This window comes from Methylorubrum suomiense, from assembly GCF_022179765.1.
GTDB lineage: Bacteria > Pseudomonadota > Alphaproteobacteria > Rhizobiales > Beijerinckiaceae > Methylobacterium > Methylobacterium suomiense.
The window spans coordinates 1-56,771 of record NZ_BPRE01000016.1; the positions used below are offsets into that span (position 1 = coordinate 1).

A 56,771-nucleotide genomic window follows, 5' to 3' on the forward strand; every position below is an offset into this window, starting at 1 on the left:
CGGCCACGGAATCGCCGACGCCGATGAGCGGCGTGGCGGCGGGGCGGTTGTCGCCGAAGGTGACGAGGAGGCTGTCGAGCGGGCGGGTGCGCAGGGCCTCGACGATGGCGGGATCGACGTCGATGATCTCGTAGCGGGCCAGCACGCCCTCGGCGGTGGCGATGTCGGCGCCCCCGTCGATCGCCCGCGCCGTCGGACCCGAGGTCGGAAGCATCGAGCACCCCGACACCGCGAATGCGGTGACGAGGAGTGTTGCAGTGACGCGCATTCAGGTTTGCCTGACGGTTTCTCTCATGGGCTGCCTAGCGCGAAAACGGTCAAGCTGTCCGTGGCGACGCCGCCACACCGGCTTCGGGACCGTATCCTCCGTCTCGCCGTCCCCGTTGCCCACACTTGTCCCGGGCTTCGAAGGGCATTTGCCGGGCGGCGCGGTTGCGCTAAGCGGACTGCCAGGCCGAACCGCGCGGCCGATCCGCAGGCAGGGATGTCGAAACGCGTCAGCCACACACCGCCCGGCGTGCCCGATCCGCGCCCGGGCGCGGTCAGGCGACGCCACGTCTTCTACCTGCCGGGCTATGACCCCGAGGCGCGCAGCCGCTACCGGCTGCTCTTCGTGCGCGAATTGACCCGCTACGCCAAGGTGTTCGGCCAGACGCGGCGCGAGATCGGCCGGGCCGAGGCCGGGGCGCTCCGCACGACGGCGGAGGGTTCGGCGCCGGGCGGGCCTCCCGCCCCAGCCCCCCTCGTCGAAGCGCCTCTCGTGCAAGCGCCTCTCGTGCAAACTTGGCGCATCGGAGCGCATGCCGAGACCGGGGGAGCCGAGACCACCTACGAAGTTCTGCTCTGGGACGACATCGTCGCCCGCGATTTCGCCCGCTCGAAATTCCTCAGCGTGGCGCTCGCCTGCACGGCCTATACCGTGCAAGCCGGTTTGCTGATCGCGTTCTACCGGCTGAACTGGAAGTTCGGGAACGTCATCGTCTACCCGCTGGTCACGATCCTGATCTTCGCCGCGGCGGCGGGCGGAATGGCCTGCGTGGCCCATGCCGTCCTGGGGGAGGGCGGTGCCATCGGCCTGAACCTGCCGGCCCTGGCCATGGTGCCGATCGGCCTCCTCGTCGTGATCGCGCTGTTCGTCGCGATGGAGGCGAGGCTCAACCGTATCTTCTTCTGGCAGCTCGTGAACGACTGGGTGTTCAAGTGGCAGCATGGACGGGGCTCGCGCGATGATTATGAGCGCCGCCTCGACAGCTTCGCCGATCATGTGCTGGCGCGGCTGCGTGCCCCCGATCTCCCGGGCCCGCCGGACGAAATCCTGATCGTGGGCCATTCCTCGGGCGCGCTCACCGCCGTGGAGGTCGCGGCCCGCGTGATCGCCCGCGACGCCCGCCTCGGCGCGACCGACGGCCCGAGCCTCGGGCTCGTCACCCTGGGCTCGGCTCTGCCGCTGGCGGCCCTGAAGCCGCGGGCGCGGGGGTTGCGGGCGGAGGTCGCGCGTCTCGTCACCTGCCGCCGGTTGATCTGGGTCGATTACTGCGCGCCGCAGGACTGGATGAACTTCCCGGGCTTCAACCCGGCTTCGGACCTCGATCTCGGCCTGGCACCGGACACGATCGTGGCCAACCCGATCATCCGCTCGGCGCGCTTCCGCGACATCATCTCCCCGGAGACCTATGCCAAGGTCCGCTTCCGGCCATTCCGGATGCACTTCCAGTTCCTGATGTCGAACGACCGACCGGGCGAGTACGATTATTTCGACATGATCCTCGGTCCGCGCCGCCTGCTCGACCGCGTTCTCGACGCCGATGACGAGCAGGATTCGGACCTGCCTACGGAGAAGAGAGAGTTCATGCGCGAGGCCAGGGCGGTCCGGCATGGGTGAGGGCGAAGCCGCCATGCCCATCGTGCTGGTGGTGACCGGGGTGTCGGGTTCCGGCAAGAGCACGGTCGCCTCGCTGCTCGCCGAGCGGCTCGGCCTGCCCTTCGTCGACGGCGACGATTTCCACACGCCGGAGAGCGTCGCGCGGATGTCCGCGGGCCATCCCCTCGACGATCAAGCCCGCGGGCCCTGGCTCGCACTCATCCGCGGCTGGATCGACCGGCAGCTCGCGACCGGGGAGGGCGGGGTGGTGGCCTGCTCCGCCCTCAAACGCCGCTATCGCCGGGCGCTGATCGGGGACCCGACGCGGGTGCGCATCGTCTACCTCGAAGGGAGCCGTGACCTGATCGGCCGGCGGATCGCGGCCCGGCACGGCCACTTCATGCCGGCGGTCCTCCTCGATAGCCAGTTCGCTGCCCTCGAGCCGCCCGGGCCGGACGAGGATCCGATCACGGTGGGCATCGAAGAGGGGCCCGAGGCCATCGTCGCGGCGGTGGCGACCCGGCTCGGGCGTTCGCCCGGCGACCTCTGCGGATAGGATACGGAATGCGCAAGCCGGCCGGCATCGCCCTCGTCGTCTCCGACGTCGACGGCACCCTGGTGACCACCGACAAGAACCTGACCCCGGCAGCCATCGCGGCGGTGCGCCGGCTGGGCGAGGCGGGGATCGGCTTCACCGTGGCGTCGAGCCGCCCGCCGGTCGGCCTGGCGAGCCTCGTCGACGCCCTCGATCTGCGCCTGCCGATGGGCGCCTTCAACGGCAGCACCGTCTGTGGGCCCGATCTCGGCATCCTGTCCGATGTGCTGATCCCGGAGGCGGCCGCGCGCGCGGCGGTCGCGCGGTTCGCGGCCGAGGGAATCGATGCCTGGGTCTTCGCCGGCGGCGCCTGGCACCTGCGCGACCCGAAGGCGCCCTATGTCGATCTGGAGCGGCGCACGCTCCGTGCCGAGCCGAAGGTGACCGCCGACCTCGCGCCGCTCCTGACGCATGCGGCCAAGATCGTCGGTGTCAGCCGCGACCACGACCGGCTCGCCGCGATCGAGACGTCGCTCGCGGGCGATCTCGGCACCCGGGCGGCGGTGCATCGCTCGCAGGCCTATTATCTCGACGTGACCCCGCCCGGCACCGACAAGGGCGGCTTCGTGCGCGATCTCGGGCGGCGCCTGGGCATCCCCACGGAGCGGATCGCGACGCTGGGGGATGCGGGCAACGACGTGGCGATGTTCCGCGCGAGCGGTCTCGCCATCGCCATGGGGAATGCCGACCCGACGGTGCGGGAGGCCGCCCACGCCGTGACCGGCGACAACGATTCGGATGGCTTCGCGCAGGCGATCGAGCGCCTCGTCCTCGGCGCCGTGTGAGACCGCACGGGGCCCGAAGCGGCGCCGTCATCGGCCAAAGCTGTGCCATTCCGGCGACAGGGGAGAGCCAAGGCCGGGGATAGAGGGGCCCCGGCGCCGGAAATTCACGTTCCCGCCTCATTTCGACCCGACCGCTCGGGGCACAAACTGAGCCGTAGAAAAAACCACGGGTCTCGCATGCGCCTTATCCTCGCCGCCCTGCTCGCCGCCGCCGTACCGGCGCCGGTTCTCGCCCAGGCGGTCCAAGAGGGCGCGGCACGTGACAACATCGACGCGCTGATCGCCGAGCATGCCCGCGCCAACAAGGTGCCCGCCGAGTTCGTGCACCGCGTGGTCAAGCGCGAGAGCAACTACAATTCCCGCGCCAAGGGCGGCTCGGCCCTCGGCCTGATGCAGATCAAGCACGCCACCGCCCGCGGCCTCGGCTATAGCGGCGACGCCGCCGGGCTCTACGATCCCGACACCAACCTGAAATACGGCATCGCCTATCTGGCCGGCGCCTACCGCGCCGCCAAGGGCGATCTGGAGCAAGCCTACCGTTACTACAATCGCGGCTACTATTACGTCGCCAAACGCCTGGGGATCGAGGCGGACGTGCCGCAAGAGCCCGTTGCGCCGCCGACCGTCACACGCGTGGCCGCGGCCTCGACGGCGAAATCCGCCACCGGCTTCGATGGTATGTTCGCCCTGCGCGGCAGTGCGCCCGCCGTCGGCAGCCAGGCCTTGGCCTACGCTGCGCCCGGCACCGCGCCGGCCGATGCCGTCGAGGTGCCGCTGCCCCCGCGCCGGCCGGCCGCCCTTTTCGGCGCCTCTGAGCCCGTCCAAGTCGCTTCGGCCCAGTTCGCGGCGACTCAGTTCGCGGCGACTCAGGGCGCCTTCGTTCAGACCCCTCCCGTCGCCTACACCGCCGCCCCGGCCGTCACCTCCCCGACTCAGGCGGATCCGCACACGCTTGCGGCCAACGATGCCGTCGAGGTTCCGCTGCCCCCGCGCCGTCCCTCGGAAATCGTGCTGGCCGCCGCCGCTCGCCCGGTGACCGTCGCCCGCAAGCCCGCCGCCGCCCCGGTTCTCGAAGCCTCGGCCCTCCCCGGCACGCCCTGATCCACCCCTCGGCAGCCTGCGTAGGACACCCGCCCGGAACGACTAGCCAGTCGCCATCGGTGTCGCTATACAGCCCGCCTCGAATCTCCGTCACGCACGCGGTGCCGTCGGCGATCCTCGGATGAGGATCCCTCGGGCGCCCTATTAGCCTGAGGTACTCCCATGGCCGTTCCGAAGCGAAAGACTTCCCCCTCCCGCCGCGGCATGCGCCGCTCGGCCGACGCCCTGAAGGCCCCGACCTATGTCGAGGACAAGGATTCCGGCGAGCTGCGTCGTCCGCACCACGTCGACCTGAAGACCGGCATGTATCGCGGTCGCCAGGTGCTGAAGGTGAAGTCGGCCGAAGCCTGATCGGCCCGGCGCCTCGGCGCCTATTCGGACTTCCAAGGTCTCAAGGGCGTCAGCCCCGTTCGAAGGCCGCGGTCCGCGCGTAAAGCGCGACCGCGGCCTTCGTGCGTTCGGACCGGGCCGGACGCAGGGCCGGATCGGCGCTGACGATCAGTTGGGTGAGAAATTCCGCGAGCGGGCGTCCGCCCCGGATCCGGGACGACGGACCGGGTTGGGCCACCACGACGAGCGAACGACCCGCCGGTTTCGCATCGGCACGAACGCGATCCGTTTCGGCACTGTCCCGCGTCCTGGATCGATCCATGCTCGCCACTCCGGCTCCGACACGGATCATCGTGCAAGAGCGGGGCCGACGTTAACCGGATCTTAACCTCTTGTCGCGGGCGCCGCTGTCCGCCGCGCGCGGCGTCCGCGCGCAGCAATGCCTTTCCTGCATGTCCGGATCGAACCGGCGCATCGGCTGCGCACGCAATCGTGTGTCCGGCTCACAAACGAGAATCGTTCTAAGCTGCTTGACGCCTCATTGGAATCACTCTAATTACAAACTCGAAGGCAGCCGGTTCCGTGCCGGACGCCGCTAGAACCAACGGAGTGACCTCATGTCGAGCAACACCAGCGCCGCCTGCCAGAGCTGCCGCTTCTTCGACGAGCACAAGACCAATGCCGGCCAGGGCTCGGGCGATGTGGGCCTGTGCCGTTTCAACCCGCCGGTGAGCCAGCCCGAGCCGCAGAGCCAGGGCCTGTGGCCGGTGGTGGCTTCCAAGGATTGGTGCGGTCACTTCACCGCCGACATCACCCCGGCGGAGTAATTCGCGCCGGGGTAATGACCCGGCCGGAGACGTCTCGCGTGGAACGAATGGGGCTGGCGCCGACGCGCCGGCCCCTTTCTCGTTGAAGGCTTGGCCGCAACCCTCGCTGCGGCTGTGCCGCGGCGGATGGTGCTGGGAATTGCTTCCGGACGCCGCCATACGGTCATGATCCGGTCACCTTCCCGTTCGATGGCTGCGGCCAGACGGCAACGGGCTACGGAAATCGAGCCCCTCGCCACCCGGACCCATCGCGGCCGGACTGATGTCGGAACGGGCGGCGCAGGCCGCCGTGCCGAAACGGGGATGACTTCATGATCTTTGGACTCTCGGCGGCCCTAGCCTCCTTTCGCACGGCTTATGGCGCGGCCGCGCTCGCCGCCCTGACGGCCGTCATGGCCGCGCCCGCCGCGGCCGCGCCGCATCGCGATCCCTCCGGCACGTGGCTGACCCAGGACGGCAAGGCGCGCATCCGCGTCGAGAAATGCGGCCCGCAGGAGAAGAATCTGTGCGGCTACGCCGTGTGGCTGAAGGTGCCCAACAACGACGAGGGCAAGCCGCGGGTGGATTTCCGCAATCCCGATCCCAAGAAGCGCGCCCGCGCCTCGCTCGGCCATCAGCTCATCCTCGGACTGAAGCTCAACGAGGATGCCCGCTACGAGGGCAAGATCTACAACGCCGAGGACGGCAAGTTCTACGACGTGACGATCTGGTCGGAGGAGCCGGAGGAGCTGACCGTCAAGGGCTGCCTCATCGCCTTCCTGTGCCAATCGCAGACCTGGAAGAAGGTCTCCGATATGGCGCCCGGTCAGCTTGCCGGCCCGACCAACGGCCCGAACGGTCCGCGCGCCGATGCCGAATGGGCGCCGAAGCCCCCGGCCGCCGCGAGCGCCAACGGCCCGACCGCCACGGGCACCACCGGTCCGGCTCCCGCCAAGCCCGCCGCGCCCAAGCCCGCCGCACCGAAGGCCGCAGCGCCGGTGGAGTGATCGCGGAAGGGGGATCAAACCCTTCCCCGTGATTGCGGGGCGGGGCTGAAGCACACCCGTGCTCCGCATGGTTCAGGAAGGGCGCGCGGAGACCGTCCCAACGGCACGGTCCCGCCTCTAGAGGGGAGGCGCGCCCCGGATCGCTCCGGCTCTCCGCCTCGCGATGACGGGGAGAGCCTGAAAGCCGCTCAGAGCGTCGGCGCCGCCACCCGTTGGCGCAGGCCGGCAATGACCGCCTTCAGCATCTCGGCGCTGGCGATCTCCATCCCGCCGGGCATGCGCGCGGCGTAGATGCGCTCGTGCACGAAGGCGAGCTTGGCGATCACCGCGGGCGTCAGGGTGAACGGGTAGAGCGGCGGCTGGCCCATGGAGCGGTTGAGCGAGTTGACCGCGTAGGTCAGGGGCATCCACGCCTCGATCACGCGCTGGAAGTCCGGCGTCTCGTAGGGGTCGAAATCGACCGTCACCGCACTCGCCCCGTCGCCGCCGGTGCGAAGCTTCGGGCGCACCCGGATCTCGAAGGCGTTGGCCGTCTCCAGCGTGTCGACGATGTGCAGGTAATGGGCGAAGGTTTCGGCGAAGTCCTCCCACGGATGGGCGGTCGCGTAGGCCGAGACGAAGGATTCCTCCCAGCGCGGCGTCGGTCCGTTGGCGTGGTAGCGTTGCAGGCTCAGGCCGTAATCGACGCTCTCATCGCCGAACAGAGCGCGGAAGAGCGGCAGGCTCGCATCGAACCGGACCAGTAGATTCCAGAAGTAATGTCCGATCTCGTGGCGGAAATGGCCGAGCAGCGTCCGGTAGAACTCGCCGAACAGCTTGCGCCGCCGCTCGCGCTCGACGTCGTCGGCCTCCGCGATCGAGAGGGTGATGAGGCCGTCGAGATGGCCGGTCATGACCGGGGGGCCGGGAGACTGCGTCTCGGCCGGATCGACCAGGAAGTCGAAGGCGAGGCCGTCGGAATATTGGACCCGCGTCACCAGCGGCAGTTCGAGCCGCAGCAGGGAGTAGAACAGCCGATGCTTGGCGGCCTCGATCTGGCGCCAGCGCACGACATTCGCCGAGACGGTCAGGTCCGGCACCACGCGGTTGTGGCGGCAGGTGACGCAGTAGGGCTCGTCGGATTCCTCCGGCACCATCCAGTTGCAGGCATCGTAGGCAGCGTTGGCACAGAAGCGGTACTTGCGCCCCAGATGCGCGTAGGCGCGAAACAGCGGCCCGCGCCCGTCCTCGCCGCAGGGCTCCAGGGCCGAGACGGCATGCCGGTCGCAGACATAGCCGAGCCGCCGCTCGCAGCTCTCGCACACGGTGCTCTCGAAGCTGACCGGCTGGTCGCAGGCCTGACACTGGAAGATTTTCATGGGTTCCGCTCCCGCCGAGAGCGTGAATCGTTCGGGCATCCGGTGAGGCGCAGAGCCCCGCAGGACTTGCGGTCCCGCAAGGATCGGGCCCCTGCAGGACTCAAAGAGCCGATCGCGGCAGCGGTTCCACCGATGTCGCTCCGGCAGCCTCCGATGCATGCTTCTTGCTTTTCCCGCACGCTCCGCCCCGCTGCGGGCGTATAAGCGCGACAGACCCATTCGGCCGGCCGCGCCGCGAGACCGTTCGAGATCAGACGAGACGCCCGGAGATTCCGTGTCGATCCAAGCCGCCCTGCACCACGTCACGCATTATCGCTACGATCGGCCGATCGCGCTGGGGCCGCAGACGATCCGCCTGCGTCCGGCGCCGCATACCCGCAGCCGGGTGCCGGCCTACGCGCTGAAGGTGACCCCCGAAAACCACTTCATCAATTGGCAGCAGGATCCGAGCGGCAATTGGCTCGCCCGCCTCGTCTTTCCGGAGAAGACCACCGAGTTCCGGGTCGAGATCGATCTCACCGCCGATCTGGCGGTCATCAACCCGTTCGACTTCTTCGTCGAGAGTTACGCCGAGCGACATCCCTTCGCCTACGACGACGACCTGCGGATCGCACTCGCCCCCTATCTCGCTCTCGACGATGCGCGGGGGCCGGAGATCGACGCCTTCCTGAAGCGGGTGCCGGACGAGACCCACACGGTGACCTTCCTCGTCGCGCTCAACGAACTGGTGCGCGCGCACGTCGCCTACGGCGTGCGGATGGAGCCCGGCGTGCAGACGCCGGCCGAGACGCTGACGCTCGGCAGCGGCTCCTGCCGCGATTCGGCATGGCTGCTGGTGCAGGTGCTGCGCCGCCTCGGCTTCGCGGCCCGCTTCGTCTCCGGCTACCTGATCCAGCTCGTGCCGGACACCACGGCGGTCGATGGACCTGCGGGCACCACCACCGACTTCACCGATCTGCATGCCTGGGCCGAGGTCTATCTGCCGGGCGCGGGCTGGATCGGGTTCGACGCCACCTCCGGGCTGCTGACCGGCGAGGGCCACATTCCGCTGGCCGCCACGCCCCATTATCACGGGGCCGCCCCGATCTCCGGCCTCGCCGAGCCGGCGGAGGTCGACTTTTCCTATGAGATGAAGATCACCCGCGTGGCCGAGGCCCCGCGTATCACCAAGCCGTTCTCGGACGACGTCTGGTCGGCCATGGACACCCTCGGCGAGCGCATCGACGCCGATCTGACCGCCCAGGACGTGCGGCTCACCATGGGCGGCGAGCCGACCTTCGTCTCGATCGACGATTTCGAATCGCCCGAGTGGAACGTCGCGGCGGTGGGGCCGACCAAGCGCGGCCGCGCCGATACGCTGATCCGGCGCCTGCGCGACCGGTTCGCGCCGGGCGGCATGCTGCATTACGGCCAGGGTAAATGGTATCCGGGCGAGAGCCTGCCGCGCTGGGCCTTCGCCCTGTACTGGCGCAAGGACGGGCTTCCGATCTGGAAGAATGCCGCGCTGATCGCGGCGGAGAACGGCCCGAAGGGCGCCACCATCGCGGATGCGAAGGCGCTGATCGGGGCGCTCGCCGAGCGGCTCGACCTCGCCCGCTTCATCTTTCCGGCCTACGAGGACGCGGTCTACTGGAAGAGCCGCGAGAGCGAGCTTCCGGTCAATGTCACGACCACGGCGCCCCGCACCGGCAGCGTCGAGGCCGATGCCCGCTTCAAGCGCGTCTTCGAGCGCGGCCTCGGCGAGCCGGTCGGCTACGTGCTGCCGCTGGCCAACCTCGCCGCGGGCGAGGGGCGGGCCTGGATCTCGGAAAGCTGGGCGTTCCGCCGGGGCGGGGCCTATCTCAGCCCCGGCGACTCGCCGATGGGCTTCCGCCTGCCGCTCGGCTCGCTGCCCTACGTGCCTCCGGATTCCTACCCCTATTACCACCCGCAGGACCCGCTCGAGGATCGCGGCGACCTGCCGAGGGAGCCGGGGGCGCCGCTGCCGAAGGGCGCCGACCGCGCCAACGGCGCCGGCATCACGGGCGTCGCCGTGCGCACGGCTTTGGCCATCGAGCCGCGCGACGGCGTGCTCTGCGTGTTCATGCCGCCGCTGGAGCGGGCCGACGATTATCTCGACCTCGTCGGTCATCTGGAGCGGGCGGCGGAGACGGTCGGCCGGACCCTCCATATCGAGGGCTACGAGCCGCCCTACGATCCGCGCCTCTCCGTCATCAAGGTGACGCCCGATCCCGGCGTGATCGAGGTGAACGTCCATCCCGCCGCCTCCTGGCGCGAGGCGGTCGACATCACCCGCGGTCTCTACGACGAGGCGCGCCAGACCCGGCTGGGCGCCGAGAAGTTCATGATCGACGGGCGCCACACCGGCACGGGCGGGGGCAACCACGTCGTGCTCGGCGGCGCGAGCCCGGCGGACTCACCGTTCCTGCGCCGGCCGGATCTACTCAAGAGCCTCGTGCTCACCTGGCAGCGCCACCCCTCGCTCTCGTACCTGTTCGCGGGCCTCTATGTCGGCCCGACGAGCCAGGCGCCGCGCATGGACGAGGCGCGCCACGACGGTCTCTACGAACTTGAGATCGCCATGGCCCAGGTGCCGGGACCGGGGGAGGCCAACATCCCGCACTGGCTGGTCGACCGGCTGTTCCGCAACATCCTGGCGGACGTGACCGGCAACACCCACCGGGCGGAGATCTGCATCGACAAGCTGTTCTCGCCGGACGGTCCCACGGGGCGGCTCGGCCTCCTCGAATTCCGTTCCTTCGAGATGCCGCCGGACGCGCGCATGAGCCTCGCCCAGCAGGTGCTGCTGCGGGCCATCGTGGCCTGGCTCTGGCGCGAGCCGCAGACGGGTTCCTGTGTCAGATGGGGCACGGCGCTCCACGATCGCTTCATGCTCCCGCATTTCCTCTGGGCTGACTTCCTCTCGGTGCTGGAAGACCTCCGCGCGGGCGGCTACGAGTTCGATCCCCAGGCCTTCGTCGCGCAGCGCGAGTTCCGCTTCCCCGTCTTCGGCCGGGTCGAGCAGGGCGGGGTCGGCCTGGAGCTGCGCCAGGCCTTGGAGCCCTGGCACGTGCTGGGCGAAGAAGGGACCGCCGGGGGGACCGTGCGCTTCGTGGACGCATCCGTCGAGCGGCTTCAGGTGAAGGTCGAGGGCTTCGTGCCCGGCCGGCACGTGATCGCCTGCAACGGGCGACGCCTGCCGATGACGCCGACCGGCGCCAGCGGCGAGGCGGTGGCCGGCCTGCGCTTCAAGGCGTGGCAGCCGGCCTCCTCCCTCCACCCGACGATTCCGCCGCACGGTCCGCTGACCTTCGACATCCTGGACGCCTGGAGCGGCCGCTCGCTCGGCGGCTGCCGCTACCATGTGAGCCATCCCGGCGGGCGCAATTACGAGAGCTTCCCGGTCAACGCCTACGAGGCGGAAGGCCGGCGCCTGGCCCGCTTCGAGGCCATGGGCCACACCCCCGGGACCGTGGCGATGCCGCCCGAGGAGCGGACGACCGAGTTCCCGCTCACCCTCGACCTGCGCACCCCCGCGCCCCGATGAGTGCCTCGGCCGCCCTCGCGGACGGGCCCGCGCGGCCCGACCCGGCCTGGGCGGCCGACGATGCGGCGGCGCGCATCCGCCGCTGGACGGAGGGCTATGCCCCGCGCTCCGGCCTCGCCGACGAGCTCGTCGGCCCGGACGGTCGCTTTCACGGAGCGTGGCCGCGCTTCCTCGACCGGCTCGGCCGCCTCGACGACCGCGAGATCGGCGCCCGCTTCCTCTCCGCCGAGCGGCATATCCGCGATGCGGGCATCTCCTACCGGGTCTACGGCGACAAGCAGGAGCATCCCTGGCCGCTGGGCTCGCTGCCGCTCGTCATCGGCGCGGCCGAATGGGCGGAGCTGTCGGCGGGCATCGTCCAGCGCGCCGGGCTGATGGAGCGCATCGTCGCCGACATCTACGGGCCCGGCCGGCTCGTGGCCGAGGGGCTGCTGCCCGCCGGCGTCGTGGCCGGCAGCCCGGAATATCTACGCCCGGCCCAGGGCATGAGCCCGCCGGGCGGACGCTGGCTGCCGATCTATGCCGCCGATATCGGCCGCGGACCGGATGGGCGCTGGCAGGTCCTGGCCGACCGGACCCAGGCGCCGTCGGGCCTCGGTTACGCCCTCGAGAACCGCATGGTGCTGGCCCGGGCCTTCCCGGACCTGTTCGCCGACCTCCACGTCGTCCGCCTGCCGGGCTTCTTCCAGGCGTTCCGCTCCGGCCTCGCCGCCGCCTGCGATCGCAGCGATCCGCGCATCTGCCTGCTGACCTCCGGCCCCTACAGCAGCACCTATGTCGAGCAGGCCGCCCTCGCGCGCTATCTCGGCTTCCTCCTCGTCGAGGGCGACGACCTCGTGGTCAGCGACGGCCTCGTCCACGTGCGCACCGTCGCGGGCTTGAAGCGCGCCGACGCGCTCTGGCGCCGGATCGACGCCGATTATCTCGATCCGCTGGAACTGCGCACCGATTCGCGCCTCGGCGTGCCCGGCATTCTCGAGGTGATGCGCCGGGGCGGCGTGGTGATGGGCAACATGCCGGGTGCCGGCGTGCTCGAATCCGCAGCGCTCAGCCCCTACCTGCCCCGGATCGCCGAGGCGCTGACCGGCGAGAGCCTGCGCCTGTCCGGCCCCCGCACCTGGTGGTGCGGCGATCCCCAGGGCCTCGCCCACACCCTGGCGCATCTCGACGCCTTGACCCTGCGCCCGGCCGCGACCGCCGTGCGCGGCCCCGAGCGCGACGCGATCCTCGCGCCCGTCGCCTTCGGCGCGGCCCGCGAGACGGCGCTCGCCGCGCTGAACGAGCGCGCCTTCGATTGGGTGGCCCAGGAGCCGGTGCCCCTCTCGACCATGCCGACCTGGCAGGACGGCCGCCTCGTCGCGCGGCCCTTCGTGATGCGGGTCTTCGCCGCCGCGACGCCGGAGGGATGGCGGGTGCTGCCGAGCGCCTTCTGCCGCGTCGCCGAGCGCGAGGACGCCGATCCCAGCGAGATGCGGGCCGGCATCCGCGCGGCCGATGTCTGGATCCTGTCGGACACCCCCGTCGACGCGCCGACCCTGGTGCTCTCGACGCCGCCCCGCATCCGCCGCGTCGCCGGGCACCTGCCGTCGCGGGCCGCCGACAACCTGTTCTGGCTCGGGCGCTACCTGGAGCGCGCCGAGGCCGTGATCCGCCTCGTCCAGGCCCATCTCGGCGGTTTCGGCGAGGCGATCACCGCCGATCCCTGCGCCGCCGACGACGCGCCGACGGCCAAGCGCATCCGCGCCCTGCTGATGGAATGGCACAGCGTCGAGGCCGCCGATCTTCCCACCGCCATCCTGGCCCAGGAGGCGCTGAGCGGGCGCGCCCATTACGGCTCGGCCCTCAACCACGCCCTCGAGGCGCGCCGCATCGCCGCCTCGCTGCGCGAGCGGCTGCCGGCGGAGGCGTGGCGCTCGCTCGCGGACCTGCGCGATACGCTGGTCTTCAGCGAGGTCTTCACCCCGACCGAAGCGCAGCTGCGCGGCCGGGCCGAGCGGGCGCTCGGCCATCTCTCGGCACTCACCGGCCTCGCCCACGAGAACATGAACCACGGGGCGGGCTGGCGTTTCGTCGATATGGGCCGTCGGGTCGAGCGTGCGATCAACACTTGCAGCTTCGCCGCCACCTTCTGCGGGGAGGATGCCACCGCCGAGGATCTCGGCGTGATGCTCGCCCTCGTCGATTCGCAGATCGCCTACGGCGCCCGCTACCTCGCCGGCGTCAGCCGCGACGCGGTCTGCGACATGGGCGTGCTCGATCCCTACAACCCGCGCTCGGCCGCCTTCCAGGTCGCCGCGATCGTCGCCCATCTCGACGCGCTCCCGGCCATCGCCGCGGACGGCCTGCCCGAGCCCCATCGCCGCCAAGCCCTGACCCTCGCCGGCACCTTCCAGACCGGGCAGGCCGCCGAGATCGACGGCCCGGCCCTGGAGCGTCTCGCCAACGAGCTGGAGCGCCTCGCCGACGGCATCGCCGGCCGCTACTTCCCCAGCGGCGCCGAGGCGTTGCGACCCGAGAAGCTGACGGGTCTCGCGTGATCTACGGACTTCGCCACCTCACCACCTACCGCTACGCCCGCAAGGTCCGCTACGCGCGCTGCACCCTGCGCCTGCGCCCCCGCGACGGGGGCGGGCAGACCGTGCTGGAGAGCAATGTCGCGGTCAGCCCCGCCCCGAAGAGCCGCTTGGAGCGGCGCGACTTCTTCGGCCTCGACACGATCAGCCTCGTCCTCGACGAGCCGCACGAGACCTTCACGGTCGAGGCCTTCTCGCGCGTCTCGGTCGAGCGTCCGCCGCCGCCGCCGCCGGAATCCGGCCCGTCCTGGGAGGCCGTGCGCGACGCGGCGCTGGCGCTGCCGAGCCTCGGCCCGGACGGACCGGCCCATTTCCAGTTCCGCAGCCAGCGCGTGCCCCTCGATCCGTCGGTGACCGACTATGCCCGCGCGAGCTTCGCGCCGGGCCGCAGCGCCTATGGCGGCGCCGTCGAGCTGATGACCCGCATCCGTACGGATTTTCGCTTCGACGCCAAGGCCACGACCGTCTCGACGCCTCTCGCCGAAGCCTTCGCCCTGAGGGCGGGCGTCTGCCAGGATTTCGCCCATGTGATGATCGCGGGGCTGCGCGGTCTGGGTCTGCCCGCGGCCTATGTCAGCGGCTATCTCCGCACCCGCCCGCCACCGGGCCGACCGCGCCTGCGCGGTGCCGATGCGAGCCACGCCTGGGTCGCGCTGTGGTGCGGGGCGGAACTCGGCTGGATCGGCCTCGACCCGACCAACGATTGCGTGGTGCGCGACGACCATATCGTCGTGGCGCGCGGGCGCGATTACGGCGACGTCGCCCCCATCGACGGCATCGTCTCCTCGGCGGGCGCGCAGAAGCTGACGGTGGAGGTGGACGTGATCCCGGAGGACGAGGAGGCGTTCTGACAGCCTGCTCGACGCGGTTCTTCCCATCCACGCCCTCATCCTGAGGTGCGGAGCGTCGAAGGAGGGGGTTGGATGGGATAAGCCCATCCGACAACCTCTACGCCAGCCAACGCTCCCAGTCCGCACGCCCCGGCAACACACGGACGATCAGGATGCCCGCGTCGTCGAGGGGTAGACGACGAGATGCGCGCCGTAGGGATGGATACGAACAGGTGGCGTGAATTCCGGCCGCTCGCGCGCGAGCCTGGGGTTGTCCGCCAGCAGATCGAAGAGATCGAAAAGGCCGTCCTGATAGCGCTCCGCCTGCGGCGTTCCGAACTGCGCCTCGCCATCGGCATAGAGGCCGGCGATGTCGCGATCGGCGGCTTCGGTCGTCCGGTACGTCACGCTTTGCGCGCCGCCGCCGTCTCCCTGGACAATTGCCGGAGATCGTCCTTGGTGCGTGTGCTGATGCCGCTCGCGACGCCCTCGGTGATGAGGGCCTGCAACTCGGCGAACGTGGCGTGGCGCTCCTGATCACGGCGGATCAAGTCGCGTACATAGTCACTGGCATTGCTGTAGCGGCCTGTCCGGGCCTGGGCTTCGACCCAATCCTTCATCGGATCGGGAAGAGAAACGTTCATGGTCGCTATCGTGCCTCCTCCGAGCAGGATGCCGGAGGATGGCAAAGTTTGTCAAAGGTCCTGCCTAACGAACCAAGACATCAGAACACCGCGTGATCGCCCCGCTCGGCCGTCACCTCGCCCCGGATCAGCCGCGCGTAATGCTCGAACAGCGTCTGCGAGCCCGTCGAGGGGGTGGCGTCGGCGTCGTAGCGGCCGGTGGCCGGATCGAAGACGAGCATCGATTCGGTGGCGTAGTAGCGCCCGATGCGCGCGAGCTCGGCCTTGGCGGCGAGCGCGGGGACCCACCGTCCGAGCACGGTGAGGACCACGACGATCCCGTCCAGCAACCGCACCGGGACGTGCCGGAAGCGCGGCGCGCGCCCGAGCAGGGCGAACAGGGCCTCGCCCTGCGCCTTCGGCGTGATGGCCGCGCCGGGTCCGCCGATCGGCAGCACCCGGTTGCGCCGCCCGGGGGCGTCGAGGCAATCGGCGAGGTAGGCGCCGAGGTCGTCGTCGGAAATCGGCTTGCACGCCGTCAGCACACCGTCGCCGAACACGAGGAACGGCTTGCCGCGCCTCACGCGCTCGACCTGCCCCGAGAGGGATTTGAAGAAGGCCGTGGGCCGGACGATCGTGTAGGCGACGCCCGAGGCGATCAGGGCCGCTTCGAAGGCGAGCTTGGCGTGCTGGAAGGCCAGAACCGGCTTCTGGACGCAGATCGCCGAGAGCAGGACGACGTGGCCAACCCCGGCCGCCCGGCTCGCCGCGAGCGCGCTCAGATGCGCGTCGTGGTCGATCGCCCAGGCATCCTCGGGCACTCCGGTGCGGGAGGCGAGGCACGAGACCAGGACGTCGAACGCCTCGCCGCGAAAGCCGTCGCGGGCGAGCGAGCCCGGATCGGTCACGTCCGCGAAGCGGATCTCCGCGCTTGCGGGGAGGCCTGCATCGGCGCGGGCGCCGGGTCGGACGAGGCAGACGACCCTGTGACCGCGGGACACCAGGGCCCGCACGGTGGCACGGCCGATCGTGCCGGTCCCGCCGAGCACGAGGACACGGCGCGGCCCCGGGGCGGTGTCTCGATCCGCATTCATGTCGCCGGTCCGCCCCCGAAACGCGCAGGGAATCGGCACGGGTTTGCCCGGCCGCGTCAAGCCGTAAGCTGCGGGTGCCGGGGGTGAACCGGCTCGCGCGCGATGGACTTGCCCCCCCGTTTGGGCGTAAGCCCCGAGCCCGATCCGCCGCGAGGTACGAGGGAAGGCGACAGCCGTGGTTCAGTCGATGGCCGACGTGAAGGAGGCGATCTTCGCCTTCATTGCGGCCCGCAACCCGGGCCTTCCTCCGGGCTCGGTCACGGGCACGACCTCCCTGGTCACGAGCGACGCGCTCGATTCGATCGGCATCCTCGACCTGATGATGCATCTCGGCGATCGCTTCGGCGTCGAGATCGACGAGGACAGCTTCGACCTCGCGAATTTCGAGAGCGTCGACACGCTCGCCCACTTCATCGACGACCGGCGCGCCGCCTGATCCTCGCGATGGCGCCGAGCCTGCTGCACCACCTGCTCGACCGGGCCGGCGCGGACACGGCGGTCGCCGTCGTGGACGGCGCCGAGCATCTCACCTACGGCGCCTTCCGGGGCCGCGTCGCGATTCTGCGCGACCGCCTGAAGGGGCTCGGCCTCGGGACCGGCGACCGGGTCGCGATCCTGCTGCCGAAATCGATCCGCGAATGCGTGGCGATCTTCGCCGTTGCCGCGGCCGGCGGCGTGTTCGTGCCGATCCATCCGAGTCTTCGTCCGCGCCAAGTCCGCCACATCGTCGCCGATAGCGGTGCCCGCGCGCTGCTGACCGATCCGGGCCATGCCGAGGGCCTCGACGGGGCGCTGGACGATCTTCCGACCGTTCGCATTCTCACGGGGGAAGCGGCGGAGGCCGACGAGGCGCCACTCATCCCCGGCGAGCCGGCGCCTAGGGAATTGGCCGCGATCCTCTACACCTCGGGCTCGACCGGCCTGCCCAAGGGGGTGATGCTCTCCCACGACAACCTGCTCGCCGGCACCCGCATCGTGCGGACCTATCTCGGGATCGACGCGCACGACCGCATCCTCTCGGTGCTGCCGTTCTCGTTCGATTACGGGTTGAACCAACTCCTCACGACCGTCGAGCAGGGGGCTCGGATCGTGCTGCTGACGCCGCGGCTCGGCGATGACGTCGTCCGTGCCCTGGAGAGCCACCGCATCACCGGCCTGGCGGGCGTGCCGACCCTGTGGACGCTGCTGACGCGGGCCGCGCCCCATCTCGCCAAGGCCGACCTGTCGGCCCTGCGCTACGTGACGAATTCCGGCGGCAGCCTCGCGGTGCCGACCATCGTGCGCCTGCGCCAGCGCCTGCCGCAGACGGAGGTCGTGCTGATGTACGGCCTCACGGAAGCCTTCCGCTCGACCTACCTGCCGCCCGCCGAGATCGACCGGCGGCCCGACTCGATCGGCCGCGCCATCCCGGAGACAGAGATCTTCCTGGTCACCCCCGATGGGCGGCGCGCCAAGCCCGGCGAGCCCGGCATCCTGCATCACCGCGGTCCCACCGTCTCGATGGGCTACTGGAAGCGGCCCGAGGACAGTGCCCGCGTGCTGGTGCCCGACCCGTTCCCGCCGGACGGCGCGGCGCCCGGCCTCGTCTGCCGCTCGGGCGACCTCGCGGTGGAGGATGCGGACGGCTTCTTCCGTTTCATCGGCCGCGAAGACGCGATGATCAAGACGCAGGGTTTTCGGGTGAGCCCCACGGAAGTCGAGGCCGCCCTGATGGAGACCGGCGCCTTCCGCGCGGCCGCGGTGATCGGCCTGCCCGATCCGAGCCTGGGCCAGCGCATCCACGCCGTCACCGTTCCGGCCGAGACGGCGCCCACGACGTCCGAGGTGCTGCAATCCTTGCGCAAGGCGCTCGCCCCCCACCTCGTGCCGCGCAGCATCGAGACGGTCGCCGCTCTGCCGACCACGCCCAACGGCAAGGTCGATTACAAGCGCCTCACCGCCGAGCGGGCGGCGGCGGAGATCCGGGCCGATGGGTGAGGCGCCTTCTCCCGCTCATCCCACCACCACCCTCATCCTGAGGTGCCTGCGCCAGCGGGTCTCGAAGGAGGGCTCCAGAGATCGTCGCGGCTTCTGGAGCCCTCCTTCGAGGCTGCGCTTCGCGCCGCACCTCAGGATGAGGGGGAGGGTGGGAAGCGGCGTCGTGAGCGGCGGCAACGTATCATGAACCACACCGCTACCCCCGATCTCGCCGCCACCCTGATCGCCGAAAACTTTTCGCGCGATGCGACCGGTGTTCTCCATGTCGGAGGCCTGCCGCTGACCGCACTCGCCGACACCTACGGCACGCCGCTCTTCGTCTACGACGCCGACGGGCTGCGCCGGGCCTACCGGGCGCTGAAGCAGGCGGTCGCCGGCTTCGCCGAGGTCGATTACTCGGTCAAAGCCAATCCCAATCCGGCGGTGATCCGCGTCTTCCACGCTGAAGGGGCCGGCGCCGAGATCGCGTCGGGCGCCGAGTTCGACGCAGCCATGCAGGCCGGCGTCCCTCCCGAAAAGATCCTGTTCGCCGGGCCGGGCAAGTCGGCCGCCGATCTCGACCGGGTGATCGGCGGCGGCATCGGCGAGATCCATCTCGAGAACCGCGAGGAGCTTTGTCGCGTGGCCGCGGCGGCCGAGCGGCACGGCACGACCGTGCGGGTGGCGCTGCGGATCAATCCCGGGGCGACGGCGCAGGGCGGGGCGATGCGCATGGGCGGCAAGCCCTCGCCCTTCGGCTTCGACGAGGAGGACTTGTCCGAGGCCGTCGATGCGGTGGAGGCCGAGCCGCGCCTCCACCTCGTCGGGCTCCACCTCTTCGCGGGCACGCAGGGGCTGAAGGCCGAGACGCTGCTCGGTCAATGGGCCTATGGCCTCGATCTCGCGGCGCAGATCGCCCGAAAAATCGCGCGTCCGCTGGAGACGATCGACCTCGGCGGCGGACTCGGGATCCCGTACTTTTCGGGCGATGCGACGCTCGACCTCAACGCGCTGCGGGCCGGCCTGCCGCCGCTGATCGAGACGGTCAGCACGAATCCGCTCCTGGCGGGCGCCCGCGTCGTGCTGGAACCCGGCCGCTACCTGGCCGGGCCGGCGGGCGTCTACCTGGCGCGCGTGCTGGCGGTGAAGGTGTCGCGGGGAAGCCGCTTCGTCATCACCGACGGGGGCATGCATCATCACCTCGCGGCGAGCGGCAATCTCGGCCAGATCGTCAAGCGCGACTTTCCCCTGGTGGCCGTCTCAGGCGGGGAGGGGGTCTCGCCCTGCACCGTGTCGGGGCCGCTCTGTACCCCCCTCGACGTGCTCGCCCGCGCGGCGATGCTGCCGACGCTGGCCGAGGGCGATCTCGTCGCGGTGCTGCAATCGGGCGCCTATGGGCTCACGGCCAGCCCGACCGGCTTCCTGAGCCATCCGCCCCCCGCCGAAGTGCTGGTGGACGGGGGACAAGCCGCGTCGATCCGGTCACGGGGAGACTGAGCCGAGCACCGTCCCTCTCCCCTCCACGGAAATAGGGTTTTCTCAGCGGCGCCCGCTCGCAAAGGCACAAAAAACCCCGGCCTTGCGGCCGGGGCTGGAGGTGGTCTCGGGCTCGAAATGCTCGCGGCCGCGGTGCCGCCTCGACCCGAAAGCCGTTGCGGCGCCGATCGGGCCGATCTCTCAGAAGAAGCCGAGCTTCTTCGGCGAGTAGCTGACCAGCATGTTCTTGGTCTGCTGGTAGTGGTCGAGCATCATCTTGTGGGTCTCACGGCCGATGCCGGACTGCTTGTAGCCGCCGAAGGCCGCGTGGGCCGGGTAGGCATGGTAGCAGTTCGTCCAGACGCGACCGGCCTGGATGGCGCGGCCGAAGCGGTAGGCGCGGGTTCCGTCGCGGGTCCACACGCCGGCGCCGAGGCCGTAGAGCGTGTCGTTGGCGATGGAGAGCGCCTCCTCGTCGTCCTTGAAGGTCGTGACCGAGAGGACGGGGCCGAAGATCTCCTCCTGGAAGATCCGCATCTTGTTGTGGCCCTTGAACACCGTCGGCTGCATGTAGAAGCCGTCGGCGAGCTCGCCGTCGCGGTTGCCGCGGGCGCCGCCGGTGAGGCACTCCGCGCCTTCCTGCTTGCCGATATCGACGTAGCTGAGGATCTTCTCGAGCTGCTCCGAGGAGGCCTGGGCGCCGATCATGGTCGCCGGGTCGAGCGGCGAGCCCTGGGTGATCGCCTCGACGCGCTTGATGGCGCGCTCGATGAAGCGGTCGTAGATCGACTCGTGCACGAGCGCGCGGCTCGGGCAGGTGCAGACCTCGCCCTGGTTGAGGGCGAACATCGTGAAGCCCTCGAGGGCCTTGTCGAAGAAGTCGTCGTCCTCGTTGGCGACGTCCCCGAAGAAGATGTTCGGCGACTTGCCGCCCAGCTCCAGCGTGACGGGGATGAGGTTCTGCGAGGCGTACTGCATGATGAGACGGCCGGTGGTCGTCTCACCCGTGAAGGCGATCTTGGCGATGCGCGGGTTCGAGGCGAGCGGCTTGCCGGCCTCCAGGCCGAAGCCGTTGACGACGTTGATCACGCCCGGCGGCAGCAGGTCGCCGATCAGCTCCATCACCACGAGGATCGAAGCCGGGGTCTGCTCGGCGGGCTTGAGGACGACGCAGTTGCCGGCGGCCAGCGCGGGGGCCAGCTTCCACACCGCCATCAGGATCGGGAAGTTCCACGGGATGATCTGGCCGACGACGCCGAGCGGCTCGTGGAAATGGTAGGCGACCGTGTCGTGGTCGATCTCGGAGATCGCGCCTTCCTGCGCCCGCACGCAGCTGGCGAAGTAGCGCCAATGATCGATGGCGAGCGGGATGTCGGCGGCGGTGGTCTCGCGGATCGGCTTGCCGTTGTCCCAGGTCTCGGCCAGGGCGATCAGATCGAGGTTGTCCTCCATCCGGTCGGCGATCTTGTTGAGGATGCGGGCGCGCTCGGCGGGCGAGGTGCGGCCCCAGGATTCCTTAGCGGCATGCGCCGCGTCGAGGGCCTTCTCGATGTCCTGCGCGTCGGAGCGGGCGACTTCGCAGATCACCTTACCGGTGATCGGCGAGGTGTTCTCGAAGTAGCGGCCGTTCGCCGGGGCAACCCACTGGCCGCCGATGAAGTTGTCGTAGCGCGCCGAGAAGGGCGACTTCGTCTTGGCGTCGGCTAAGAACTCCGGCTTGTTCATCGCGTTTCCTCCGTGGCGTTCTTGGTTCGCCGATATCGGCGTTCCGCGGGAGAGAAGGCCAGTCGGTCCATCGGATCAAGGTGGACTTTAGGCCAAAACGAAGATGCAGCGCGGCAAGACACGGAAGATCTTGGCGTTTCCGAATCAAGAAAGGAACCGTTCCAGATTTCCCGTGAACCGGTGCGTCTGCGTTCTACTCCCGATCCGATCGTCTGGCGACCCCGGAGCTGCGGGACGAGGTCCCGGCGGCGTCCGGCTTGACCCGGCCGGGCACGGCGTCGCGCCCGGGGGACGGGCGACTCTCCGGGATCCGGGGGCAGGGGGTGTCCAGCCCGCCGCGGTGGAGGACGAGTCCGGTGGTCCGCCCGGCCCCGTCGCCCTCGAACGTCACCTGCGCGTCGAGATCCTGCATGAAGAAGCTGCGCTCGTCCTCCGGGTGGAGGAGGTGGCGGGGCTCGCCCGTCGCCTGGGCCCAGAGCCGCCCGTTCTCCAGGCCGATCGTCAGGACGAGGCCGGGTGCCAGCGCGTAGCGTCCGGCATGGGGAGCGAGCCGCGCCGGATCGACCGGAACCTCCGCGAAGCTCCGCCGCGGCTCGGCGAGGATGCGCGCGGCCTCGGCCGGATCGATGCGCGGGGCGATGCGATCACGCCCGTTCTGATGCAGCACCAGACCGTTCGGCCGTCCGTCGGGCTCGGTGTCGAGGGTGATGCGCGCGTCGATCACCCGTGAGAAGAAGGTGCGGTCGCTCTCGGGCACGAAGGCGTTGGCCGGCTGCCCTGTGCCCTGCACCATCAGCCGCCCGCCGTCGCGGCGGAGTTCGAGGAAGAACCGGGGCCCCAGCCGGTAGATGCCGGCGTAGCGCTCCAGGATCATGTCCTCGAGGACGATCGGTTCGGGGAGATCGAGCGCGCCGAACCAGAGCGCCGCCAATTCGCGCGACATCTTCTGGGCCGGGGCGTTCTCGCTGTTGGCCAGCACGATCACCGCGAGCCGCTCCTGCGGATAGTAGTCAGTCATGGCGAGGAAGCCCGAGACCGCGCCCCCGTGCGACCACAGCCTGCGCCCATGGGCCGTGCCGACATACCAGCCGAAGCCGTAGCCGCGCCCGCCATCGTCGAACATCATCCGACGCGAGGCGTCGGAGATGACGCGCCCCGAGAACAGCGCCTCGTCCCAGGCCAGCAGATCGTCGACGGTGGAGTAGAGCCCCCCCGCCGCGTAGGCGACGGAGGAGGCCATCGGCGCCGCGTTGCGCCACTGCCCCTGACCGAAACGGTAGCCCGCGGCGCGCCGCGGCAGCAGCACGGTGGCGTCGTCGTAGCCGGTGTCCTTCAGGCCCAGGGGCGAAAGCATGTGGTCGGAGAGGTAGCGCGCATAGGGTTCGCCCGAGGCGAACTCGATCGCGAGGCCGAGCAGCAGATAGTTGGTGTTGCTGTACTCGACCCGGGCGCCGGGTTCGAACAGCAGCGGTTCGGCCGTCACCAGCTCGACCAGGGCCTTGGGCGGCCGCTCGATGCGCGAGATCGCCGGCAGGTAATCGGACAAGGCCGTGTAGTTGATGATCCCGGAGGTATGGTTGAGCAGGTGGCGCAGCCGCACGCCCTCCCAGGCCTTGGGCGCTTCCGGGTAGAAGCGGACGACCGGATCGTCGAGGGACAGCTTTCCCGCTTCGACGAGCTGGAGGATCGCGGCCGCCGTGAACTGCTTCGTCAGCGAGCCGATACGGAAATGCGTGTCGGGGGTGTTCCGCGCGTTCCACTCGCGATTGGCCCATCCATAGGCCTGCCGGAACACCGGCTTGCCGTCCTTGGCCACCAGGATCACGCCGCTCATCAGCCCGGATTCGCGATAGGGCTCGATCAGGGCCGCCGCCCGCTTGGCATACTCGGCCGGCGCTGCCCCCGCGGGGCCCGGCAGGAGTACGAAGACGGCGAGGAGAGCGGCGAGGGGACCGGCGTGCAACGGTTCCGGGCTCCGGACGTGGCGGGTCGCATCATGGGTCGCCATCGATCGGCGATCACGGTTTCGCCGCGACCCGGGGAAATGATCCCACGGCGCGTCCGGGCCGGCAACCTCCGATCGGCGGCCCCTTACGGCCCTCGGCCCCGGGCGGGCGATGACACAGCAGAGGCAGACGATTCATGACGACATCCGCGCGCATCCTGCTTGCCGCCTCCCTCGTCGGTGCGGGCTTGCCTGCATCCGCGCTCTTGGCGACCGCGCCCGCGCTCGCCCAGAAGGCCGCGCCCGCGCTCGCCCAGAAGGCCGCGCCTGCGGAGAAGGCCATCCAGGCGGAGGCCGCGAAACCCGTCGTCCTGACCCAGGCCCAGATCGACGGCGTGCTCGCGGCGCAGCCCGAACTCGCCAAGATCGATGCCGGCTCCGCCGACCAGCCCGATCCGAAGGCCGAGGCCCGGGCCCAGGAGGAGGCGGAGGCAATCGTGAAGCGCAACGGGTTCGCGTCGCTCGACGCGTTCCAGGACGCCAGCGAGAGCATCGATGCGGTGCTCGAGGGCGTCGATCCGCAGACCAAGACCTATGTCGGCGTGACGCCGTTACTCAGGAAGCAGCTTGCCGCGCTCGAAGCGGACACGACCCTGCCGGCCAAGGACAAGGCGGCGGCGGTCAAGGAGCTGAAGGGCGCCATCGCCGCAGGCGAGCCGGGCGGCAAGCCGCCGGAGGGCAACATCGCTCTGGTGACGCAGAACTACGACCGGCTGAACGCGGCGCTGGGGCCGGATGCCGGGGGTGACGAGAAGGCGGCGACTGAGAGAGCCGGTGAGACACCTGCCGACAGGGCGGCCGGCCGAAAGTAGGCCGCGCGGCGAAGGCGGCGGACGCGACCCGGGGGCGGTGGCCGGGCCGGGTGTCGGCTTGGGAACGATCGGGGCGCAGGGTGCCTTTCCGCACCGACCCGTCTCCAACCCCTCACCACAAGCGGCGGGATTCCCGCGCCCGGCCGTTTCACGCCTGGCGGTCTCAAGGCATCGCGATCGTGACATCCTCCCCCCGGCCCGATCCCGGCAGCGCGGCACCCGCGTCCGGGCCCACCTGGTCGGGACCGGGCTTTGCCGAGTTCGTCGGAATCGTCGCGCTGATGATGGCGGTCACCGCCATGTCGATCGACAATCTGCTGCCGGCCTTCCCGCTGATCCAGAACCGTTTCGCGGTCGCCGACGCCAACAGCCTCCAGCTCCTCGTCTACGTCTACATGATCGGCTTCGGGCTGGCGCAGATCGTCTACGGGCCGGTCTCGGACGCGCTCGGACGGCGCAAGGTCCTGCTCGCGAGCCTCGCGATCTACGCCGCGGGCTGCGTGATGGCGATGGTGGCCCCGAGCTTCGAGTGGCTGCTCGCGTCCCGCGTCATCCAGGGCATCGGCGCGGCGGCGGGCCGGGTGCTCTCCACCGCCATCGTCCGCGACCGGTTCGCGGGCCGCGAGATGGCGAGCGTGATGTCGCTCATCATGATGGTGTTCCTGATCGTGCCGATGCTGGGGCCCGCGATCGGCGCGACGATGCTGCTGCTCGGCTCCTGGCACTGGGTCTTCGTCTCGATGCTGGCCCTCAGCGGCGTGCTGGCCCTGTGGTTCGCCGCCCGCATGCCGGAGACGCTGCATCCCGAATATCGCCGCCCGCTCTCCCTCGCGGCGACGGTGCAGGCGCTGGGCACGGTTCTACGCACCCGCGTCGCCATCGGCTACGCCACGGCGCTCGGGCTGATGACCGGTTGCATCATGGGCTATGTCGGCTCGGCCCAGCAGGTGTTCGACACCGGGCTCTACCATCTGGGGAGCCTGTTCCCGGTCGCGTTCGGGCTGGTGGCGGGCGCCATGGGCGCGGCGACGCTGGTCAATTCCCGGATCGTGCGGCGGCTCGGCATGCGCAGCCTCTCGCATGCGGGGGTCACCGCCTTCACCGCGGTCGGCCTCGTCCAGGTCGGGATCGGGCTGCACTATCAGGGGCAGCCGCCCATCGCGCTGTTCCTCGCGGTGCTGGCGCTCAACCAGTTCCTGATCAGCTTCGTCATGCCGAATTTCAACGCGCTGGCGTTGCAGCCGCTCGGCGCCATCGCCGGCACCGCCTCCTCGTTCCTCGGCTTCTACACGACCATGCTCGGCGCCCTGTGCGGCTGGCTGATCGGGCGCGCCTTCGACGGAACGGTGATGCCGGTGGCGATCGGCTACGCGGTGCTGGGCGGCCTCTCGCTCCTCGTCGTGGCCTGGACCGAGCGGGGGCGCCTGTATCGCGCAGGGATTTCCGGTTGATGGGCCGATCCGCTTAACCGCCGATTCAGCCTGTGGCCACACGCTCCGCGGACAGCTTTCCTGCCTCGGAGCGTCCCCCGTGTTCGGTTCTGCCCAGAACGGCGTCCTTCTCGCCGCCCGCCTCCTCATGGCCGCGGCGCTTCTGCCGACGGGCATCGCGCGGGCGCTCAACGTGTCGGGCTTCGCCCTGACGCTGGCCGGCGCGGGTTGCCCGGCCCCGAACGCGGTCGCGACGGCGGCGGTGATCGTCCAAGTGTTCGGGCCCCTCGCCCTGATCCTCGGCGTGATGCCGCGCATCACCGGGCTCGTCATGGCCCTCTTCGTCGCCGCGATGGCGGCCCTGCTCCACCCGTTCTGGGTCTATGTCGGGGGCAGCGCCGTGACCGAGCGCAGCTTCTTCCTGGCCGATCTGGGCCTCGCCGGCGCGTTCCTGATGTACGCCATGACCGGCCCCGGCGCCTGGAGCTGGCAGGGCTATTTCGCCCGCTCGGGCGGCGGTTCGGAGCCGGTGCGGGCCCCGGCGCGGGCGCCCGCGAAGAAGGCGCCGGTCAAGCGCGCGGGCGGTCGGGCTCCGGCGCGGGCGGCGGCGTGAGCGGCTGAAGCGTCGAGACCGAGCCGTTGGCGGGCCGCGGCACGGCGCCGGGCCCCACCTCGGCGCCGCGGACGCGTCGCTGACCGGACACCTCGGACCCGGCATCCGGCGCGAGACGCCGGAACACGAAGAACGAGCCCGCCGAGATCACCGCCACCGCGAGGAAGGCGAGGGAGAAATCCCGCGCCTCGATGCCCGAATGGCCGTGCCAGGCCGCCGCGCCCTCGAGCGCCAGAGCGCCGATGGAGACGCCGAGACTGAGCGAGAGCTGCTGGGCGACACTGGCGAGGCTGGTGGCCGCGCTCATCTCCCGCGACTCGAGGTCGGCATAGGCGATGGCGTTGACGCAGGTGAACTGGAGCGAGCGGACGCAGCCGCCGAGCAGCAGCACCGCAATGATCACCCAATGCGGCGTCCCGGCGGTGAACAACCCGTTCACCGCCAGAAAGGCGGAGGCGATCAGCGCATTCGTCACCATCACCCGGCGGAAGCCGTAGGCGCGCAGGATGCGGGGTCCGACGATCTTGATCAGAAGCGCGCCCGCAGCCGCCGCGAAGGTGATGAGGCCCGAATGCAGCGGATCGAGACCGAAGCCGATCTGCAGCATCAGCGGCAGCAGGAAGGGAATGGCCCCGGTGCCGATGCGGAACAGGCTGCCCCCCGTCACCGCGGCCCGAAAGGTTGGGTAGCGCAGCAGGTCGAGGCGGATCAGCGGATGCGCGGTGCGCCGGGCATGGCGCAGATAGAGCGCCATCAGGACGATTCCCGCGCCCATGCAGCCCCAGGACACCCCATCGGGCAAGAGATGGCGCCCGGTGGCGGCGAAGCCGAGCATCAGGAGGGCGAGCCCGGTTCCCGAGAGCAGGAAGCCTGGCACGTCGAGGGGCGGGCGCTCCGCCTCGCGGATGTCGCCGATATAGAGCGTCGCCAGAACGATCCCGGCCAAACCGATGGGAATGTTGATGAAGAAGATCCAGCGCCAATCCGCGTAGGTGGTGATGAAACCGCCGAGCGGCGGACCGAGGATCGGGCCGATCAGCGCCGGGATCGTCAGGTAGGCCAAGGCCCCGACGAGCTCCGATTTCGGCACCGAGCGCAGGATCACGAGGCGCCCCACCGGCACCATCATGGCGCCGCCGATCCCCTGCAGGAAGCGGGCGGCGACGAAGCCGAGGAGCGAGTTCGACGCGGCGCAGGCGAGCGAGCCCGCCATGAACACGCAGAGCGCCGCGCGGAACACGTTGCGGGCGCCGTAACGGTCGGCGGCCCAGCCGGAAATCGGGATGAAGATCGCCAAGCTCACGAGATAGGCGGTGAGGGCGAGCTTGAGGGCGATCGGGTCCTCGTTGAGGCTCGCGGCGATGGCCGGAAGCGCCGTGGCGATCACCGTCGAATCGGTGTTCTCCATGAAGAGCGCGGTCGCGACGACGAGGGGGACGATCTGAGCGGGACGCATCGGCGGGGACAAGCGCGGGGCGGGGGGATCGGTTGCACCGCCGCAGGCATCGAGGCAAGCGCGACGGGAATGCGCGACAGGATCGACGGGCGGCCTGCGGGCCGGCTCGCGCCCATGCTTCGAGTTAGAGTGACTGGAAACAACGTTGCTGAACGGTCACAGGGCCGCGGATACGCCCCGGTAGAGACCGCGGGCGGGGACGGCGTCCTTCCTGCGGCGGGCCGCTACGGCTAGGCTTGCCGTCCGAGACGACACCACACTTCCGCCCCTGGGGGGACGACGCCGTGTGCGCCGGCCCCGTCCATCCGCGAAAGAGAATGATGCTGCGGTTGCAAACTTCCCGCCCGCCCGTCCGGGCGGCGCGCCTCGGCTTGGCCGCTGCCGCCCTCGGCCTGCTGGCCGGCTGCGGCGACGTGGTTCTGACCGATGGGCGCTCCCTCTCCCGCAGCGACCAGTTCGCGACGAGCGATGCGGTCGCCTCCGAGTCCAAGCTGTTCATCGACCCGACCCTGCCGACGACGGTGCGCACCGTGCGGATCGTGCCCACCGTCTTCACCGAGGCGGTGTCCGGGCCCGGCCTCAATGCGGTGGAGCGGCGGCTCATCGCCAACGCCGCCGACCGGGCGCTCTGCTACGACCTCTCCCTGCGCTACGACATCGTCTCGTCCGGACGCGCCGATCTGACGGTGCGCTCGGCGATCACCCGCATCGATCTGACCAACGTTCCGGCGGCGGGCGCCACCATCGGGGCCTCGGCGGCGATCTCCATCGCCGGACAGGTCGGCGTGGGCTTCGCCAACACCGTCGGCAAGATCCCCGTGCCGCGCGTGCCGATCGGTCTCGGCAGCCTCACCATCGAGGCGGAGGCGCTCGACGCCCGCAACCGTCAGCGCGCCGCGATGATCTGGGGCGGCGCGGCCAACGCCTTCACCAACCAGGCCCGCTTCTCGGCGGCGTCCGATGCCTACGATCTGGCGGGCGAGTTCGGCCAGGATTTCGGCTCCTACCTCGCCACCACCAAGGACCCGTTCCGGGGCGAGCTGCAGATCCCGACCTACGACCGCGTCCGCATCACCACCCTGGGCGAGGCGCCCCTCGATCCCGATTGCGACGCCTTCGGCCGCGCGCCGGGCGTCGACGGCATCGTCGGCGACCTGATCGGCCTGCCGCCGGACTGGACCGACCGGGGACCGGCCGCCGTCCCGACCCGATAGGGTCCCGGCGGGCCGTCCAAGGCCCGATCGGGCGACGATGGCGCGATCGGATCGCCCCGCGCCACCGGGAGACGGAGCGGCCGCGAATCCGTCGCGTCACGCGCTCCGGCCGACCGGCTCCGGCGACTCCCGCGCCCCGGCGGGGTCGCCGCCCCGGCCATCGCCTGAACCGTCGGCGGGATTCGCGGCTTGCCCATCCGCCGGGCCGCCCGCATGCGCGCTGCCTTTGCCGCCCCCCTTGCCGCCCTCCTTGCCGATCGTGCGGCGGGCGCGGAAGGCCGGGCGCTGATCCGCCTCCTTCCGCTTGAGCATGGCGCGGAACTCGTCGCGGCGCTCGTGGATCGACGCGATCACGAGCCCCATCGGCACCCCGACATCGACCAGCACGGCCTCCGAGAGCTGAAGCGAGGCCTCGATGGTCTCGGGCACGGCGTCGGTCACGCCCATCTCGTAGAGCTGCGTGGCATGGCGCGCGTCGCGGGCGCGGGCCACGATGGTGAGGTCCGGCCGCTCGGCGCGGGCGGCCTGCACCACGGCCTCGACGGCGCTCGGATTGTCGAGGGTGACGACGAGCGCCCGGGCGGTAGCGATATCGCAGCGGCGCAGCATGTCGGGATGGGCCGAATCCCCGAAATAGACCGGGCTGCCGAGCCGCCGATGCTCGGCGACCCGGGCGGGGTCGGCATCGAGGGCGAGATAGGGAATGGCGTGGCGCTTGAGCATCTCGCCGACGAGGCGGCCGACGCGGCCATAGCCCGCGACGATCACCCGGTTCTGCACCGCTTCCGGCGCCGGCTCGGCGCGGGCCCGGCCGAGCTGCGCCGTCGAGACACGGCGACCGACGCGCCGGCCCAGGACCGCGAGCGCCGGGATCGCGATCATGGTGACGGTGGTGACGATCAGGGCCGCGCCGCCGACCGGTTCCGGCACCAGCCCGGCCGCCATTGCGCCGCCGATCAGCACGAAGGCGAACTCGCCGCCGGGGCCGATCAGCAGGGCCGTCTCCAGGGCGACGGGCCGGGGGATCTTCAGGAAGCGGGCGCCCGCCAGCACCACCCCGCCCTTGATGACGAGGAGGCCGAGGGCGAGACCGAGGATCGCGCCGGGGGCGGCGAGGAGCTGGGCCGGGTCGAGGCTCATCCCGACCGAGACGAAGAACACGCCGAGCAGAAGCCCCTTGAACGGGTCGATCGTCGCCTCGATGGCGCGGCGATACTCGGTCTCGGCGAGCAGGAGCCCGGCCACGAAGGCGCCCAGCGTCATCGACAACCCGCTCGCGGCGGCGACCAGAGCGGTCGCCACGATGACGAGCAGGCAGGCCGCCATGAACAATTCGGGCGAGCGGGTCAGCGCCACGAGGTGGAACAGCGGTCGCAGGGCCACGCGACCGGCGATCACGATCAGCACCAGGGCCACCGCCGCCTGCCCCAGGGCGAGGGCGAGGGCCGCGCCGAGATTGCCGCCGTCGTTGCGGCCGAGCACCGCGATGGCGAACAGGATCGGCGCCACCGCGAGGTCCTGGAACAGCAGCACCGCGAAGCTGGTGCGGCCGGCGGGCGTGCCGAGCCGCTTCTGCTCGGCCAGGACCGGAAGCACCACGGCGGTGGAGGACAGGGCCAGCGCGAGACCGACCAGCACGGCGCCGGCGACGGGCTGTTCCAGGGCGACCAGGATCACGGCGATGATGGCGGCGGACGCGATCACCTGGATCGAGCCGAAGCCGAAGACGAGGCGGCGCAGCACCCGCAGGCGCTCCCAGGACAGCTCGACCCCGATCATGAACATCAGGAAGATGACGCCGAATTCGGCAAGGTGCGCGATTTCGGAGCGGCTGCCGATGGTGACGGCACCGAGCCAGGGATGGCTCTCGGCGAGGCGGCCGAGGCCGAACGGCCCGAGCAGGGCGCCCGCGCCGATGAAGCCGAGCACCGGGCTCACACGCAGGCGGTGGAACAGCGGCACCACCACGCCCGCGGTCATGAGGAAGAGGATGGCTTCCTTGTAGCCGCCTGCCTGCGCGCCGGCCTCCGCGGCGATCTGGGTGGCGGCCTGCACGGGAACGGTCATTCGGTTCGAGGAACGCCTGTCACTGAGGAAGAGGGCCCCCGAGCAGCCGGGAGGACGCCGCCATCATGGGCGGCGAGGACACGCCGGGGCAACCGTTTTCATCCCGGCTCGACGCGTTGGACGGACTCGGCGAGGTGCGATCTTCGACTGCGACGATCGGCGACCCCACCATCCACCGCGGAAGGCAGGCGCCGGCACAACTTCGGCACAATGCAAGCTTACGCTTGAGTAACGCGATGTTAGGGAATGGCCCGTTCGCCGCCCCCGCAGAGGCCCGTCGAGATCGATGTTCAGGAAGCTGCCGAACCGGGAGGCCCAGCGCGAGCGGCGCGAATGGGCACTCGACCAGACCCGCTGGAAGCACGAGCGCGACGTCGAGCGCGGCTACCGCATCAAGTGGGGCTATGTCGGAATCGCCTACCTTGTCGAATTCATGGTGATCGGCGCGTCCCTCGCCGGCGCATGGCTGTTCGCGGATTACTACAGCGACGGCGACGCCCGCGCCTTCTACTTCATGCTGCTCGCCCCGCTGGTCTATGCCGCGGTGGAGCTGTGCCGCGTGCCGCTCGGCATCCTGGCGCGCACGCAGCGCTCGTGGTTCGTGCGCGCGCTCGCCATGCTCGGCATCCTGTTCGCGGCGGGCGTGACCACCAAATCGGTGTCGCAGCTCGGTGAGATGATGTTCCATCCCCGCCTGATGGACGCCGCCAAGGCCAAGACCGCCCTCAAGGATGCCCAGGCCGACCGCGACAGCATCGACACCCGGATCAGTGCCGCCAATGCCCGCGTCGAGCAATACGCCAACGAGCTGGAGCAGATCGAGAAGCGCTCCGCCGAGAACGCCTCGCAGCTCGCCGGCCTGCCGGCGCAACGCTGCGAGCGGGTCTACGGCACCAACAGCCGGGGCATGCGCTACTCGAACCTGAAATGCGTCACCGACCCGCGCACCGCGACGCTGAACGCCGCCGTGGCCAAGGCGGGCACCGACCGCGGCACCGTCGTCAAGGAACTCGAGGAAGCCCGCAAAGGGCGCGGCCTCCTCGACCGGGGCGCCGCCGACCGCAAGGTCGCCGATGCCGAGCAGGCCTACCGCAACGCCGTCAACCGCTCGCAGCTACACTCCTTCACCGCCATGGTCTACGGCGTCGATCCGATCGAGGTGAGCGACGCGCAGGTGCACGCCTTCCTGCGCATCTTCGTGTTCGTGCCCGCGCTCTGCGCCGCCTTCGCCTCGACGATCCTGGCGCTCTCGGCGGTCTCGGTGCGCAAGACCTTCATGGACGAGGACGATCTCGGCGCCGCGGTGAGCGCGGAGGCCGCGCCCTACCTGCTGGCCTCGGTGGCCGAGACCGTGCGCCAGGAAATGGCGACCAATCCCCTCAAGCCGGCGAACCGGGAGGGCTCGGTCATCCCGCTCGACCGGCGAACCGCGCCGGTCGTGCCGCCGGGCCCGCCCGCCGCGATGCCCATGCCCGCCAGCGCCGGCGCCTAGCCTCTCGACGAGTCCTCGACCATGAGCATCCTCACCGACGGGACGCACGAGAACCTCGTGCTGGCGCAGAACGTGAACGGCCGGCTCCGGGCCGAGGCCCGCATGGCCTTCGCCCGGGCGTTCCTGCTGCGGGCGACCGGGGCGGGGGCCTTCCTCGCCCTGGCCGGCGCCGGCTTCGGCGCCGCCTCCTACGGCTACGCCACCATGAACCAGTTCGACACGGCTGCGGAGAAGATCGCCGCCGCGATGCAGACGGCCCTGGCCGACGTGACCCTCAAGACCAAGGGCGAGGTCACGCTCACCGACAACACCCTCAAGCTCGAGGGACTGCCGGCCCAGAAGGCCGACGCCGTGCCGACGCCGACCAAGGCGCAGCTCGGCGCCGAGGCGGCCCCGGCCTCGAAGGCGCCGGTCAACACCACCTTCACGGTGTTCAAGCAGGTGCCCTATCTCGACGGGCAGATCGTGACGGGCTGGAACTTCAAGGCCGCCGAGGATCGGCCCTATCAGCAATATTGCTACTTCTCCCGGCGCTCGAACGAGTCGAAGGGGCAGGTCGAGATCAAGATCGATCTCGCCATGGACGGGCGGACGCTGCCGCAGCCGCAGAAGTCGGACGTGAATCTCGGGATCCTGGCCACCAACTGCGTGTGGCACGACGGAAAAGCCCTGTAACCGCCGGCGACCCGTCGGCGGCGCGCGGTTGACACGAGGGATTTTGCCTTTCAGGTCGGATCATCCTCGCACCGGAAGGTCTCATGCGCTTCACCGGAACCGACAGCTACGTCGCGCCGCCAGACCTCACCACCGCGGTCAATGCCGCGATCGTTCTGGAGCGCCCCCTGCTGGTGAAGGGCGAGCCCGGCACCGGCAAGACGGTCTTGGCCGAGGAGATCGCCAAGGGGCTCGGCGCGCCGCTCCTGACCTGGAACGTGAAGTCGACGACCAAGGCGCAGCAGGGACTTTACGAGTACGACGCGGTCTCGCGCCTGCGCGACTCGCAGCTCGGCGACCCGCGGGTGTCGGACATCGCGAACTACATCCGCCGCGGCAAGCTGTGGGAGGCCTTCACCGCCCCGACCCGGCCCGTCCTGCTCATCGACGAGGTCGACAAGGCGGATATCGAGTTCCCCAACGACCTGCTGACCGAACTCGACCGGATGGAGTTCCACGTCTACGAGACCGGCGAGACGGTGCGGGCGGAGAAGCGCCCGATCGTCATCATCACCTCGAACAACGAGAAGGAGCTGCCGGACGCCTTCCTGCGGCGCTGCTTCTTCCACTACATCAAGTTCCCCGACGCGCAGACGCTGCAGGCGATCGTCGAGGTGCATTATCCGGGCATCAAGCACCGCCTCGTCGAGGAGGCCCTGCGGGTCTTCCTGGAGACCCGCGAGGTGCCGGGCCTCAAGAAGAAGCCCTCGACCTCCGAGCTCCTCGACTGGCTCAAGCTGCTGGTGGCCGAAGACATCTCCCCCGAGACCCTGCGCGAGCGCGACGGCCGCAAGCTGATCCCGCCGCTGCACGGGGCGCTGCTCAAGAACGAGCAGGATGTCAGCCTCTTCGAGAAGCTCGCCTTCATGATGCGGCGGGAGGGACGGGGCGGCTGAGCGCGCCCCGACCCGGTTCCCGTCCGCGTCTCAGTTCGCCCGGCGCGAGACCGAGACCGCGTAGGCCGGCGAGCGGATCGCGAACATCGGATCGTCGCTCGGGCCGGCGATGCCCTCCGGCAGATCCACCACCGGGTCGAAGGTCCGGGCGTCGCAGGTGGCGTCCGGCTCGATCCCCGTGATCGAGAGCGTGCCGAGCGTCTCCGCCTTGCGCTGCTCCTCCGGCCACGCCACCGTCGGATCGGTCAACGTGTCGCCGGCCTCGGCCAGGATCGCGACGAGGTCGAACTTGGCCGGGCCCTTGGCCAGACGTTCCTTCAGTTCGTCGGCGTAGAAGCTGTCGGGCTTAGCCTTCGCCTCTTCATCGGTCAGACCGGCCTTGTCGGCGGAGACGAACTTCAACCGGGCCGTCTTCGCCTCACCCTTGGCGTTGGTCAGCGTGTAGGCGTGGACCGCCCAGTAATCGACACCCGCGTAGCTCGCCGGCACCGGGCGGGCGTTGAGCCACGCCGCCTGCCGCGTCGTCTCGGGATTGGCGGCGGCGAACGCCTTGACCTTCTCGGCATCCGGCTTGCCGTCCGGGCCCGGGGCGCGGACCTGAACGAATTCGAGCAGCTGGGCCGGAGTCTTCGTCGAGAAGACCGGCGCCGAGATCGTCACGAACACCATGTCGCCGGCATCCGCGCTCATGCGCACCGAGAGGCCGCGGGTGACCGGCTTGGTCTTGTCCGACACCTTCGGGTTGCTACCGCCCATGGAGAAGCGGGCGGTCACCGGCACCTCACGCGCGAAGTGGGGAGCCTTCGAGAGGGCTGCGGCGCCCGCGGACGGCGCGAAGCTGCCCTTGAGGCAGACGCCCTTGGCGCCGCTGGCACGCACGCCCTTGTGGTTGCCGCCCGCCGCGAACTGCCCGGCGACGATGGCGGCCGGATCGGTCTCCTCGGCATGGGCCGCGGTCAGCAGGCAGGCGGTCGCGGCGAGGCCGCCGAGGAGCGCGCGGGTTCGGCTCATGATCGTCACGTCTCTCACATTGGAATCGCGCCAAGGAGCGCATGCTCCCTCCTGAATTGTGCGCAATCCTTTTGCAAGCAGCTTGGCCGTCACGGGTGCGTCATATCCTCCTGCAAGGCTCTGTTTCGGCCAAGCCCGGGCCGAGATCCCACCGAGCCCCGCGCTCGTCACAGAGCCGGGCCGCCGTGACGATGGCGCCGGCCGCCCCAGATAAGGGCGCGTCGCCCACCCCGCGCGGTGCTTCTCCATGAAGACGAAAAAGCTCGGCCGCACCGGCCTCGACATCTCGCCCCTCTGCCTCGGCTGCATGACCTACGGCGTGCCCGAGCGCGGGCCTCATCCCTGGACCCTGCGGGAGGAGGAGAGCCGGCCGCTGATCCGCCGGGCGATCGATCTCGGCATCAATTTCTTCGACACGGCCAACTACTATTCCGACGGCACCTCGGAGGAGATCGTCGGCCGCGCGCTCCGGGATTTCGCCAGCCGCGACGACATCGTGCTCGCGACCAAGGTCTATTATCCGCTCACCGACCGGCCGAACGCGGGCGGCCTCTCGCGAAAAGCGATCTTTTCCGCCATGGACGCCTCGCTCAAGCGGCTCGGCACCGATTACGTCGATCTCTACCAGATCCATCGCTGGGACTACGAGACGCCGATCGAGGTGACGCTGGAGGCGCTCCACGACGTCGTGAAGGCCGGCAAGGCCCGGTATATCGGCGCCTCGTCGATGTTCGCTTGGCAGTTCGCCAAGGCGCTCTACACCGCCGACCTCAACGGCTGGACGCGGTTCGCCACCATGCAGAATCATCTCAACCTGCTCCATCGGGAGGAGGAGCGAGAGATGCTGCCGCTCTGCGCCGACCAGGGCATTCCGCTGCTGCCGTGGAGCCCGCTCGCCCGGGGCCGGCTGACCCGCGATTTTGACGAGGGCAGCGCCCGGCAGGACAGCGACCTCGTCGGCAAGGGTCTCTACGACGCGACCGTCGAGGCGGACCGCCGGGTGGTCGAGGCGGTGGCCGAGATCGCGCGAAACCGTGGCGTGCCGCGGGCGCAAGTCGCGTTGGCCTGGGTGCTGCAGAAGCCGGGCGTGGCCGCGCCGATCGTCGGGGCCTCGAAGCCGCAGCATCTCGACGATGCGGTCGCCGCCCTCGATCTCGCCCTCACGCCGGAGGAGATCGCGGCGCTCGAAGCGCCCTACGTGCCCCATGCCGTGGTGGGCTTCCGCTGATGCGTCGCCTGCTGCTGCTGCGTCACGCCAAATCCGGCTATCCGCAGGGCGTCGCCGATATCGATCGGCCGCTCGCGCCCCGCGGGTGCGACGCCGCCCCCCTGATGGGCGATTACATCGCCCGCGAGGGCTTTCGGCCGGACCATGCCATGGTCTCGCCCGCGCGGCGCACGCAGGAGACCTGGGAGGCCGTGCGGCCCTTCCTCCACGGTACGCGCGAGGAGACCGTGCCCTCGATCTACGAGGCGCCCTCCGCCCGCATCCTCGACGCGATCCGCTCCGCACCGGATGAGGCCGCGACGCTCCTGATCATCGGCCACAATCCGGGACTGGGCGACGCGGCCCTGCGCCTCGTCGGCGAGGGCCCGAAGGATCTGCGACGCGATCTGCGGGAGAAGTTTCCGACCGCGGCCCTGGCGGTGATCACCTTCGAGATCGAGAACTGGTCCGCCATCACCGACGGGGCCGGGACGCTCCTGCGCTACGTGCGCCCGCGCCAGCTCGCGGCGGAGATGGAGGACGACTGACGCGCGCGCCGCATCCGGCCCGATCGCTTCGGGCGACCTCCCGCATTCGATGCTGGGCGCGGTCTCGCGGCGGGGTCGGAAGCTGGAGAACCCTCCGGCCCCGCTCGCCGTTTCCGATGGGCCGGCCTCCGTCAGACGGGCCGCACCGCCCGGTCGCCCGTTGGGGAATGCCTTGCTCCTCGAAGCCCTCCTCGTCCTGTCGATGCTGCCGCGCGAGGCCGAGACGGCCGGGCGGGCCGCCGGGCAGGCGATCCAGGCACGCCTCCCGAGCGTTCCGACGGCGCCGATCGCCCCGGCCCTGCCGCCGAGCCTCAGCCTCGTCGCCCGGGCGGTGTCGAACTGGCGGGATCAAGCCGGCGACAACCTCGCCCCGACCTCCCTCGCCCTCGTGGTGCGCTACGCCGCGGCCGAGCCCGGCTTCGTCGCCCGCTGCGTGCGGCTCAACAATTACTGGTGCGTGAAGCAGGCCCGCTGGACGGGGGAGCTCGGCGGCGACGCGGAGGGGCATACCGGCTTCGCCACCGCCGCCGACGGCGCCGACGCGGCGGCCCAGCTCCTACGCCGCTACTATCGCGATTACGGCCGCCGCACGGCGCTCGCCATCGTCCGACGCTGGGCACCCGCCGAGTGCGGAGGGCCGCGTCCCCTGAACCGCGCGGCGGCCCCGAAAGCCGGGACAATCGCCCGCGCCGCCGCAGGGCCCGCGATCTCGGCGGGGATCGCACCGCAGGGCATCGGCCGCACCTTGCGCGCCCGCTTCCTGGCGCGCCACGGACGGGGCGGCGTGGCGCGGGCGGCGGCCCCCGTGGCGGGCGGCCTGCGGGTACAGCCCTGGTCGGCGCGGGCACGCCTCGCCGGCCATCCGGGGCGCGTCCCCGTTCCCCGCGCGGCGGCGCTTCCCGCGCTGAGGCCCGCGACCGAGATCGCCACCGGGCTCACTGCGGCCTCGGCCGGCCCGGTGACGCGCGCCGCGGCGGATCCGGCCGCGCTCCTCGCCCCGAGCCGGCTCGTGGTGGAATCCGCATCGCTGCCGCCGCTCGCCGCCTCCCTGCCGAAGGGCAGCCTGCTCGATCTCTCCATCCCGGCCCCGCTCTGCACCAGCGACGAGACGCGCATCCGCAACTACGCCGCCCGCATCGCGGGCAGCGTCGGCGTCGGCCCCGAGGACGATCTGCGGCTGTTCGGGGAGGACGGGCGGGCGGGGGAGAATCTCCTGCCGGTGATGCGAGCGATGTCGGCGGTCGAACTCGGGACCCTGCACGCCTCGCGCGATCTCATCGCGGCGGCGGTCGAACGGCTTCAGGACCGTACGGCAACGAGCGCGGCCTCGGACAAGCGGGTCGAGGCCGCGCGGTAGGTCCCCGATCGAGACCCCGTATCCGCGGCGTCCGTCAGGCGGCGTCGCCCGGTGCCTTCTTCAATTGGCAGCCGGTGATCCGCCACTGGCCATCGACCTGCCGCTGCAGGGTGTAGAGCGCGACCCAGTCGATCCCGGCCTCGTCCTGGAGGCTCACCCCCTGGGCGATCTCGTCCTCGGCCGTCTCCTCGGCGGTCTCGAAGCGATAGCTGCGCGGACGCAGGACCGGGGCGTAGCCCTTCTCCACCATGGCGAGGAAGGTGTCGGGGGAAGGGAACAGGTTGCGGATCTGCGGCGCGGCTTCGGCGTAGGCACCGGCCGAGTCGTTGCGCCGGAACGCCTCGATCTGGCGCTCGATGGTGGCGCGAGCGGCCTTCTGGGCGGTGTCGTCCGCCCGGGCGGGCAGGGCGGCAAGGATGAGGGCGATCAGGACGGCAGCGGTGCGCATCGCGGGGCACTCCGTTCTTCCCGCGCCGGACGATTCGGTGCCGGCGCGGCCTGCTCGAAGAGAAGCAGGCGGCGGGCCAACGCGGTCAGGCCGCGCCGGGCTCCATCGGATCGTGCAGGCGCCGCCACGCGAAGACAGAGAACACGCCGACGAGGCAGGCGGCGATGCCGAACCACGTGAAGGCATATTGCAGATGGTTGTTGGGAAGATCGACCCGCAACTGCCCGCCGCGGGGCCAGCCGCCGGGATTGGGCGTCGCGTCCGCCTCGATCAGGTAGGGCGCGACATTCGTGAGCCCGCGCGCCGCCGCGATGGCCGGAATCTCGCGGGTGAACCACGCATCGCGGGCGGGGTCGGATTCGGGCACGAACATCGTGCGGACCTCGCTTCCCCGCAGCATGCCGGTGACGGACGTCTCGCCCCCGACCTGGCCCGCCGCACGCGACTGCGGATCCTTCAGCTCCGTCGGCACGAAACCGCGATTGATCAGGATGGTGGTGCCGTCCTCCCGCCGGAGCGGCGTCAGCACGTAGTAGCCCTGGAGTGCCCGGCCGGGTTCGCCCGGCGCGAGGCCGTGGACCAGCGTCTCCCGGTCATGGAGGAGGATGCCGCCCGCCCGCACCCGGCGGAACTCGTCGGCCTTCGGATCCCAATCCGCGAAGGGCGGGGGAGCGGCCGGGGGCTCGGCATGGGAGCGTTCGATGATCCGGGCGATCAGCGCCTCCTTCTCGCCCTTGCGGGCGAGCTGCCAGACCCCGAGGCCGACGAGGATCGCCAGGCAGACGAGGGCGGCGAGGCCGGGGGCGATCAGGCCGCGCAGGCGGGCGGAGCGGTCGGCGGCGGTCATGCGCGGAAGCGCCCCTGCTCGGCCTTGTTGGCGAACTGGACGGCGGCCAGGAGCCCCTTCAGGGGTCGCACCAGCAACAGGCTCAGACCGATGGCGAGGGTGCCCGCGACGAGGGCGTGGACCCAGATCGGCGGCTCGTAGGCGAATTCCATCCACAGGGCGGTCCCGGCCACGACGAAGCCGGTGATCGACATCACGAAGAAAGCGGGACCGTCGGCGGAATCGAAGCGCGAGAAATCCTGGCCGCAGACCTCGCAGGCCGGCCGAACCGCGAGGAAGCCGCGGAACAGGTGGCCCTCGCCGCAGGCCGGGCAGCGTCCGCGCAGGCCGGTCGGGATCGGGGAGGGATGGGAGGCAACTCGGTTCACGGGCTCGATCCTCGCGTCCCCCCGGATATGGCGGGCCGGTGGCGAAAGCGCACGAAAAAGGGCGGCTCACGCCGCCCTTCGAGATCGCCGCCCGCGCCTTGCGCCCGGGCAGCGAAAAGGCGGTTGCCTCAGTGGGCGCCGCCGCCGGCGCCCGCACCCCAGACGTAGATCGCGGCGAACAGGAACAGCCACACCACGTCGACGAAATGCCAGTACCAGGCCGCGAACTCGAAGCCGAGATGCTGCTTCGGGGTGAAGTCACCCTGGTAGGTGCGCAGCAGGCAGACGGCGAGGAAGATCGTGCCGATGATGACGTGGGCACCGTGGAAGCCCGTCGCCATGAAGAAGGTCGACGAGTAGATCGAGCCCGAGAAGCCGAAATGGGCGTGGGCGTACTCGTAGGCCTGGCAGGCGGTGAACAGCACGCCGAGGATGATCGTCAGCCACAGGCCCATCTTCAGGCCCTTGCGGTCACCGTGCAGCAGGGCGTGGTGAGCCCAGGTCACGGTGGTGCCGGAGGTGAGCAGGATCAGGGTGTTGAGCAGCGGAAGGTGCCAGGGGTCGAACGCCTCGATGCCCTTCGGCGGCCAGACGCCGCCGGTGAACTCGACGCGCGTCGCCTGGATCGGGTCGGCGGTGTAGACCGCGGCCTCGAAATAGGCCCAGAACCACGCCACGAAGAACATCACCTCGGAGGCGATGAACATGATCATGCCGTAGCGGTGGTGGAGTTGCACGACGCGGGTGTGGTCGCCCGAATTGGCCTCGTGGGTGACGTCCTTCCACCACGACAGCATGGTGTAGAGCACGCCGAGCGTGCCGGCGCCGAACACGTAGGGGCCGATGGCGAGACCGCCGGCCGAGAGACCCTTCATCCAGAAGACGGCGCCGAAGGCCATCAGGAACCCGGAGAACGCACCGAGGAGGGGCCACGGGCTCGGGTTGATGATGTGGTAGTCGTGGTTCTTGGCGTGCGCCCCGGCCATCGCAACTGGTCTCCCTTCGCCCGTACCCGTCGTCGCATCGACAGCCCGGGCCTTGTGTGCCTTGTTGAGGATCGGGTTTCGACGCCCGGTCCCGGTGAAGCTCTACTGCGGCCCCCGCGCCCTTGTCACGCTTGGGGTCCCAGAAATACCGACGTCCTCAGAAATTCGATGTCCGTGCCGGTTTGGCGATTTCCGCCACCGGCGCCCCGTTCTTCGACGGGAAGTAGGTGTAGGACAGCGTCATTTCCGAGAGCGTGCCGATGTCGGGATCCTTCCGCATCGCCGGATCGACGTAGAAGACCAGCGGGAATTCGGCCGACTCGCCCGGCTGGAGCAGGTGTTCGTCGAAGCAGAAGCACTGCACCTTGACGAAGTAGCTGCCCATCAGGTCGGGCTGGACGTTGAACACGGCGATGCCCTTGGCGGGCTCCTTGCCGACATTCGTCACCTTGAAGAACACCGTCGCGGTCTGGCCCGGGACCGCCTCGACGCTCGATTGCTCCGGCCGGAAGCGCCAGGACAGGTTCTTGGACACGTTGGTGTCGAAGCGGACCGTGACCGGGGCCAGGGCCTCGCCGGTCGCGGCCGTCGGGGCGGCGCCCACCAGCGGCGTGCCGTTGAAGCCGGTCGCCTTGCAGAACATGTCGTAGAGGGGCGCGGAGGCCAGGGCGAGGCCGCCCATGGCGAGCACCATGCCGGCGCAGGCCGCCACCGTGCGGCGTACGCCGCGGGCCGCCCGCTGCCGTCCGTCGTCCTGGCTGCCGCTCATCGCACCGGCCTCCTCAGAGCGGACGCTGAAGGACCTGCGGTCCGAGCTTGGCGATGGTCAGCACGAAGAACAGGATCACCAGGGCCCCGAGCGTCAGCGCGATGGCGAGCGAGCGCTTGCGGCGGGTCTGGGCCTCTTCGGGCGTCAGCGGACGTAGGCCGTCGGGGAGATCACTCACGGCGGGCCTCATGCCAGGACTGCGCGGTAGAGGCCGAGCCCCTGCTCGGCCAGCAGCGCCGAGAATAGCAGGAACAGGTAGAGGATCGAGAAGGCGAACAGGCCCATGGCCGCCTTGCGCTCAGGTTCGCCCTGACGCTGGCGGAACACCTGCACGGAACTGGCCAGCATGCCGAGCCCGCCGAGCACGCCGACGAGCGCATAGAGCCAGCCGCCGAAGCCGAAGACGACCGGCGCGAGGCCGAGCGGGGCGAGCAGCAGGGTGTACCAGACGATCTGGCGGCGGGTGGAATCGGGACCGGCGACGTTCGGCATCATCGGGATGCCGGCCCGCGCGTACTCGCCGCTCTTCACCAGCGCGAGCGCCCAGAAATGCGGCGGCGTCCAGATGAAGATGATCGCGAACAGGATCAGCGACTCGATGCCGACATGGCCGGTCACCGCAGCCTGGCCGACCACCGGGGGGAGGGCCCCCGCGGCGCCGCCGATGACGATGTTCTGCGCCGTCGCCCGCTTCAGCCACATCGAGTAGATGACGGCGTAGAAGACGATGGTGAAGGCCAGGAGCCCCGCGGCGAGCCAGTTGGAGGCGAGGCCGAGGATCAGCACCGAGCCGACCGAGAGCACGATGCCGAAGGTCAGCGCCTCGTCGGGGCGGATACGCCCGTCCGGGATCGGCCGCTTGGCCGTGCGGGTCATCAGGGCGTCGATGTCGGCGTCCCACCACATGTTGAGGCAGCCGGAGGCGCCGGCCCCGACGGCGATCATCAGGAGCGAGATCGCCGCGATCACCGGGTTCACGGTGGCGTGCGACACGACCATGCCGACGAGCGCCGTGAAGATGACGAGCACCATCACCCGCGGTTTGAGCAGGGCGAAGAAGTCGCGCACCTCGCCGCCGACGGCGGGGGCGAACGACGCGGCTTTGGTGTCGACCGTGAGGCTGTTCGACAGGCTCGTCATGAAAACCGTGTTCTGAACGCTTGGAGTGGAAACGCGTGCGTGTCCGGGATGTCGGATCGCGCCGTCTGCGACCCTCACGCCATGCCCGGCCGGCGGACAATGTCATGAGGCAAGTTCGGCGCCGCCCCTTGCCGGAAGCCTCCCGCGGCGCGGAAGAATTCCGGGAAAGGGCGAGGACCGCCGGGGCGGTCCTCGCGATCCTGTCGTTTAGTGGGCCGGCTCGTCGACGATCTTGGGGAGCGTCTCGAACTGGTGGAAGGGCGGGGGCGAGGACAGCGTCCACTCGAGGGTGGTGGCACCCTCACCCCACGGATTGTCCGCGGCGCGGGCCTTGGAGCGGAACGCCAGGGCGATGCCGATCACGAAGACCACCATGCCGAGGGCGAAGACGTGACCGCCCAGGGTCGCGACCTTGTGCCAGCCGGCGAAGGCCTCCGGGTAGTCGGCGTAGCGGCGCGGCATGCCGGCGAGGCCGAGGAAGTGCATCGGGAAGAACAGGATGTTCGCACCGACGAAGGCCAGCCAGAAGTGCAGCTTGCCCGCCCATTCGGGGATGATGTGGCCGGTCATCTTCGGGAACCAGTAGTAGATACCGGCGAAGATGATGAACACGGCGCCGAGCGAGAGCACGTAGTGGAAGTGCGCGACGACGTAGTAGGTGTCGTGCAGGTACTTATCGACCGCCGAGTTGGCGAGCACGACGCCGGTCACGCCGCCGACCGTGAACAGGAAGATGAAGCCGACCGCCCAGTGCATCGCGGCGGTGAAGCGGATCGAGCCGCCCCACATGGTCGCGATCCAGGAGAAGATCTTCACGCCGGTCGGGACCGCGATCACCATGGTCGCGAAGACGAAGTAGGACTGCGTCTGGAGCGACAGGCCGACGGTGTACATGTGGTGGGCCCACACGACGAAGCCGACGACGCCGATGGCGACCATGGCGTAGGCCATGGCGAGGTAGCCGAAGACGGGCTTGCGCGAGAAGGTGGCGATGATGTGCGAGACGATGCCGAAGGCCGGCAGGATCATCACGTACACTTCGGGGTGACCGAAGAACCAGAACAGGTGCTGGTAGAGCACCGGATCGCCGCCGCCCTCGGGGGCGAAGAAGGTGGTGCCGAAGTTACGGTCCGTGAGCAGCATCGTGATCGCGCCGGCGAGAACCGGAAGCGACAGGAGCAGCAGGAAGGCGGTGACCAGCTCGGCCCAGGCGAAGAGCGGCATCTTGTGCAGCGTCATGCCGGGGGCGCGCATGTTCAGGATGGTGGTGATGAAGTTGATCGCGCCGAGGATCGAGCCCGCACCGGCGAGGTGGAGCGAGAAGATCGCGAAATCGACCGCCGGGCCCGGATGGCCGGCCGAGGAGGAGAGCGGCGGGTAGACGGTCCAGCCGGTTCCTGCGCCCTGCGCGCCGGGCGACCCCTCGACGAACAGCGAGCAGACGAGGCAGGCGAAGCCCGACACGGTCAGCCAGAACGAGATGTTGTTCATCCGCGGGAAGGCCATGTCCGGCGCGCCGATCATCAGCGGGACGAACCAGTTGCCGAAGCCGCCGATGAGGGCGGGCATCACCATGAAGAACACCATGATGAGGCCGTGGCCGGTCACGAACACGTTGTAGGTGGCCGGATTCGAGAAGTACTGGAGCCCCGGCTCCTCCATCTCCATGCGGATGCCGAAGGAGAGGAACGCGCCGATGGTGCCCGCCATGAAGGCGAACACGAGGTAGAGGGTGCCGATATCCTTGTGGTTCGTGGAGAGGAACCAACGGGCGAAGAAGGAAGGCTTGTGGTCGTCGTGGGCGTCGTGCCCGGCATGTGCTGCGGCTGTGGCCATCTCTATGCCTTGCTCAGATGTCTGTCGCCTCTGGCGATTGAAGGGTCGGCCGGAGCGGCGGCCCCGGCCCGTCGAAGCGTCAGCGGGCGTCCGCGAGGCGCGAGCCGTCGTCGATCGCGGCGAACTTGGTCTTCGCCTCGGTCAGCCACTCGGCATAGGCCTGCTCGGAGACCACGCGCACGGTGATCGGCATGTAGGCGTGGCGGGCGCCGCACAGCTCGGAGCACTGGCCGTGGTACACGCCCTCGCGGTCGGCCCGGAACCACCACTGGTTCAGGCGGCCGGGGATCGCGTCGATCTTGCCGCCGAAGGAGGGAACCGCCCAGGAATGGATCACGTCGCCGGAGGTGACCTGCACCTTCACGACCTTGCCGACCGGCACGACCATGTCGTTGTCGGTGGCCAGGAGCTTGGGCTGCTTGTCCTCGTCGACGTTGGCGTCGAACGTGAAGCCGCCCTTATCGCCCGCGGTCGGGTACTCGTAGGACCAGTACCACGCGTGGCCGATCACCTTGACCATCACGTCGGCCTTCGGATCGGAAAGCTGAGTGCGCAGGGTGCGGAACGACGGGATCGCCACGGCGACGAGAATCAGCACCGGAATGATTGTCCAGGCGACCTCGATCATCGTATTGTGGGTGGTACGCGAGGGCGTCGGATTCGCCTTCTCGTTGAACTTGAAGATCACGTAGACGATGAGCGCCAGCACGAACAGCGAGATGCCGAACGCGAGCCAATGCAGCCCGTTCTCGAAGAGATGAAGGTCGGCGGCCTCCGCCGTCACCGCCACCTGACGGTCCATCTGCCACGGCTCGGGCTGGCCGATCCCGGCCGCGAGGGCGGAGGACGACGTGAAGAGGAGGGCGACGAGCGCGCCGGCCCCCCACGATGACCGATGTTGCGCCTGCGTCTTCCGCATGTTCCCCGCCTGGCTCCCCAAAATACCTGTTGAGTTCTTAGCCCTTGAATTCGCGCAGCGTGGTCGCAAATCCCGCGGGCGACCCGACCGTGACGTGCCAAGCCGAGTTCTTCGGCTTGACCTGGCGCTGCCGGACGGGCGATCGCGACGTAGAACCATACTGATCATAAAACCGCAACCGCAACGGCGTCGCTTCGCGTCGGTTGGACGCGGGTCAATGGTACTGGCATGACATTCGGCGGTTTATGAAGGCGTGACGATGGATCAGGGCGGAGCGGGCACGGGTGCGGCGTTTCCGCCGTCTTCCGTCAGGGTCGGCACTTTGGTGTTGGCCTACGACGCACCGGCGCCGAAAGCCGATTCGCGCGCGCTCGCCGTCGAGACGCCGGTCAACGTGGTGTACGGGACCGTTCCCTACGCCGTGATGATGCTGACGCCCGCCGACCTGACCGATTTCGCTTACGGTTTCAGCCTGACCGAGGGCGTGGTCGAGACGCCCGACGAGATCCGCGCCGTCTCGGTGGAGGAGGGGGAGGGCGGCCTGCGACTGCTCGTCGATCTGGCGCCGGGGCGCTTGCGTGAGCATCTCGCCCGAAAGCGCGCCATCAGCGGTCGGACCGGCTGCGGGGTCTGCGGCATCGACGACCTCGCGGCCCTGCCCATGGCACGGGTGCGGGAGGACGGTGCCGTGAGCGGCCCGCGGGTCGCCCTCGGCGCGATCCAGGCGGCGCTCGATGCCCTATCCGACCGGCAGGCTCTCAACCGGGAAACCCGCGCCGTGCATGCCGCAGCCTGGGCCCGGCTCGACGGCACGCTCGCCGCCGTGCGCGAGGATGTCGGCCGTCACAACGCCCTCGACAAGCTGATCGGTGCCCTGATGCAGGAGGGCGTGCGTCCGGACGAGGGCTTCCTCGTCATCACCAGCCGCTGCTCCTTCGAGATGGCGGAGAAGGCCGCCACCCTCGGCGCCTCGGTGCTGGTGGCGATCTCGGCGCCGACCTCGCTCGCCATCGAGCGGGCGCGCTGCCACGGCATGACGCTCTGCGCCATCGCCCGGTCGGACACCCTGACGGTGTTTTCCGGACGCGAACGCCTGATCCTCGCGGGCGAGGAAGGCTGACGCCGCCGAGAATCGTCCTGACTGTCAGATCCAGGACGAATCTTTCGGCTTCTGTTCCGCATTCGCTTTTCGCGACAGCCGGCCCCGACTCTTCGGGCCGTCGCTTAGTTCGCGCCGGCCTCGCCGGTGCCGCCGGGGACGATCGTCGCGCCGCCGATCACCCGGACGGGTTTGCGTGCGCCGTCGGCGGGCGGATCCTGCCAGGCGCGGTCCTTCGGCGCAGGCGCGGACTCGGCGGCCTTGGCCGCCGCCGGCTGACCCGTGGGCTCGGCACTCTTCGCAGGCGCCGCATCCACGGGTTTCTCGTCCGTCTTCGCCGCCGGCGTCATCTCCCGGGGCGCCGCCGCCTCGGCCGGGCGCAGGCTGGGGGCAGGGGCGAGGGGGGCCGTGCGGGCGGCCGCGGGCTTGGCCGGTGGCGCGACCTTCGCGGTCCGGCGCGGTGCGTCCGGGCGGGAGGCCGCGTCGGGGTTGAGACCGGAGGGGTTGGCGTCCGGCGCGATCTGCGGGGCGATACCGGCATTGGCCTCCTGGCGCGGAAGCACGGGGCGCGACGGTGCCGCACGCTCGGACCGGATACGGCCGTCGTCGAGGGACGGGCCGCGCGGCGCCAAGGGGGCAGGGGAGCGGGCGGCGGAGGGGGCCATGGAGGGGATGTCGGCGGGGGGCACGAGCCGCTCGGCCTCGCGGATGCGACGGGGCCGGTCGTCCTCCTCGGTCCAGCCATAGCCCGGCGCCACGGGGCGCGGGCGCAGGGCGGAGGGATAATAGGCCTCGCCGAGAGCCTCGCGGCCGATCACGGCGCCGTCGCGGGCATCGACCAGGAGACGCATCCGGGCGCCGCGCGGACCGGTGGCCTCGACCCGATAGGCACGCCCGTCGAAGCGCGGGCGCCCGATCTCGGTGAAGCCGCGATCCTGCAGGCTGTCGGCCACGGCGCGCGGCGACAGCGGCGCTTCGGCGCGGTCGTCGTAGACGTCCTCCGGGCCGTAACCCCAAGAGTGCCCCAAAGAGTGACCCCAAGAGTAGGGTCTGGCGAAGCCTTGGGCGGCGGCTCCCTCCAGGCCGACGCCGAGGAGGAGCGCGGCGACGCCCGCGCGGCGCAGAATCCTCGCGGCACGACCGGGGACGGGACGGCTCGGAGCCATACGGACCTCGCGAGAGCGAAACGGGAAAAGACTTTGAGCCCGGGAGCCCGCTGTTGGTCGCAGGTCTCCCGGCGCCACGGGTGGTCGCGATCCCCGCATTCCCTCCGTGTCGGCGCCGTGGGTTGAAGACTCCGAATGGGGCGAGATTGCGAAGCGGAAGCAACCGCCCCGTGCGACGACCGATGGCGGGCGGCGGCGCAAGCCGGAGCAGAGGGGCGCGTCGGGCGAATTGGGGGCATGCTCCGGCGCATGATTGAAAGGCGCGCGGCTGCGGCTCCACGCCCCTTGCTGGAAACTCTAAAATCTGGCAACGTCCCCTATAGGACAGCAACACTGTCCCATTTGTCGCGCTGGCCGCCGGGCGAGCTTTGGGGATTCCTCACGTGATCGACGTGACGTCCGAACGAGCTGACAAACCGGCGACCGTCAAGGCGATCCGGGCGAGCGACGGCTGAGCGAAGCCGGACGCTGCAGCCCGCGGGTCTCGCGGGCGATTCCGGCAGGAAGACCCCGACAGGATCCGATCGGCTAAAGAAGCGCGCGGCCCGGTCACCGTTGGTGTTCGGGCACGAAACATGCTCGCATGCGAGCAGGGTCGGAGATTGGCGGACGATGAGTGGAATTCCGTCTGAACTGTCGGTGGTCGAGCAAGAAGCCTCCATGGCGGCTCCGGCTCCCTCGCGGGCTGGTCCCGCGCCGCTGATCCTGCGCGATCCCGCCCTGCCGCGGGCGCAGGGCGCCTACGATCCGGCCCATGAGCGCGACGCCTGCGGCGTCGGCTTCGTCGCCGACATGCATGACCGGCGCAGCCATGCGATCGTCGAGCAGGGCCTGAAGATCCTGGAGAATATCGACCATCGTGGGGCGGTCGGCGCCGACCCGACCATGGGCGATGGCTGCGGCATTCTCACCCAGATCCCGCACGGCTTCTTCGCCGAGGAATGCTCGCGCCTGGGCTTCGAATTGCCGCCCGCCGGCCAATACGCCATCGGCCAGTTCTTCATGCCGCAGGCGGGCGAGGCCCGCGCGATCATCGAGGAGATCGTCGAGAAGACGCTCTCGGACGAGGGTCTGCCGCTGCTCGGCTGGCGCGACGTGCCGGTCGACTCGACCGATCTCGGCAAGGCCGTGAAGGAGACGGAGCCGCATCACCGTCAGGTCTTCATCGGCTGCCCGTCGAGCGTGACCGAGCAGGACACCTTCGAACGGCGGGTCTACATCGCCCGCAAGGTGATCTCCGGGAAGGTCTACGGCCACGGCGACCAGCGACTGATGGAGTTCTATCCCGTCTCCGTGTCGAGCCGGACCATCGTCTACAAGGGCATGGTGCTCGTGCACCAGCTCGGCCACTACTACACCGACCTGAAGGACCCGCGTTACGTCTCGGCTCTGGCCCTGGTCCACCAGCGCTTCGCCACCAACACCTTCCCGACCTGGCGCCTGTCGCACCCCTACCGGATGGTCGCGCATAACGGCGAGATCAACACGCTGCGCGGCAACGTGAACTGGATGGCCGCGCGTCAGGCGAGCGTCGATTCGGAGCTGTTCGGCAACGACATCTCGAAGATCTGGCCGATCTCCTACGAGGGCCAGTCCGACACCGCCTGCTTCGACAACGCCCTCGAATTCCTCGTGGCCGGCGGCTACTCGTTGGCCCACGCGATGATGATGCTCATCCCCGAGGCTTGGGCGGGCAATCCGCTCATGAGCGAGGAGCGGCGCGCCTTCTACGAGTATCACGCCGCCCTGATGGAGCCGTGGGACGGCCCGGCCGCGGTCGCGTTCACCGACGGCCGCCAGATCGGCGCCACCCTCGACCGCAACGGCCTGCGTCCGGCCCGCTACATCGTCACCGATGACGGCCTCGTCGTGCTCGCCTCCGAGATGGGCGTGCTGCCGATCCCGGACGAGAAGATCGTCCAGTCCTGGCGTCTCCAGCCGGGCCGGATGCTGCTGATCGACCTCGAGAAGGGCCGCATCGTCTCCGACGAGGAGATCAAGGGTGAGCTGGCCGGCGCGCACCCCTACGCCGAGTGGGTGAAGAACACCCAGATCGTGCTGGAGGAACTGCACCCGATCAGCCCGCGCGCCTCGCGCACCGACGTGTCGCTGCTCGATCGCCAGCAGGCCTTCGGCTACACCCAGGAAGACCTCAAGCTGCTCATGGCCCCGATGGCCGTGACCGGCCAGGAGGCCGTCGGCTCCATGGGATCGGACACGCCGCTCTCGGCGCTCTCCGACAAGCCCAAGCTGCTCTACACCTATTTCAAGCAGAACTTCGCGCAGGTCACCAACCCGCCGATCGATCCGATCCGCGAGGAGGCCGTGATGAGCCTCGTCTCGTTCATCGGGCCGCGGCCGAACCTGCTCGACATGGAAGGCGCCTCCCGCCGCAAGCGGCTCGAGGTGCGTCAGCCGATCCTGACCAACGGCGACCTCGAGAAGATCCGCTCGATCTCGCATTTCGAGGACCGCTTCGACACCCGCACCCTCGACATCACCTACGCCGCCGAGGCCGGTGCCACGGCGATGGAGGGCGCACTCGACCGCCTGTGCGACCGGGCCGAGGTCGCCGTGCGCGGCGGCTACAACATCATCATCCTGTCGGACCGCATGGTCGGGCCGGACCGCATCCCGATCCCGGCGCTGCTGGCGACCGCGGCGGTCCACAACTACCTGATCCGCAAGGGCTTGCGCACCTCGGTCGGCCTCGTGGTCGAGTCGGGCGAGCCGCGCGAGGTGCATCACTTCGCCTGCCTCGCGGGCTACGGCGCCGAGGCCGTGAACCCGTATCTCGCCTTCGAGACGCTGCTGGCGATGAAGGACGAGTTCCCGCCGGACCTGACCGACGACGAGATCGTCTACCGCTACATCAAGTCGATCGATAAGGGTCTGCTCAAGGTCATGTCCAAGATGGGCATCTCGACCTACCAGTCCTATTGCGGCGCGCAGATCTTCGACGCGATCGGCCTCAACGCCGATTTCGTGGCGCGGGACTTCTTCGGCACCGCCACCACCATCGGCGGCATCGGCATGGCCGAAGTCGCCCGCGAGACGGCGGAGCGTCACCGCGACGCCTTCGGCGACGCGCCGATCTACCGCAACGCCCTCGATGTCGGCGGCGAATACGCCTACCGCCTGCGCGGCGAGACCCATACCTGGACGCCCGACACCGTGGCGACGCTGCAGCACGCGGTGCGCCTCGGTGCGGACGAGCGCTACCGCGAATATGCCCGGCTCGTGAACGAGCAGGAGAACCACCTCAAGACCCTGCGCGGCCTGTTCCGGATCAAGACCGCCGCCGATCTCGGCCGCGAGCCGGTCGAGCTCTCGGCCGTCGAGCCGGCCGCCGAGATCGTCAAGCGGTTCGCCACGGGCGCGATGTCCTACGGCTCGATCTCGAAGGAAGCGCACGAGACGCTCGCCATCGCGATGAACTCGTTCGGCGGCCGCTCGAACTCGGGCGAGGGCGGCGAGGAGCCGCGCCGGTTCGTCACCGGTCCGGACGGCCGCTCGCGCCGCTCGGCGATCAAGCAGGTGGCGTCGGGCCGCTTCGGCGTCACGACCGAGTACCTCGTCAACGGCGACATGATCCAGATCAAGGTGGCGCAGGGCGCGAAGCCCGGCGAGGGCGGCCAGCTGCCCGGCCACAAGGTCGACGCCAAGATCGCCAAGGTGCGCTACGCGACGCCGGGCGTCGGCCTGATCTCGCCGCCGCCGCATCACGACATCTACTCGATCGAGGATCTGGCCCAGCTGATCTTCGACCTGAAGAACGTGAACCCGGCGGCCGACATCTCGGTGAAGCTCGTCTCCGAGGTCGGCGTCGGCACGGTCGCGGCGGGCGTCGCCAAGGCGCGCGCCGACCACATCACGATCTCGGGCTTCGACGGCGGCACCGGTGCCGCCCCGCTCACCTCGATCAAGCATGCGGGCGGCCCCTGGGAGACCGGGCTCGCCGAGACCCAGCAGACGCTGGTGCTCAACGGCCTGCGCGGTCGCGTGGCGCTGCAGGCCGATGGCGGCATCCGCACCGGCAAGGACGTGATGATCGCGGTGCTGCTCGGCGCCGACCAGATCGGCTTCTCGACCGCGCCGCTGATCGCGGCGGGCTGCATCATGATGCGCAAGTGCCATCTCAACACCTGCCCCGTGGGGGTCGCCACCCAGGATCCGGTGCTGCGCAAGCGCTTCAAGGGGACGCCCGAGCACGTCGTCAACTACTTCTTCTTCGTGGCCGAAGAGCTGCGGGAGCTGATGGCGGCGATGGGCTTCACCAAGATCGAGGACCTGATCGGCCGCTCGGATCTCCTCGACAAGCGCGAGGCGATCGAGCACTGGAAGGCCCGCGGGCTCGACTTCTCGAAGCTGTTCCACCGTCCCGAGGTCGGGCCGGAGGTGGCGATCCGCCATGTCGAGAAGCAGAGTCACCCGATCGATACGGTGCTCGACCGCCGCCTGATCGCGGGCGCCGAGCAGGCGCTGGCGACGGGCGAGGCCGTGACCCTCACCGACGTGATCCGCAACTCGGACCGCGCGGCGGGTGCCATGCTCTCGGGGGCGGTCGCCAAGGCGCATGGCCACGATGGCCTGCCGGACGACACCATCGTGGTGAAGCTCTCCGGCACCGCCGGACAGAGCTTCGGCGCGTGGCTCGCCGCGGGCGTGACCTTCGATCTCACCGGCCACGGCAACGACTATGTCGGCAAGGGCCTGTCCGGCGGCAAGCTGATCATCCGTCCGAGCGAGGGGCTGAAGGCGCCCCCCGCCCGCACGATCATGGCCGGCAACACCGTGCTCTACGGTGCCATCGCGGGCGAATGCTACATTCGCGGCGCGGCCGGCGAGCGCTTCGCCGTGCGGAATTCCGGCGCCATCGCGGTGGTCGAGGGCATGGGCGACCATGGCTGCGAATACATGACCGGCGGCGTCGTGGTCTCCATCGGCGTCACCGGCCGCAACTTCGCGGCGGGCATGTCGGGCGGTCTCGCCTATGTCCTCGACGAGGACGGCTCGTTCCGCGACCGCTGCAACCTGTCGATGGTCGATCTGGAGCCCGTGGAGGAGGAGGACGACATCATGCGTCGCTTCCACCAGGACGGCGATCTGGAGACCAAGGGCCGGGTCGACATCCTCGCCGACATGTCGGGCCACGACGAGGAGCGGCTCAGCCAGCTCCTCACCAACCATCTCAAGTATACCGGCTCGCCGAAGGCCAAGCAGATTCTCGACGATTGGGCGGGCTTCCGCACCAAGTTCGTCAAGGTGATGCCGGTCGAGTACCGCCGGGCCCTGCGCGAGATGGAAATGGCGCGGATGCCGGTGGCGGCGGAGTAGGCAGCGTCACACGGCTGCGTTCTTTCGGACCATACGGTCGGCGGCGATGGCCGCCGACCGCTTCACAGCGATGACGGAACGACGGCAAGGCCGCGTGGTCGAGGGATCCGCGCCTGCAAAGGGTTGATCGATGGGCAAGGTCACGGGCTTTCTCGAATACGACCGGCAGGAGCAGAAGTATCAGCTCGCCGCGGACCGGGTTCGGCACTTCCGCGAGTTCACGCTGCCGCTCGACGAGCACGACCTGTCGAAGCAGGCGGCGCGCTGCATGGATTGCGGCATCCCGTTCTGCCACGGGCCGACCGGCTGCCCGGTGCACAACCAGATCCCGGACTGGAACGACCTCGTGTTCCAGTCGGACTGGGAGGAGGCCGCGCGCAACCTCCACTCCACCAACAATTTCCCCGAATTCACCGGCCGCATCTGCCCGGCGCCCTGCGAGGAAGCCTGCACGCTCAACCTCGAGAACCAGCCGGTCGCGATCAAGACGATCGAGCAGGCCATCGCGGATCGCGCCTGGAACATGGGCTGGGTCAAGCCCGAGCCGTCCGAGACCCGCACGGGCAAGCGTGTGGCGGTGATCGGCTCCGGCCCGGCCGGCATGGCCGCGGCGCAGCAGCTCGCCCGGGTTGGGCACGACGTGCATGTCTACGAGCGCGAGCCCAAGGCCGGCGGCCTGCTCCGCTACGGCATCCCCGACTTCAAGATGGAGAAGCGCCACATCGATCGGCGCGTGAAGCAGATGGAAGCCGAGGGCGTCGTCTTCCATTACAAGGCGAATATCGGCGTCAACGTGCCCCTCGAGGAGTTGACCGCCAAGTTCGACGCCGTGCTGTTCTGCGGCGGGGCCGAGGATCCGCGCAACCCGCAGCTGCCGGGCCAGGAACTGGACGGCGTGCATTACGCCATGCCCTTCCTCGTCCAATCGAACCGCCGGGTCGGTGCCGAGCCGATGCCGGGCAACGGCGAGTTGCCGATCCTCGCGGCCGGCAAGAACGTCGTCGTCATCGGCGGCGGCGACACCGCCTCCGACTGTGTCGGTACCTCGTTCCGCCAGGGCGCACTCTCGGTCACGCAGCTCGACATCCGCCCGCGTCCGCCGGAGCGTGAGGACAAGCTGACGGTGTGGCCCTACTGGCCGACCAAGATGCGCACCTCGTCGAGCCAGGCCGAGGGCGCCGAGCGCGAGTTCCAGGCCGCGACCCTGCGGCTCGAGGGCAACCGCAAGGGCCAGCTCACCGGCGTGGTCTGCGCCCGCGTGGACGAGAAGCGCCAGCCGATCGAGGGCTCCGAGTTCGTGCTGCCCGCCGATCTCGTGTTCATGGCGATCGGCTTCGCCGGCTCGGTTCAGAAGGGTCTGGTCGCCGAATCCGGCGTGACGGTGGATCGTCGCGGGAACGTCTCGGCCAACGAGCAGGATTACCGGACCTCGAACCCGAAGATCTACGCCGCGGGCGACATGCGCCGGGGCCAGTCCTTGGTGGTCTGGGCGATCCGCGAAGGCCGCCAGGCCGCCCGGTCGATCGACGAGGCGCTGATGGGTTCTTCGGTGTTGCCGCGCTGACGGCATCGCCCGGACCGATCGAGGGGCCGTCGCTGGCAAGCGGCGGCCCTTTCTTGTTGAGCAGACCGCCGGACAGGCCAGTGCGGATCGCTTGCAAGAACGCTGGCTTCGCCTATCGTGACCACAAGGGTCACGGTGGGTTGAATGCAGGAAATCCAGCTCCGACAAGCAAAGGCGACTCTGTCCTCGGTCATCGACCAAGCCCGGCAGGGACAGCCTTCGATCATCACCCGGCACGGGCGGCCGGAGGCCGTCGTGTTGGGCTTCGAGGAGTGGCAGCGCCTCTCGCAGGTGCCGTCTTTCGGCAAGCTGCTGATGGCTGCTCCGCTGGACGACGGCGATCTGCCGGAGCGTCAGGGCGGAGTCAGGGACCCGGAACTCTGACGCTTGTACCTCGTCGATACCAACGTCCTCTCGGCCGGAGCGCCATCCAAACCCGCGCCGGCGCTGGATGTGACGGGATGGATGGAACGCAACAGCGCTGGCCTGTTCCTCTCCGTCATCACCATCGCCGAGATCGAGGATGGCATCGCCAAATGCCGGCGAGAGGGTGCGAGCCGCAAAGCGGGTCGGCTTGCGGAATGGTTGGGTACGCTACTCCACCTTTATGCGAACAGGGTCCTGCCGCTCGATCTCGACACGGCACGGCGCATCGGCGTCATGACGGATTTGGCGCGGGGACAGGGTCACGCTCCCGGCTTGGCGGATCTCGCGATCGCCGCGACCGCCCAGCGCCACGGCCTCACCCTGCTGACCCGCAACCTTCGGCATTTCCGCCCGCTCGGGGTCATCGCGCTCGATCCGTTCGCGGCGCTGCCACCCGAGGCCTCGTAAGGGAACGACGGTCAGCGCCGTCAGCCCGTTGCCTCACCCCGGCGGCCATCGGAAATCATCCGCCCGGCCCGGCTGGGGCAGGGGGGCGGCACCGCGCTGGAGGCTGCGCTCGCGGGTCCCGGTGGCATCGCCCTCGGAGGGGCGACCGCTGAGGAGCGTGCCGCCGGGCGCGGTCTCGGCCCGGCCGAGCGGCACCACGGGGCCCGCCGCGGGCTTGACCGGAAGCGTCGGGATGCCGGGCGGCTCGGGAAGGCTCGGCAGCATCGCGGTGATCTTGCGGTCGATGGCGGCGGTGTCGTCGAGGCCGGGAGCGGGGGTGCCCTCGGCGGGGTTGTTGGTGGCGACCGGAGCGGCGGTCGGCGGCTCGGCGGGCTGGCCGCCGCGGGCGCCCATGAGGCGCTTCAGCTCCACATCGGCGAAATGCGCGACCTTGCGAGCGCCGGCGCTGGTGAAGTGGATGCCGTCCGCCGTGCGCAACCGCGCCTCCTGACCCTCGACATCGGGGCCGCTGGCGGTGAAGCGGTTGCGGTCGTCGACGAAGCCCTGCCAAATGTCGACATAGGTCTGGCCGGCCTTCTGCACCCGCTCGCGCACGAGATCGTTGATGCTGGCGAAGTCGCGGGTCAGGCTCTCGCTGCGCACCGGCGGCAGGCCGACCCAGACCAGGGGCACCTTGGCGTCGGCGAAAACCTTGACCACCGCATCGACCCGGGCGGCGTAGAGCTCGCGCCAGCGGTCGGACAGGGCCTCGACACTCTGATCTCCCTCGCGGATCGCCTGCCGGTCGTTCACGCCGACCATCATCAGGGCGTAGGAGAGGTTCGCGTTCGCCTTGAGGAAATCCTCGGCGCTCTTGGCCCAATCGACCACGTCCCGGCGCACGAGGCCGCTATCGCCCTTGGAGCGATCGACCACCGCCACATCGGGACTGTCGGAAAACGCCTCGTCGACCCCCTTGCCGAGATAACT

The 56,771-nt window shown here is 69.9% G+C and carries 49 protein-coding genes and 1 pseudogene (1 of these 50 running past the window's edge); 28 read left to right on the top strand and 22 right to left on the bottom strand.

Annotated features, from left to right (window positions below):
• A pseudogene (locus tag MFF26_RS21110) lies at positions 1 to 268 on the bottom strand (polysaccharide biosynthesis/export family protein); the annotation flags it as partial.
• Between the two features lie 216 nt (positions 269 to 484).
• Between MFF26_RS21110 and MFF26_RS21115 the strand changes: the two are divergent.
• The 5 genes from MFF26_RS21115 (at position 485) to rpmF (ending at position 4,693) form a co-directional block, all read left to right on the top strand.
• Positions 485 to 1,882, top strand: coding sequence for an alpha/beta hydrolase (locus MFF26_RS21115; RefSeq protein WP_238308501.1), 1,398 nt, complete (start codon positions 485 to 487; stop codon positions 1,880 to 1,882).
• Positions 1,875 to 2,417 (top strand): gluconokinase, encoded by a 543-nt coding sequence (locus tag MFF26_RS21120; RefSeq protein WP_137830550.1) that lies wholly within the window; start codon positions 1,875 to 1,877, stop codon positions 2,415 to 2,417. The genes MFF26_RS21115 and MFF26_RS21120 overlap by 8 nt, the downstream gene beginning before the upstream one ends.
• Positions 2,418 to 2,425: 8 nt before the next feature.
• Positions 2,426 to 3,241: a Cof-type HAD-IIB family hydrolase gene (locus tag MFF26_RS21125; protein WP_137830549.1), complete on the top strand. Its 816-nt coding sequence runs from the start codon at positions 2,426 to 2,428 to the stop codon at positions 3,239 to 3,241.
• Positions 3,242 to 3,418: 177 nt separating this feature from the next.
• Positions 3,419 to 4,342: a transglycosylase SLT domain-containing protein gene (locus tag MFF26_RS21130; RefSeq protein WP_137830548.1), complete on the top strand. Its 924-nt coding sequence runs from the start codon at positions 3,419 to 3,421 to the stop codon at positions 4,340 to 4,342.
• Between the two features lie 162 nt (positions 4,343 to 4,504).
• Entirely contained in the window at positions 4,505 to 4,693 is a 189-nt protein-coding gene (gene rpmF / locus MFF26_RS21135) for a 50S ribosomal protein L32 (protein WP_091945606.1), read from the top strand.
• Between the two features lie 49 nt (positions 4,694 to 4,742).
• Here rpmF and MFF26_RS21140 read toward each other — a convergent pair whose 3' ends face one another.
• A complete protein-coding gene (locus MFF26_RS21140; RefSeq protein WP_137830547.1) occupies positions 4,743 to 4,994 on the bottom strand; it encodes a hypothetical protein in 252 nt (83 codons plus the stop codon).
• 295 nt (positions 4,995 to 5,289) lie between these two features.
• Here MFF26_RS21140 and MFF26_RS21145 point away from each other — a divergent pair, with 295 nt between their 5' ends.
• Together MFF26_RS21145 and MFF26_RS21150 are read left to right on the top strand one after the other, a co-directional pair.
• A complete protein-coding gene (locus MFF26_RS21145; protein ID WP_137830546.1) occupies positions 5,290 to 5,499 on the top strand; it encodes a hypothetical protein in 210 nt (69 codons plus the stop codon).
• 311 nt (positions 5,500 to 5,810) lie between these two features.
• The gene (locus MFF26_RS21150; RefSeq protein WP_238308502.1) at positions 5,811 to 6,485 is read left to right on the top strand and encodes a DUF2147 domain-containing protein; all 675 of its coding nucleotides are present in this window, start codon (positions 5,811 to 5,813) and stop codon (positions 6,483 to 6,485) included.
• Positions 6,486 to 6,673: 188 nt separating this feature from the next.
• Here the strand turns inward: MFF26_RS21150 and MFF26_RS21155 are convergent, their stop codons facing one another.
• Complete coding sequence (locus tag MFF26_RS21155) at positions 6,674 to 7,843, bottom strand: zinc-binding metallopeptidase family protein (protein ID WP_137830544.1); 1,170 nt, start codon at positions 7,841 to 7,843, stop codon at positions 6,674 to 6,676.
• A gap of 274 nt (positions 7,844 to 8,117) precedes the next feature.
• Between MFF26_RS21155 and MFF26_RS21160 the strand changes: the two genes are divergently transcribed.
• Genes MFF26_RS21160 through MFF26_RS21170 form a run of 3 tightly spaced genes read left to right on the top strand, consistent with a single transcriptional unit; the run spans position 8,118 to position 14,814 of the window.
• A complete protein-coding gene (locus tag MFF26_RS21160; RefSeq protein WP_238308503.1) occupies positions 8,118 to 11,390 on the top strand; it encodes a transglutaminase family protein in 3,273 nt (1,090 codons plus the stop codon).
• Entirely contained in the window at positions 11,387 to 13,927 is a 2,541-nt protein-coding gene (locus MFF26_RS21165; RefSeq protein WP_137830543.1) for a circularly permuted type 2 ATP-grasp protein, read from the top strand. Before MFF26_RS21160 ends, MFF26_RS21165 begins: the two co-directional genes overlap by 4 nt.
• Entirely contained in the window at positions 13,924 to 14,814 is an 891-nt protein-coding gene (locus MFF26_RS21170) for a transglutaminase family protein (RefSeq protein ID WP_137830542.1), read from the top strand. Before MFF26_RS21165 ends, MFF26_RS21170 begins: the two co-directional genes overlap by 4 nt.
• A 147-nt stretch (positions 14,815 to 14,961) precedes the next feature.
• Here the strand turns inward: MFF26_RS21170 and MFF26_RS21175 are convergent, their stop codons facing one another.
• From MFF26_RS21175 to MFF26_RS21185, 3 genes are all read right to left on the bottom strand, one after another.
• Positions 14,962 to 15,201 carry a type II toxin-antitoxin system RelE/ParE family toxin gene (locus MFF26_RS21175; RefSeq protein ID WP_308447765.1) on the bottom strand — a complete coding sequence of 80 codons (240 nt, stop codon included), beginning with the start codon at positions 15,199 to 15,201 and terminating at the stop codon, positions 14,962 to 14,964.
• Positions 15,198 to 15,446, bottom strand: a complete 249-nt coding sequence (locus MFF26_RS21180; RefSeq protein WP_137830554.1) for a type II toxin-antitoxin system ParD family antitoxin — start codon at positions 15,444 to 15,446, stop codon at positions 15,198 to 15,200. The genes MFF26_RS21175 and MFF26_RS21180 overlap by 4 nt, the downstream gene beginning before the upstream one ends.
• Positions 15,447 to 15,517: 71 nt before the next feature.
• Positions 15,518 to 16,465: an NAD(P)H-binding protein gene (locus tag MFF26_RS21185; protein ID WP_281405176.1), complete on the bottom strand. Its 948-nt coding sequence runs from the start codon at positions 16,463 to 16,465 to the stop codon at positions 15,518 to 15,520.
• A 232-nt stretch (positions 16,466 to 16,697) separates the two neighbouring features.
• On the opposite strand from MFF26_RS21185, the gene MFF26_RS21190 reads away from it, so the two are divergent.
• The 3 genes from MFF26_RS21190 to MFF26_RS21200 all read left to right on the top strand — a co-directional run bounded on the left by MFF26_RS21190 (position 16,698) and on the right by MFF26_RS21200 (position 19,963).
• The gene (locus MFF26_RS21190; RefSeq protein ID WP_137830553.1) at positions 16,698 to 16,946 is read left to right on the top strand and encodes an acyl carrier protein; all 249 of its coding nucleotides are present in this window, start codon (positions 16,698 to 16,700) and stop codon (positions 16,944 to 16,946) included.
• 8 nt (positions 16,947 to 16,954) lie between these two features.
• Entirely contained in the window at positions 16,955 to 18,487 is a 1,533-nt protein-coding gene (locus MFF26_RS21195; protein ID WP_137830540.1) for an AMP-binding protein, read from the top strand.
• Between the two features lie 183 nt (positions 18,488 to 18,670).
• Positions 18,671 to 19,963 carry a type III PLP-dependent enzyme gene (locus tag MFF26_RS21200; RefSeq protein ID WP_137830539.1) on the top strand — a complete coding sequence of 431 codons (1,293 nt, stop codon included), beginning with the start codon at positions 18,671 to 18,673 and terminating at the stop codon, positions 19,961 to 19,963.
• Between the two features lie 180 nt (positions 19,964 to 20,143).
• Here MFF26_RS21200 and adh read toward each other — a convergent pair whose 3' ends face one another.
• A complete protein-coding gene (gene adh, locus MFF26_RS21205) occupies positions 20,144 to 21,667 on the bottom strand; it encodes an aldehyde dehydrogenase (protein WP_137830538.1) in 1,524 nt (507 codons plus the stop codon).
• A 193-nt stretch (positions 21,668 to 21,860) separates the two neighbouring features.
• Positions 21,861 to 23,630 carry a serine hydrolase gene (locus MFF26_RS21210; RefSeq protein WP_238308505.1) on the bottom strand — a complete coding sequence of 590 codons (1,770 nt, stop codon included), beginning with the start codon at positions 23,628 to 23,630 and terminating at the stop codon, positions 21,861 to 21,863.
• A 179-nt stretch (positions 23,631 to 23,809) separates the two neighbouring features.
• On the opposite strand from MFF26_RS21210, the gene MFF26_RS21215 reads away from it, so the two are divergent.
• The 3 genes from MFF26_RS21215 (at position 23,810) to MFF26_RS21225 (ending at position 26,527) form a co-directional block, all read left to right on the top strand.
• Positions 23,810 to 24,484, top strand: coding sequence for a hypothetical protein (locus tag MFF26_RS21215; protein WP_137830536.1), 675 nt, complete (start codon positions 23,810 to 23,812; stop codon positions 24,482 to 24,484).
• 284 nt (positions 24,485 to 24,768) lie between these two features.
• On the top strand, positions 24,769 to 25,935 hold the full coding sequence (locus tag MFF26_RS21220; protein ID WP_137830552.1) for a multidrug effflux MFS transporter: 1,167 nt from the start codon (positions 24,769 to 24,771) through the stop codon (positions 25,933 to 25,935).
• Positions 25,936 to 26,014: 79 nt separating this feature from the next.
• On the top strand, positions 26,015 to 26,527 hold the full coding sequence (locus MFF26_RS21225; RefSeq protein WP_137830535.1) for a DoxX family protein: 513 nt from the start codon (positions 26,015 to 26,017) through the stop codon (positions 26,525 to 26,527).
• Here the strand turns inward: MFF26_RS21225 and MFF26_RS21230 are convergent.
• The gene (locus MFF26_RS21230; RefSeq protein WP_137830534.1) at positions 26,484 to 27,983 is read right to left on the bottom strand and encodes an MFS transporter; all 1,500 of its coding nucleotides are present in this window, start codon (positions 27,981 to 27,983) and stop codon (positions 26,484 to 26,486) included. The two genes, MFF26_RS21225 and MFF26_RS21230, sit on opposite strands and share 44 nt — an antisense overlap.
• Before the next feature lie 320 nt (positions 27,984 to 28,303).
• Here MFF26_RS21230 and MFF26_RS21235 point away from each other — a divergent pair, with 320 nt between their 5' ends.
• Positions 28,304 to 29,197, top strand: a complete 894-nt coding sequence (locus MFF26_RS21235; protein ID WP_373324511.1) for a DUF3313 domain-containing protein — start codon at positions 28,304 to 28,306, stop codon at positions 29,195 to 29,197.
• Positions 29,198 to 29,293: 96 nt separating this feature from the next.
• Here the strand turns inward: MFF26_RS21235 and MFF26_RS21240 are convergent, their stop codons facing one another.
• Entirely contained in the window at positions 29,294 to 31,264 is a 1,971-nt protein-coding gene (locus MFF26_RS21240) for a cation:proton antiporter domain-containing protein (RefSeq protein ID WP_137830533.1), read from the bottom strand.
• Positions 31,265 to 31,550: 286 nt separating this feature from the next.
• On the opposite strand from MFF26_RS21240, the gene MFF26_RS21245 reads away from it, so the two are divergent.
• The 3 genes from MFF26_RS21245 (at position 31,551) to MFF26_RS21255 (ending at position 34,366) form a co-directional block, all read left to right on the top strand.
• Positions 31,551 to 32,756, top strand: a complete 1,206-nt coding sequence (locus tag MFF26_RS21245) for an ATPase (protein ID WP_137830532.1) — start codon at positions 31,551 to 31,553, stop codon at positions 32,754 to 32,756.
• Between the two features lie 21 nt (positions 32,757 to 32,777).
• Positions 32,778 to 33,431: a glycoside hydrolase family 25 domain-containing protein gene (locus MFF26_RS21250; protein ID WP_137830531.1), complete on the top strand. Its 654-nt coding sequence runs from the start codon at positions 32,778 to 32,780 to the stop codon at positions 33,429 to 33,431.
• A gap of 83 nt (positions 33,432 to 33,514) precedes the next feature.
• On the top strand, positions 33,515 to 34,366 hold the full coding sequence (locus MFF26_RS21255) for an AAA family ATPase (RefSeq protein WP_137830530.1): 852 nt from the start codon (positions 33,515 to 33,517) through the stop codon (positions 34,364 to 34,366).
• A 30-nt stretch (positions 34,367 to 34,396) separates the two neighbouring features.
• Here MFF26_RS21255 and MFF26_RS21260 read toward each other — a convergent pair whose 3' ends face one another.
• Entirely contained in the window at positions 34,397 to 35,377 is a 981-nt protein-coding gene (locus tag MFF26_RS21260) for a catalase family peroxidase (protein ID WP_137830529.1), read from the bottom strand.
• 247 nt (positions 35,378 to 35,624) lie between these two features.
• Between MFF26_RS21260 and MFF26_RS21265 the strand changes: the two genes are divergently transcribed.
• The 3 genes from MFF26_RS21265 to MFF26_RS21275 all read left to right on the top strand — a co-directional run bounded on the left by MFF26_RS21265 (position 35,625) and on the right by MFF26_RS21275 (position 38,489).
• Complete coding sequence (locus tag MFF26_RS21265; RefSeq protein WP_137830528.1) at positions 35,625 to 36,605, top strand: aldo/keto reductase; 981 nt, start codon at positions 35,625 to 35,627, stop codon at positions 36,603 to 36,605.
• Complete coding sequence (locus MFF26_RS21270) at positions 36,605 to 37,132, top strand: SixA phosphatase family protein (RefSeq protein ID WP_171015518.1); 528 nt, start codon at positions 36,605 to 36,607, stop codon at positions 37,130 to 37,132. The genes MFF26_RS21265 and MFF26_RS21270 overlap by 1 nt, the downstream gene beginning before the upstream one ends.
• A 172-nt stretch (positions 37,133 to 37,304) precedes the next feature.
• The gene (locus MFF26_RS21275; protein ID WP_137830526.1) at positions 37,305 to 38,489 is read left to right on the top strand and encodes a hypothetical protein; all 1,185 of its coding nucleotides are present in this window, start codon (positions 37,305 to 37,307) and stop codon (positions 38,487 to 38,489) included.
• Between the two features lie 34 nt (positions 38,490 to 38,523).
• On the opposite strand, the gene MFF26_RS21280 is transcribed toward MFF26_RS21275, so the two are convergent.
• The 9 genes from MFF26_RS21280 to coxB all read right to left on the bottom strand — a co-directional run bounded on the left by MFF26_RS21280 (position 38,524) and on the right by coxB (position 45,802).
• The gene (locus tag MFF26_RS21280) at positions 38,524 to 38,937 is read right to left on the bottom strand and encodes a DUF4864 domain-containing protein (RefSeq protein ID WP_137830525.1); all 414 of its coding nucleotides are present in this window, start codon (positions 38,935 to 38,937) and stop codon (positions 38,524 to 38,526) included.
• Positions 38,938 to 39,022: 85 nt separating this feature from the next.
• Complete coding sequence (locus tag MFF26_RS21285; protein WP_137830524.1) at positions 39,023 to 39,784, bottom strand: SURF1 family protein; 762 nt, start codon at positions 39,782 to 39,784, stop codon at positions 39,023 to 39,025.
• Positions 39,781 to 40,152 (bottom strand): DUF983 domain-containing protein, encoded by a 372-nt coding sequence (locus tag MFF26_RS21290; protein ID WP_137830523.1) that lies wholly within the window; start codon positions 40,150 to 40,152, stop codon positions 39,781 to 39,783. The genes MFF26_RS21285 and MFF26_RS21290 overlap by 4 nt, the downstream gene beginning before the upstream one ends.
• A 128-nt stretch (positions 40,153 to 40,280) precedes the next feature.
• Complete coding sequence (locus MFF26_RS21295; protein ID WP_137830522.1) at positions 40,281 to 41,138, bottom strand: cytochrome c oxidase subunit 3; 858 nt, start codon at positions 41,136 to 41,138, stop codon at positions 40,281 to 40,283.
• 157 nt (positions 41,139 to 41,295) lie between these two features.
• Positions 41,296 to 41,907 (bottom strand): cytochrome c oxidase assembly protein, encoded by a 612-nt coding sequence (locus tag MFF26_RS21300; protein WP_137830521.1) that lies wholly within the window; start codon positions 41,905 to 41,907, stop codon positions 41,296 to 41,298.
• Positions 41,908 to 41,920: 13 nt separating this feature from the next.
• Positions 41,921 to 42,097 carry a cytochrome c oxidase system small membrane protein gene (locus MFF26_RS21305; RefSeq protein WP_505744342.1) on the bottom strand — a complete coding sequence of 59 codons (177 nt, stop codon included), beginning with the start codon at positions 42,095 to 42,097 and terminating at the stop codon, positions 41,921 to 41,923.
• Positions 42,094 to 43,047, bottom strand: a complete 954-nt coding sequence (locus MFF26_RS21310; protein ID WP_137830520.1) for a heme o synthase — start codon at positions 43,045 to 43,047, stop codon at positions 42,094 to 42,096. Before MFF26_RS21310 ends, MFF26_RS21305 begins: the two co-directional genes overlap by 4 nt.
• 207 nt (positions 43,048 to 43,254) lie before the next feature.
• Positions 43,255 to 44,883, bottom strand: coding sequence for a cytochrome c oxidase subunit I (gene ctaD / locus MFF26_RS21315; protein WP_137830519.1), 1,629 nt, complete (start codon positions 44,881 to 44,883; stop codon positions 43,255 to 43,257).
• 79 nt (positions 44,884 to 44,962) lie between these two features.
• The gene (gene coxB, locus MFF26_RS21320) at positions 44,963 to 45,802 is read right to left on the bottom strand and encodes a cytochrome c oxidase subunit II (RefSeq protein ID WP_137830518.1); all 840 of its coding nucleotides are present in this window, start codon (positions 45,800 to 45,802) and stop codon (positions 44,963 to 44,965) included.
• A gap of 259 nt (positions 45,803 to 46,061) precedes the next feature.
• On the opposite strand from coxB, the gene fdhD reads away from it, so the two are divergent.
• Entirely contained in the window at positions 46,062 to 46,922 is an 861-nt protein-coding gene (gene fdhD / locus MFF26_RS21325; RefSeq protein ID WP_137830517.1) for a formate dehydrogenase accessory sulfurtransferase FdhD, read from the top strand.
• A 104-nt stretch (positions 46,923 to 47,026) separates the two neighbouring features.
• Here the strand turns inward: fdhD and MFF26_RS21330 are convergent, their stop codons facing one another.
• Entirely contained in the window at positions 47,027 to 48,067 is a 1,041-nt protein-coding gene (locus MFF26_RS21330) for a hypothetical protein (RefSeq protein ID WP_238308506.1), read from the bottom strand.
• 612 nt (positions 48,068 to 48,679) lie between these two features.
• Here MFF26_RS21330 and gltB point away from each other — a divergent pair.
• The 4 genes from gltB to MFF26_RS21350 all read left to right on the top strand — a co-directional run bounded on the left by gltB (position 48,680) and on the right by MFF26_RS21350 (position 55,802).
• Positions 48,680 to 53,404: a glutamate synthase large subunit gene (gltB, locus tag MFF26_RS21335; protein WP_373324512.1), complete on the top strand. Its 4,725-nt coding sequence runs from the start codon at positions 48,680 to 48,682 to the stop codon at positions 53,402 to 53,404.
• Between the two features lie 130 nt (positions 53,405 to 53,534).
• Positions 53,535 to 54,968, top strand: coding sequence for a glutamate synthase subunit beta (locus tag MFF26_RS21340; protein WP_137831733.1), 1,434 nt, complete (start codon positions 53,535 to 53,537; stop codon positions 54,966 to 54,968).
• Positions 54,969 to 55,112: 144 nt separating this feature from the next.
• Positions 55,113 to 55,352 (top strand): type II toxin-antitoxin system Phd/YefM family antitoxin, encoded by a 240-nt coding sequence (locus MFF26_RS21345; protein WP_137831734.1) that lies wholly within the window; start codon positions 55,113 to 55,115, stop codon positions 55,350 to 55,352.
• A 3-nt stretch (positions 55,353 to 55,355) separates the two neighbouring features.
• Entirely contained in the window at positions 55,356 to 55,802 is a 447-nt protein-coding gene (locus MFF26_RS21350) for a type II toxin-antitoxin system VapC family toxin (RefSeq protein WP_137831735.1), read from the top strand.
• Positions 55,803 to 55,835: 33 nt separating this feature from the next.
• Here the strand turns inward: MFF26_RS21350 and MFF26_RS21355 are convergent, their stop codons facing one another.
• A protein-coding gene (locus MFF26_RS21355; RefSeq protein WP_238308507.1) for an SGNH/GDSL hydrolase family protein crosses the window boundary here: on the bottom strand, positions 55,836 to 56,771 show its 3' portion. 507 nt of this gene lie beyond the right edge of the window; the window shows 936 of its 1,443 coding nt (coding positions 508–1,443); its start codon lies beyond the right edge, outside the window; it ends in the stop codon at positions 55,836 to 55,838.

Excerpts from the sequence above, each read along its gene's own strand:
- MFF26_RS21115 (WP_238308501.1), top strand. The coding sequence starts at position 485 with ATGTCGAAACGCGTCAGCCACACACCGCCCGGCGTGCCCGATCCGCGC.
- MFF26_RS21120 (WP_137830550.1), top strand. The coding sequence starts at position 1,875 with ATGGGTGAGGGCGAAGCCGCCATGCCCATCGTGCTGGTGGTGACCGGG.
- MFF26_RS21125 (WP_137830549.1), top strand. The coding sequence starts at position 2,426 with ATGCGCAAGCCGGCCGGCATCGCCCTCGTCGTCTCCGACGTCGACGGC.
- MFF26_RS21130 (WP_137830548.1), top strand. The coding sequence starts at position 3,419 with ATGCGCCTTATCCTCGCCGCCCTGCTCGCCGCCGCCGTACCGGCGCCG.
- rpmF (WP_091945606.1), top strand. The coding sequence starts at position 4,505 with ATGGCCGTTCCGAAGCGAAAGACTTCCCCCTCCCGCCGCGGCATGCGC.
- MFF26_RS21140 (WP_137830547.1), bottom strand. The coding sequence starts at position 4,994 with ATGGATCGATCCAGGACGCGGGACAGTGCCGAAACGGATCGCGTTCGT.
- MFF26_RS21145 (WP_137830546.1), top strand. The coding sequence starts at position 5,290 with ATGTCGAGCAACACCAGCGCCGCCTGCCAGAGCTGCCGCTTCTTCGAC.
- MFF26_RS21150 (WP_238308502.1), top strand. The coding sequence starts at position 5,811 with ATGATCTTTGGACTCTCGGCGGCCCTAGCCTCCTTTCGCACGGCTTAT.
- MFF26_RS21155 (WP_137830544.1), bottom strand. The coding sequence starts at position 7,843 with ATGAAAATCTTCCAGTGTCAGGCCTGCGACCAGCCGGTCAGCTTCGAG.
- MFF26_RS21165 (WP_137830543.1), top strand. The coding sequence starts at position 11,387 with ATGAGTGCCTCGGCCGCCCTCGCGGACGGGCCCGCGCGGCCCGACCCG.
- MFF26_RS21190 (WP_137830553.1), top strand. The coding sequence starts at position 16,698 with ATGGCCGACGTGAAGGAGGCGATCTTCGCCTTCATTGCGGCCCGCAAC.
- MFF26_RS21195 (WP_137830540.1), top strand. The coding sequence starts at position 16,955 with ATGGCGCCGAGCCTGCTGCACCACCTGCTCGACCGGGCCGGCGCGGAC.
- MFF26_RS21200 (WP_137830539.1), top strand. The coding sequence starts at position 18,671 with ATGAACCACACCGCTACCCCCGATCTCGCCGCCACCCTGATCGCCGAA.
- adh (WP_137830538.1), bottom strand. The coding sequence starts at position 21,667 with ATGAACAAGCCGGAGTTCTTAGCCGACGCCAAGACGAAGTCGCCCTTC.
- MFF26_RS21215 (WP_137830536.1), top strand. The coding sequence starts at position 23,810 with ATGACGACATCCGCGCGCATCCTGCTTGCCGCCTCCCTCGTCGGTGCG.
- MFF26_RS21220 (WP_137830552.1), top strand. The coding sequence starts at position 24,769 with ATGGCGGTCACCGCCATGTCGATCGACAATCTGCTGCCGGCCTTCCCG.
- MFF26_RS21230 (WP_137830534.1), bottom strand. The coding sequence starts at position 27,983 with ATGCGTCCCGCTCAGATCGTCCCCCTCGTCGTCGCGACCGCGCTCTTC.
- MFF26_RS21235 (WP_373324511.1), top strand. The coding sequence starts at position 28,304 with ATGCTGCGGTTGCAAACTTCCCGCCCGCCCGTCCGGGCGGCGCGCCTC.
- MFF26_RS21240 (WP_137830533.1), bottom strand. The coding sequence starts at position 31,264 with ATGACCGTTCCCGTGCAGGCCGCCACCCAGATCGCCGCGGAGGCCGGC.
- MFF26_RS21245 (WP_137830532.1), top strand. The coding sequence starts at position 31,551 with ATGTTCAGGAAGCTGCCGAACCGGGAGGCCCAGCGCGAGCGGCGCGAA.
- MFF26_RS21250 (WP_137830531.1), top strand. The coding sequence starts at position 32,778 with ATGAGCATCCTCACCGACGGGACGCACGAGAACCTCGTGCTGGCGCAG.
- MFF26_RS21255 (WP_137830530.1), top strand. The coding sequence starts at position 33,515 with ATGCGCTTCACCGGAACCGACAGCTACGTCGCGCCGCCAGACCTCACC.
- MFF26_RS21260 (WP_137830529.1), bottom strand. The coding sequence starts at position 35,377 with ATGAGCCGAACCCGCGCGCTCCTCGGCGGCCTCGCCGCGACCGCCTGC.
- MFF26_RS21265 (WP_137830528.1), top strand. The coding sequence starts at position 35,625 with ATGAAGACGAAAAAGCTCGGCCGCACCGGCCTCGACATCTCGCCCCTC.
- MFF26_RS21270 (WP_171015518.1), top strand. The coding sequence starts at position 36,605 with ATGCGTCGCCTGCTGCTGCTGCGTCACGCCAAATCCGGCTATCCGCAG.
- MFF26_RS21280 (WP_137830525.1), bottom strand. The coding sequence starts at position 38,937 with ATGCGCACCGCTGCCGTCCTGATCGCCCTCATCCTTGCCGCCCTGCCC.
- MFF26_RS21285 (WP_137830524.1), bottom strand. The coding sequence starts at position 39,784 with ATGACCGCCGCCGACCGCTCCGCCCGCCTGCGCGGCCTGATCGCCCCC.
- MFF26_RS21295 (WP_137830522.1), bottom strand. The coding sequence starts at position 41,138 with ATGGCCGGGGCGCACGCCAAGAACCACGACTACCACATCATCAACCCG.
- MFF26_RS21300 (WP_137830521.1), bottom strand. The coding sequence starts at position 41,907 with ATGAGCGGCAGCCAGGACGACGGACGGCAGCGGGCGGCCCGCGGCGTA.
- MFF26_RS21305 (WP_505744342.1), bottom strand. The coding sequence starts at position 42,097 with ATGAGGCCCGCCGTGAGTGATCTCCCCGACGGCCTACGTCCGCTGACG.
- MFF26_RS21310 (WP_137830520.1), bottom strand. The coding sequence starts at position 43,047 with ATGACGAGCCTGTCGAACAGCCTCACGGTCGACACCAAAGCCGCGTCG.
- ctaD (WP_137830519.1), bottom strand. The coding sequence starts at position 44,883 with ATGGCCACAGCCGCAGCACATGCCGGGCACGACGCCCACGACGACCAC.
- coxB (WP_137830518.1), bottom strand. The coding sequence starts at position 45,802 with ATGCGGAAGACGCAGGCGCAACATCGGTCATCGTGGGGGGCCGGCGCG.
- fdhD (WP_137830517.1), top strand. The coding sequence starts at position 46,062 with ATGGATCAGGGCGGAGCGGGCACGGGTGCGGCGTTTCCGCCGTCTTCC.
- MFF26_RS21330 (WP_238308506.1), bottom strand. The coding sequence starts at position 48,067 with ATGGCTCCGAGCCGTCCCGTCCCCGGTCGTGCCGCGAGGATTCTGCGC.
- gltB (WP_373324512.1), top strand. The coding sequence starts at position 48,680 with ATGAGTGGAATTCCGTCTGAACTGTCGGTGGTCGAGCAAGAAGCCTCC.
- MFF26_RS21340 (WP_137831733.1), top strand. The coding sequence starts at position 53,535 with ATGGGCAAGGTCACGGGCTTTCTCGAATACGACCGGCAGGAGCAGAAG.
- MFF26_RS21345 (WP_137831734.1), top strand. The coding sequence starts at position 55,113 with ATGCAGGAAATCCAGCTCCGACAAGCAAAGGCGACTCTGTCCTCGGTC.